The sequence below is a fragment of the Microbacterium sp. SORGH_AS_0428 genome, from assembly GCF_031453615.1.
Lineage (GTDB): Bacteria > Actinomycetota > Actinomycetes > Actinomycetales > Microbacteriaceae > Microbacterium.
Map to the genome: position 1 here is coordinate 2,779,883 of NZ_JAVIZT010000001.1, position 56,089 is coordinate 2,835,971.

At 67.9% G+C, this 56,089-nt stretch carries 56 protein-coding genes, 1 tRNA gene and 3 pseudogenes (2 of these 60 cut by a window edge); 27 read left to right on the plus strand and 33 right to left on the minus strand.

The window, feature by feature from the left end; all coding sequences use genetic code 11:
* From QE374_RS13475 to QE374_RS13520, 10 genes are all read right to left on the minus strand, one after another.
* Positions 1–262: the 5' portion of a HupE/UreJ family protein gene (locus QE374_RS13475; RefSeq protein ID WP_309735657.1), read on the minus strand. It extends 1,073 nt beyond the left edge of the window; only the first 262 of its 1,335 coding nucleotides appear in the window; the start codon lies at positions 260–262; its stop codon lies off the left edge, out of view.
* A 70-nt stretch (positions 263–332) separates the two neighbouring features.
* Positions 333–2,177 (minus strand): Na+/H+ antiporter NhaA, encoded by a 1,845-nt coding sequence (nhaA, locus tag QE374_RS13480; RefSeq protein WP_309735659.1) that lies wholly within the window; start codon positions 2,175–2,177, stop codon positions 333–335.
* A 126-nt stretch (positions 2,178–2,303) separates the two neighbouring features.
* On the minus strand, positions 2,304–2,588 hold the full coding sequence (locus QE374_RS13485) for a hypothetical protein (protein ID WP_309735661.1): 285 nt from the start codon (positions 2,586–2,588) through the stop codon (positions 2,304–2,306).
* 26 nt (positions 2,589–2,614) lie between these two features.
* Positions 2,615–2,815 carry a CDGSH iron-sulfur domain-containing protein gene (locus QE374_RS13490; RefSeq protein ID WP_309735663.1) on the minus strand — a complete coding sequence of 67 codons (201 nt, stop codon included), beginning with the start codon at positions 2,813–2,815 and terminating at the stop codon, positions 2,615–2,617.
* Entirely contained in the window at positions 2,812–3,843 is a 1,032-nt protein-coding gene (locus QE374_RS13495) for an iron-containing redox enzyme family protein (protein ID WP_396653353.1), read from the minus strand. Before QE374_RS13495 ends, QE374_RS13490 begins: the two co-directional genes overlap by 4 nt.
* A 105-nt stretch (positions 3,844–3,948) precedes the next feature.
* Entirely contained in the window at positions 3,949–4,392 is a 444-nt protein-coding gene (locus tag QE374_RS13500; protein ID WP_309735667.1) for a BLUF domain-containing protein, read from the minus strand.
* A gap of 13 nt (positions 4,393–4,405) precedes the next feature.
* Positions 4,406–4,633, minus strand: coding sequence for a hypothetical protein (locus QE374_RS13505; RefSeq protein WP_309735669.1), 228 nt, complete (start codon positions 4,631–4,633; stop codon positions 4,406–4,408).
* Positions 4,630–4,824 carry a chemotaxis protein CheY gene (locus QE374_RS13510; protein WP_309735671.1) on the minus strand — a complete coding sequence of 65 codons (195 nt, stop codon included), beginning with the start codon at positions 4,822–4,824 and terminating at the stop codon, positions 4,630–4,632. Before QE374_RS13510 ends, QE374_RS13505 begins: the two co-directional genes overlap by 4 nt.
* Before the next feature lie 129 nt (positions 4,825–4,953).
* Positions 4,954–5,595, minus strand: coding sequence for a zinc ribbon domain-containing protein (locus QE374_RS13515; RefSeq protein WP_234074843.1), 642 nt, complete (start codon positions 5,593–5,595; stop codon positions 4,954–4,956).
* Positions 5,596–5,739: 144 nt separating this feature from the next.
* Entirely contained in the window at positions 5,740–6,399 is a 660-nt protein-coding gene (locus QE374_RS13520; protein WP_309735675.1) for a DUF1345 domain-containing protein, read from the minus strand.
* 133 nt (positions 6,400–6,532) lie between these two features.
* Here QE374_RS13520 and QE374_RS13525 point away from each other — a divergent pair, with 133 nt between their 5' ends.
* The gene (locus QE374_RS13525; protein ID WP_309735677.1) at positions 6,533–6,904 is read left to right on the plus strand and encodes a hypothetical protein; all 372 of its coding nucleotides are present in this window, start codon (positions 6,533–6,535) and stop codon (positions 6,902–6,904) included.
* Positions 6,905–6,914: 10 nt separating this feature from the next.
* Here the strand turns inward: QE374_RS13525 and QE374_RS13530 are convergent, their stop codons facing one another.
* On the minus strand, positions 6,915–7,763 hold the full coding sequence (locus QE374_RS13530; protein WP_309735678.1) for an NAD(P)H-binding protein: 849 nt from the start codon (positions 7,761–7,763) through the stop codon (positions 6,915–6,917).
* Between the two features lie 83 nt (positions 7,764–7,846).
* Between QE374_RS13530 and QE374_RS13535 the strand changes: the two genes are divergently transcribed.
* Together QE374_RS13535 and QE374_RS13540 are read left to right on the plus strand one after the other, a co-directional pair.
* Complete coding sequence (locus QE374_RS13535; protein WP_309735681.1) at positions 7,847–8,521, plus strand: TetR family transcriptional regulator; 675 nt, start codon at positions 7,847–7,849, stop codon at positions 8,519–8,521.
* A gap of 289 nt (positions 8,522–8,810) precedes the next feature.
* Positions 8,811–10,920 (plus strand): annotated as a pseudogene (locus tag QE374_RS13540) (heavy metal translocating P-type ATPase).
* A gap of 19 nt (positions 10,921–10,939) precedes the next feature.
* On the opposite strand, the gene QE374_RS13545 reads toward QE374_RS13540, so the two are convergent.
* The 3 genes from QE374_RS13545 to QE374_RS13555 form a co-directional block, all read right to left on the minus strand.
* A complete protein-coding gene (locus QE374_RS13545) occupies positions 10,940–11,431 on the minus strand; it encodes a YbaK/EbsC family protein (RefSeq protein ID WP_309735683.1) in 492 nt (163 codons plus the stop codon).
* A complete protein-coding gene (locus QE374_RS13550; protein WP_309735685.1) occupies positions 11,421–11,972 on the minus strand; it encodes an XRE family transcriptional regulator in 552 nt (183 codons plus the stop codon). The genes QE374_RS13545 and QE374_RS13550 overlap by 11 nt, the downstream gene beginning before the upstream one ends.
* A gap of 173 nt (positions 11,973–12,145) precedes the next feature.
* Complete coding sequence (locus tag QE374_RS13555; protein ID WP_309735686.1) at positions 12,146–12,784, minus strand: DNA-directed RNA polymerase subunit beta; 639 nt, start codon at positions 12,782–12,784, stop codon at positions 12,146–12,148.
* Between the two features lie 89 nt (positions 12,785–12,873).
* Here QE374_RS13555 and QE374_RS13560 point away from each other — a divergent pair.
* Both QE374_RS13560 and QE374_RS13565 read left to right on the plus strand, forming a co-directional pair.
* Positions 12,874–12,949: transfer RNA gene (locus QE374_RS13560), tRNA-Lys, on the plus strand.
* Positions 12,950–13,266: 317 nt separating this feature from the next.
* On the plus strand, positions 13,267–14,445 hold the full coding sequence (locus tag QE374_RS13565; protein ID WP_309735688.1) for an IS3 family transposase: 1,179 nt from the start codon (positions 13,267–13,269) through the stop codon (positions 14,443–14,445).
* A 552-nt stretch (positions 14,446–14,997) separates the two neighbouring features.
* On the opposite strand, the gene QE374_RS13570 is transcribed toward QE374_RS13565, so the two are convergent.
* The 3 genes from QE374_RS13570 to QE374_RS13580 form a co-directional block, all read right to left on the minus strand.
* The gene (locus QE374_RS13570) at positions 14,998–17,181 is read right to left on the minus strand and encodes a glycoside hydrolase domain-containing protein (RefSeq protein ID WP_309735689.1); all 2,184 of its coding nucleotides are present in this window, start codon (positions 17,179–17,181) and stop codon (positions 14,998–15,000) included.
* A 61-nt stretch (positions 17,182–17,242) separates the two neighbouring features.
* Positions 17,243–18,265: a hypothetical protein gene (locus tag QE374_RS13575; protein ID WP_309735691.1), complete on the minus strand. Its 1,023-nt coding sequence runs from the start codon at positions 18,263–18,265 to the stop codon at positions 17,243–17,245.
* Between the two features lie 331 nt (positions 18,266–18,596).
* The gene (locus QE374_RS13580; RefSeq protein ID WP_309735693.1) at positions 18,597–18,887 is read right to left on the minus strand and encodes a hypothetical protein; all 291 of its coding nucleotides are present in this window, start codon (positions 18,885–18,887) and stop codon (positions 18,597–18,599) included.
* A 361-nt stretch (positions 18,888–19,248) separates the two neighbouring features.
* Here QE374_RS13580 and QE374_RS13585 point away from each other — a divergent pair, with 361 nt between their 5' ends.
* The 4 genes from QE374_RS13585 (at position 19,249) to QE374_RS13600 (ending at position 22,884) form a co-directional block, all read left to right on the plus strand.
* The gene (locus QE374_RS13585) at positions 19,249–19,860 is read left to right on the plus strand and encodes a hypothetical protein (protein WP_309735695.1); all 612 of its coding nucleotides are present in this window, start codon (positions 19,249–19,251) and stop codon (positions 19,858–19,860) included.
* A complete protein-coding gene (locus QE374_RS13590; protein ID WP_309735696.1) occupies positions 19,860–20,336 on the plus strand; it encodes a hypothetical protein in 477 nt (158 codons plus the stop codon). The genes QE374_RS13585 and QE374_RS13590 overlap by 1 nt, the downstream gene beginning before the upstream one ends.
* A 241-nt stretch (positions 20,337–20,577) precedes the next feature.
* Entirely contained in the window at positions 20,578–21,129 is a 552-nt protein-coding gene (locus QE374_RS13595) for a hypothetical protein (protein ID WP_309735698.1), read from the plus strand.
* A gap of 528 nt (positions 21,130–21,657) precedes the next feature.
* Positions 21,658–22,884, plus strand: coding sequence for an SIR2 family protein (locus QE374_RS13600; RefSeq protein WP_309735700.1), 1,227 nt, complete (start codon positions 21,658–21,660; stop codon positions 22,882–22,884).
* Positions 22,885–22,903: 19 nt separating this feature from the next.
* Here QE374_RS13600 and QE374_RS13605 read toward each other — a convergent pair.
* Positions 22,904–24,078 (minus strand): IS3 family transposase gene (locus QE374_RS13605; protein ID WP_309735702.1). Its coding sequence is split into 2 segments (ribosomal slippage): positions 22,904–23,793 and positions 23,793–24,078, totalling 1,176 coding nucleotides; the frame shifts between segments, so codons are not numbered across the junction.
* Between the two features lie 12 nt (positions 24,079–24,090).
* Here QE374_RS13605 and QE374_RS13610 point away from each other — a divergent pair.
* From QE374_RS13610 to QE374_RS13620, 3 genes are all read left to right on the plus strand, one after another.
* Positions 24,091–24,657, plus strand: coding sequence for a GNAT family N-acetyltransferase (locus tag QE374_RS13610; RefSeq protein WP_309735704.1), 567 nt, complete (start codon positions 24,091–24,093; stop codon positions 24,655–24,657).
* Positions 24,658–24,805: 148 nt separating this feature from the next.
* Complete coding sequence (locus tag QE374_RS13615; protein ID WP_309735706.1) at positions 24,806–25,852, plus strand: hypothetical protein; 1,047 nt, start codon at positions 24,806–24,808, stop codon at positions 25,850–25,852.
* Entirely contained in the window at positions 25,849–26,265 is a 417-nt protein-coding gene (locus QE374_RS13620; RefSeq protein WP_309735708.1) for a GntR family transcriptional regulator, read from the plus strand. Before QE374_RS13615 ends, QE374_RS13620 begins: the two co-directional genes overlap by 4 nt.
* Positions 26,266–26,290: 25 nt before the next feature.
* Here QE374_RS13620 and QE374_RS13625 read toward each other — a convergent pair whose 3' ends face one another.
* Positions 26,291–26,686 carry a hypothetical protein gene (locus tag QE374_RS13625; RefSeq protein ID WP_309735711.1) on the minus strand — a complete coding sequence of 132 codons (396 nt, stop codon included), beginning with the start codon at positions 26,684–26,686 and terminating at the stop codon, positions 26,291–26,293.
* Between the two features lie 199 nt (positions 26,687–26,885).
* Between QE374_RS13625 and QE374_RS13630 the strand changes: the two genes are divergently transcribed.
* Entirely contained in the window at positions 26,886–27,770 is an 885-nt protein-coding gene (locus QE374_RS13630; protein ID WP_309735713.1) for an aminodeoxychorismate lyase, read from the plus strand.
* 232 nt (positions 27,771–28,002) lie between these two features.
* On the opposite strand, the gene pstB is transcribed toward QE374_RS13630, so the two are convergent.
* The 4 genes from pstB to pstS form a co-directional block, all read right to left on the minus strand.
* Positions 28,003–28,782 carry a phosphate ABC transporter ATP-binding protein PstB gene (pstB, locus tag QE374_RS13635; protein ID WP_137417695.1) on the minus strand — a complete coding sequence of 260 codons (780 nt, stop codon included), beginning with the start codon at positions 28,780–28,782 and terminating at the stop codon, positions 28,003–28,005.
* Positions 28,783–28,806: 24 nt separating this feature from the next.
* Positions 28,807–29,898 carry a phosphate ABC transporter permease PstA gene (gene pstA / locus QE374_RS13640; RefSeq protein WP_309735716.1) on the minus strand — a complete coding sequence of 364 codons (1,092 nt, stop codon included), beginning with the start codon at positions 29,896–29,898 and terminating at the stop codon, positions 28,807–28,809.
* Between the two features lies 1 nt (position 29,899).
* Entirely contained in the window at positions 29,900–30,847 is a 948-nt protein-coding gene (gene pstC, locus QE374_RS13645) for a phosphate ABC transporter permease subunit PstC (RefSeq protein WP_309735717.1), read from the minus strand.
* A gap of 76 nt (positions 30,848–30,923) precedes the next feature.
* A complete protein-coding gene (gene pstS / locus QE374_RS13650; protein WP_309736712.1) occupies positions 30,924–32,036 on the minus strand; it encodes a phosphate ABC transporter substrate-binding protein PstS in 1,113 nt (370 codons plus the stop codon).
* Positions 32,037–32,219: 183 nt separating this feature from the next.
* Between pstS and QE374_RS13655 the strand changes: the two genes are divergently transcribed.
* Positions 32,220–36,152 (plus strand): Pls/PosA family non-ribosomal peptide synthetase, encoded by a 3,933-nt coding sequence (locus QE374_RS13655; RefSeq protein WP_309735719.1) that lies wholly within the window; start codon positions 32,220–32,222, stop codon positions 36,150–36,152.
* Positions 36,149–37,426 (plus strand): M1 family metallopeptidase, encoded by a 1,278-nt coding sequence (locus tag QE374_RS13660; protein WP_309735721.1) that lies wholly within the window; start codon positions 36,149–36,151, stop codon positions 37,424–37,426. The genes QE374_RS13655 and QE374_RS13660 overlap by 4 nt, the downstream gene beginning before the upstream one ends.
* On the opposite strand, the gene QE374_RS13665 is transcribed toward QE374_RS13660, so the two are convergent.
* From QE374_RS13665 to QE374_RS13680, 4 genes are read right to left on the minus strand one after another with little or no spacing between them, the layout of a single operon-like run.
* Positions 37,377–37,883, minus strand: a complete 507-nt coding sequence (locus QE374_RS13665; protein ID WP_309735723.1) for a hypothetical protein — start codon at positions 37,881–37,883, stop codon at positions 37,377–37,379. The genes QE374_RS13660 and QE374_RS13665 overlap by 50 nt on opposite strands.
* A gap of 1 nt (position 37,884) precedes the next feature.
* Entirely contained in the window at positions 37,885–38,823 is a 939-nt protein-coding gene (locus tag QE374_RS13670; RefSeq protein WP_309735725.1) for an NUDIX domain-containing protein, read from the minus strand.
* Positions 38,820–40,985 carry an RNA degradosome polyphosphate kinase gene (locus QE374_RS13675; protein ID WP_309735726.1) on the minus strand — a complete coding sequence of 722 codons (2,166 nt, stop codon included), beginning with the start codon at positions 40,983–40,985 and terminating at the stop codon, positions 38,820–38,822. Before QE374_RS13675 ends, QE374_RS13670 begins: the two co-directional genes overlap by 4 nt.
* Positions 40,986–41,034: 49 nt before the next feature.
* Complete coding sequence (locus tag QE374_RS13680) at positions 41,035–41,730, minus strand: response regulator transcription factor (protein ID WP_137417686.1); 696 nt, start codon at positions 41,728–41,730, stop codon at positions 41,035–41,037.
* A 116-nt stretch (positions 41,731–41,846) separates the two neighbouring features.
* Between QE374_RS13680 and QE374_RS13685 the strand changes: the two genes are divergently transcribed.
* From QE374_RS13685 to QE374_RS13700, 4 genes are all read left to right on the plus strand, one after another.
* Positions 41,847–42,143, plus strand: coding sequence for a hypothetical protein (locus QE374_RS13685; protein WP_309735730.1), 297 nt, complete (start codon positions 41,847–41,849; stop codon positions 42,141–42,143).
* A 161-nt stretch (positions 42,144–42,304) separates the two neighbouring features.
* Positions 42,305–42,904, plus strand: a complete 600-nt coding sequence (locus tag QE374_RS13690) for an FABP family protein (protein WP_309735732.1) — start codon at positions 42,305–42,307, stop codon at positions 42,902–42,904.
* Complete coding sequence (locus tag QE374_RS13695; RefSeq protein ID WP_309735733.1) at positions 42,904–43,992, plus strand: glycine cleavage T C-terminal barrel domain-containing protein; 1,089 nt, start codon at positions 42,904–42,906, stop codon at positions 43,990–43,992. Before QE374_RS13690 ends, QE374_RS13695 begins: the two co-directional genes overlap by 1 nt.
* Positions 43,989–45,107: an FUSC family protein gene (locus QE374_RS13700; RefSeq protein ID WP_309735734.1), complete on the plus strand. Its 1,119-nt coding sequence runs from the start codon at positions 43,989–43,991 to the stop codon at positions 45,105–45,107. The genes QE374_RS13695 and QE374_RS13700 overlap by 4 nt, the downstream gene beginning before the upstream one ends.
* Here the strand turns inward: QE374_RS13700 and QE374_RS13705 are convergent, their stop codons facing one another.
* The gene (locus QE374_RS13705; protein ID WP_309735736.1) at positions 45,108–45,923 is read right to left on the minus strand and encodes a class I SAM-dependent methyltransferase; all 816 of its coding nucleotides are present in this window, start codon (positions 45,921–45,923) and stop codon (positions 45,108–45,110) included. It lies immediately after the preceding gene.
* A 40-nt stretch (positions 45,924–45,963) separates the two neighbouring features.
* On the opposite strand from QE374_RS13705, the gene QE374_RS13710 reads away from it, so the two are divergent.
* Entirely contained in the window at positions 45,964–46,710 is a 747-nt protein-coding gene (locus QE374_RS13710; RefSeq protein WP_274285940.1) for a phosphoglyceromutase, read from the plus strand.
* Between the two features lie 59 nt (positions 46,711–46,769).
* Here QE374_RS13710 and phoU read toward each other — a convergent pair whose 3' ends face one another.
* Positions 46,770–47,438: a phosphate signaling complex protein PhoU gene (gene phoU / locus QE374_RS13715; protein WP_137417680.1), complete on the minus strand. Its 669-nt coding sequence runs from the start codon at positions 47,436–47,438 to the stop codon at positions 46,770–46,772.
* 155 nt (positions 47,439–47,593) lie between these two features.
* On the minus strand, positions 47,594–48,016 hold the full coding sequence (locus QE374_RS13720; RefSeq protein WP_309735741.1) for a hypothetical protein: 423 nt from the start codon (positions 48,014–48,016) through the stop codon (positions 47,594–47,596).
* A 143-nt stretch (positions 48,017–48,159) separates the two neighbouring features.
* On the opposite strand from QE374_RS13720, the gene QE374_RS13725 reads away from it, so the two are divergent.
* Positions 48,160–48,840, plus strand: a complete 681-nt coding sequence (locus tag QE374_RS13725; RefSeq protein ID WP_309735743.1) for an ATP-binding protein — start codon at positions 48,160–48,162, stop codon at positions 48,838–48,840.
* A complete protein-coding gene (locus QE374_RS13730) occupies positions 48,837–49,520 on the plus strand; it encodes a response regulator transcription factor (RefSeq protein ID WP_274285937.1) in 684 nt (227 codons plus the stop codon). The genes QE374_RS13725 and QE374_RS13730 overlap by 4 nt, the downstream gene beginning before the upstream one ends.
* Positions 49,521–49,577: 57 nt before the next feature.
* On the opposite strand, the gene QE374_RS13735 is transcribed toward QE374_RS13730, so the two are convergent.
* Complete coding sequence (locus QE374_RS13735) at positions 49,578–50,048, minus strand: DNA modification methylase (RefSeq protein WP_309735746.1); 471 nt, start codon at positions 50,046–50,048, stop codon at positions 49,578–49,580.
* Between the two features lie 244 nt (positions 50,049–50,292).
* On the opposite strand from QE374_RS13735, the pseudogene QE374_RS13740 reads away from it, so the two are divergent.
* Together QE374_RS13740 and ispD are read left to right on the plus strand one after the other, a co-directional pair.
* Positions 50,293–50,776 (plus strand): annotated as a pseudogene (locus tag QE374_RS13740) (CarD family transcriptional regulator).
* A 14-nt stretch (positions 50,777–50,790) separates the two neighbouring features.
* Positions 50,791–51,992 (plus strand): annotated as a pseudogene (ispD, locus tag QE374_RS13745) (2-C-methyl-D-erythritol 4-phosphate cytidylyltransferase).
* A gap of 4 nt (positions 51,993–51,996) precedes the next feature.
* Here the strand turns inward: ispD and QE374_RS13750 are convergent.
* Together QE374_RS13750 and QE374_RS13755 are read right to left on the minus strand one after the other, a co-directional pair.
* Entirely contained in the window at positions 51,997–52,455 is a 459-nt protein-coding gene (locus QE374_RS13750) for a GNAT family N-acetyltransferase (protein ID WP_396653354.1), read from the minus strand.
* 2 nt (positions 52,456–52,457) lie between these two features.
* Entirely contained in the window at positions 52,458–53,375 is a 918-nt protein-coding gene (locus QE374_RS13755) for an EamA family transporter (RefSeq protein ID WP_309735750.1), read from the minus strand.
* Positions 53,376–53,438: 63 nt separating this feature from the next.
* Between QE374_RS13755 and cysS the strand changes: the two genes are divergently transcribed.
* The 3 genes in view from cysS to QE374_RS13770 are tightly spaced (at most 24 nt apart) and all read left to right on the plus strand, a layout consistent with a single transcriptional unit that may run on beyond the window.
* Complete coding sequence (cysS, locus tag QE374_RS13760; protein WP_309735751.1) at positions 53,439–54,842, plus strand: cysteine--tRNA ligase; 1,404 nt, start codon at positions 53,439–53,441, stop codon at positions 54,840–54,842.
* Positions 54,835–55,818 carry a 23S rRNA (guanosine(2251)-2'-O)-methyltransferase RlmB gene (gene rlmB, locus QE374_RS13765; RefSeq protein WP_309735752.1) on the plus strand — a complete coding sequence of 328 codons (984 nt, stop codon included), beginning with the start codon at positions 54,835–54,837 and terminating at the stop codon, positions 55,816–55,818. The genes cysS and rlmB overlap by 8 nt, the downstream gene beginning before the upstream one ends.
* A gap of 24 nt (positions 55,819–55,842) precedes the next feature.
* Positions 55,843–56,089 carry the beginning of an NAD(P)H-binding protein gene (locus tag QE374_RS13770; protein WP_309735754.1) on the plus strand. It continues 395 nt past the right edge of the window, so 247 of the gene's 642 nt are visible here — the first part of the coding sequence; it begins with the start codon at positions 55,843–55,845; its stop codon lies beyond the right edge, outside the window.

Here is a 56,089-nt window from a genome sequence, read left to right on the forward strand (position 1 = left end):
GATTGTCGGAGATCGCGTCGAGCTCCGACTGCTCGGTGGCGATGTCGTAGCCCGTGGCCGCCACGAAGCCGGCCTTCTGGATCTGCATCTTCACATCGACCGCATCCTGCCGGACCGTGAGGAACACGCCGGTCGATCCCGTGGGATGCGCCGCCGCGCGCTGCGTGGGCAGGAGAACGAGGACGAGGACCAGCATGAGGGCCGCGACTGCGATGGCCGCCAGGCGGTTCTCCCGCGCGCGACGCATGACGGTGATAGGCACACGCGCACCCTAGGGGCGGCGGGCAAACGGCTGTCGAACGCGCGGCAACCGCACGGAGCCGGGGATCGACCTACGGGTGCGGCTCGATGACCCGACCGCGGGAGGCCTCGAGGGCGCGGATGAGGGAGGCCGAGTCCCAGGGGCCGACATGGCGTATCCCGCCGATGAAGAACGTGGGCGTCGAGTGCAGATCCATGAGTTCCGCGTCGAAGCGGTCGTCCTGGATGTGGCGCAGCACAGCGGGGGAGCGCAGATCGTCGGCGAAGCGATCGGTGTCCAGGCCCAGCTCGTCCGCGTAGCGGATCAGGTCCGAGAGCTCCAGCTGGTCCTGATGGGCGAACATCTTGCGCGTCATCTCGTAGAAGTGGCCCTGCGCCGCCGCAGCCTCCGATGCCTGCGCCGCCTGCTGCGCATGCGGATGCGGAGCGTCGAGCGGCAGGTGTCGCCATACCCACCGCACCTGGTCGCCCAGCGCCGCGAACACCTCGTCGATGGAGCCGGTCGCGCGGCCGCAGAATGGGCACTCGAAGTCGCCGTACTCGACGATCGTGAGCGGCGCGTCCTTCGGCCCTTTGATGTGGTCGCGCGAAGGGTCGACGGGCCGGTTCAGGTACTTGCCCACGGCCACCGGCGGACGCACCCGGTCGCCGACCGAGATGATCGCCCATCCTGCGAGGAAGGCGAGGACGGATGCGGTGAGCACGCCGACGCGGGCGAGATCCTGCGTGTGCGGGTCGTCGATCGCGATGGGCACGAGGAAGAGCGCGATCGTGAACCCGATGCCCGACAGCGCTCCGCCGCCGGCGATCCGCGTCATCCCGAGACCGGGGGCGAGAACACCCTTGCCCGCCGCGCGCAGCAGCCAGGTCGCTCCTGTGATGCCGACGAACTTGCCCGCTACGAGCGCGACGATGATGCCCCACGTCAACGGCGAGGTGAAGGCCTCCTTCAGCGTCGCCGGGTCGAGGTGCACGCCCGCGTTCGCCAGGGCGAACAGGGGCAGCACGCCGAAGGAGATGTAGGGGCGCCATCCCGCATCCACGCGTTCGTTGATCGAGAGCGAGTCGCGGACGCTGCGCTGCACCGCGGCCGCATAGACGGTGTTGGGCGACTCGCGGAAGGCGCGGGTGAGCTCCGCCGTGCGTTCGACGTCGCTGCGCCGAGGTGGGAAGACCGGGATGAGGAGCGCGATGGCGACGCCGGCGAGGGTCGCGTGCACGCCCGAGAGAAGCACGACGATCCAGAGGGCGATGCCCAGGGCCGCGTAGGAGAAGCCGCGGCCGTAGGGCAGGAATCGCACGAGGGCGATCAGTCCCATGAGGACTGCGGCCACGACGAGGGCCACGAGGTTGAGGCTGTCGGAGTAGAAGACCCCGATGACCAGCAGCGCCCCGATGTCGTCGACGACGGCGAGGGTCAGCAGGAACGCGCGCAGGCGCGCGGGGAACTTGGGGCCGATGATGGCGAGGGCTCCCAGCAGGAACGCCGTGTCGGTGGAGATCACGACGCCCCATGCGTGCGTCTGGTCGGTGCCGAGGGTGAAGAGGATGAAGATCGCCGCGGGGACCACGAGGCCCGCGACCGCCGCCGCGATGGGAAGCGTGGCACGAGCCCGGTCGGTGAGCTCGCCGATGGTCAGCTCGCGCTTGACCTCGAGGCCGACGAGGAAGAAGAAGAGCGTCATCAGCCCGTCGTTGACGAGCGCGTGGAGGTTCGAGTCGATCTGCACATCGCCCACGGCGATCGTGATCGGCGTCTCCCAGAAGTGCTCGTAGCCGGCGCCCCAGGGGCTGTTCGCCCAGATGATGGCGAGCGCGGTGGCGATCAGCATCAGGGCTGCCGACAGGCGGTCCGGGGCGATCGGGCGGCGCTTCTTCTTGGCGGGGCCGCTGCGGTGCAGTTCGACGCTGGTCATCGGGCTCCTCCCGGTCGCGGATGCGGGACCACGGGCGAATGCCCAGGAGGAAGTCTGCCGCATCCGGGGCCGGCCGGGGCGGGCGAGAGGGGCCCCGCCTGCCCCACCCTGCGGCGTCGCTCCTGATCAGCGCTGCATCGGACGCCAGGACTCCAGGAATGCCGAGACCGTGAGCGTCTCCATCTCCAGCTCGATCTTGCCCAACAGATGCGACGCCATGCTGGCGTCGGTGGGGATGCGGAGCACGAGTGCCTGGGTGTCGAGCCGGCGGACCTCGACGTCGTACATGTTGAGTACGCCGGAACCGAGCAGGGCATCGAGCCCCGCGCGTAGCCAGTTCGAGGGTCGCGGCACGAGCGCCGCGCTCAGATAGTCGGCAGCGACCTCGTCGTCGGCGGGTGCGGTGTCCATGCCCCCATCCTCTCGCGGCGGACGGGTCACTCGTCCGTGCGGAAGCCTGCCGCCTTGTGCGTGCCGTCGCAGAACGGTTTGATGCTCGACAGTCCGCAGCGGCACAGCGCGACCGTGCGGCGACGGCGCTCGACGGCATTGCCGGCCGCATCGACGATCCGCGCCGCACCTCGCACGAGCAGCGGACCGTCGGGATACGCGGTGATGGTCACGGGCTCATCGCTCATGCGGCACCGCCACGCAGCGAGGAGACGCCGTTCGTGAACGCGTCGTGCATGTGCTGCGCGACCCAGCCGTCGACGGCCAGGCATGCGGCGGCGCCGAACATGATGTCGGCGAGCAGGTCGGGCCGGTCCTCCGCGAGGGCGCCTGCGAGGTCGCGGCCCGCGATCTGCTCGTGCACGGCGTCGGCCTCGACGTGCTCGTCGAAGTAGTCGGTCACGTCGTCGCCGTAGCCGAGCCGGCGCAGGCCGTCGCCGTAGAGACGATTGGGGATCGACGACGTCATCTCGAAGGCGGCAAGGTGGCCCACGATGGCGCCGAGCAGGCGACGGTTCAGCCCGAACATCGACATCGCGTTGTGCGAGGCCAGGGTCACGGCGGGGACGTCGTCGACGTACGCGCCGTAGCGGTCGTCGAGGCCGGCCGCGCGGATGGTGTGCGCGAAGATCTCGGCGTGCACGCGGTCGGGGCGGCCTCCGCCGTACTCGTCGGACTGGATCTCCACGAGCGCAGCCTTCGCGCGCCCGCGTAGCCGGGGGATCGCCCACGAGTGCGGGTCGGCCTCGCGCAGTGTGTAGATCGTGCGCTGGATGAGGAACTCGCGCGCCTGCTCGTCGGTCGCCTTGCGGGCGAGGTAGCGGGAAAGGCTCGGGCCGTCGTCATCGGAGGTCAGCGCGAAGAGCGCCTGTGCGACGTCGGCCGCGTCGGGGGCAGGAAGGGCGGGTACGGAGACCTCTCGACGCAAGGCGGCTTCGAACGTCGACTCGAGGAGCTGCCGGACGGTGAGGAGTTCCGCATCCCACTCCAGCGTCGCGTCGAGGCCGTCGAGCGAGCCGTAGGCGTTCGCATAGAGGCAGAAGAGCGCGAGTTGGATGTCGTCGTCGCGGACGACGTCCGTCGTCATCGAGAGGGCTTTTGCGGTCAGTGCGGCCAGATCCCCGTCTCCGGCAGCGGCGGCGAGGCGCAGTGCGACGGCCTCGCTCAGCGGGCCGCGGGCGGCGAAGGGCAGGCCGGGCAGCGTCGCCCGGGGCATGGCGGTCAGTGACACGAGTGCTCCGATCGTTCGGGGGAACGTCTGCATCTCACCCGTTCCCGCGCTGAGGCGAAGGGGGCTTGACACATCGGAGCGTGCGGCGCGTCAGTCCCCCCGATGCCGGCTGCGCACCCGGAACCACAGGGTGAGCTCCCCGATCGCCCGCAGCACGTTGTCCGGGTCGTCCTCGTCGCCGAGGTCGTCGAACGTGTCCCTGAAGCCGTCGGGGGCGGGATGCGAGGGCGGCGAGATGGGTTCGTACCCCATGCTCCACTCCGAGAACCGTCGCTCGCCGATCTCCTCATCCCGGACGATCCGCACATCGCCGTGCCGCGGGTCGGCCTGGATGACCCGCATCAGCTCGCGCACCGCCGCATCCGGGCCCTCGAGGATCTGGATGAAGTGTCCCGCTCGGTAGAGAAGCATGCCGGTGATCCCGCGGCGAGCGTTCGACTCCCGGCTGATGGAGAGCAGTTGCTCCAGGTCGGGGTCGGTGAAGGGGGCGCGCGCGTGACTGGTGTAGACGACGGAGATCAACGGGTCGGTCACGGTGGGGGCTCCTTCAGCGCCGGACGGGATGCGGGCGCGGCGGCTGCGCGGTGAGCGCGCTCATCGCGTGGGTGATCACGGTGAAGCGCCCCGCGGGGCGCGAGTGCATGTCGAAGGCGGCGAACACGCCGTCGTTCTGTCGCTCGATGTAGCCCAGGAACTCGCCCCACCTGCTTCCGACGTGGAAGCCGTCCTCGACGCGCGCCCAGACGACGCCCGCGGCGTTCGGATCCGTCGTCATGATGCGGCCCCTCCGTTCTGACGATGCGCCGCGCAGATCGCCTCGATGGCCTCTCGGTGGGAGCTGTGCAGGTACAGGGAGCGGTAGCTCAGAGAGAAGCTGTCGGGGGTGATGGCGTCGGTGTAGTACACGACGATGGCGCTGTCGAGCCCGAGCAGCCGCTGCACCTCCGTGTTCACGCGCTCAGGCACGCTCGCGCCGCTCGTCGATCGAGGCGGCGGACGTCGGGGTACGTGCCGTCATGTCACGAACGTACGCGATGGGGTCCGCCGGCTGGTGGGGCTTGCGCAGCAGGGCGGGATCGCTTCGCCGACCTGGTGTCAGGCGATGAGGCTCGTTCCGCATTCCGCGCAGAAGCGGGACGTGCCCGGGTTCTCCGCGCGGCAACCCCCGCACACGCGGACGCTCACCAGCGAAGCCCCGCACTCCCCGCAGAACTTGCCGCCGTGCGACTGCGCGCCGCACGAAGGGCAGCGCGGCTGAGCCTGACGGCCGAGGTCGACGCCGCCGACCAGGTCCACTGTCTCCAGCCGCTGACGCATCTGCTGGCGCCGAGCCTCGGCCTGCAGCTGCGCGAGCTCCTCGGTGAGGGCGGGGGAGCAGCGCACGCACTGGCCGACCTGGTCGTTCCAGCACACGTCGCCGCATACCCAGTCGCTGCAACCGCGGCACTGGTGGAATCGTGGGCCGATCTCCGCGGTGGCGGCGCGCAGCGCCTCGTCCTTCGCGGGGGAGTTGGTGCTGCGGTCCAGCAGGTTCTCCGCCATCGAGGTGAACTGCGACAGCTGGCCGCCGAAGAGGTTGCCGAGACCGCGGGCGATCTTCTGTCCGGCTGCTCGCGGGTCGCGACGGAACGCCGAGCGGTAGCCGTTGCCGCAGCGCTCGCAGCGGAACTCGAACTGATAGCCGTCGGCGTTGGAGAGGTCGCTGAAGTTGTCGGTGAACGGCACGTGTTCAGACATGTCACTCCTGAGGAGAGTCGGTCGGGTCCGAGGGGGAATCGGATGCCTCGTGCCGGTGCGCCCGTGCGCGATCTGCGTCCTGATCAGACGATAACACCGTGGATTCGGGGTCCAGAACCGCTGTGGATTGCCGCATCCGATCGATCAGTGGGCGAGGCTCGAGACGAGGTTGATCGTCGCCGCGACGACCACGACGCCGAGCAGGAACGACAGGAGCGCGTGGCGAAGGGCCTCGCGCCGGATGGTGCTGCTGGTGATTGTGGTGTCCGACACCTGGTAGGTCATGCCGAGCGTGAAGGCAAGGTAGGCGAAGTCTCGATAGGCGGGGGGATCGGGCTGATTGAAGTCGATGCCGCCGTGCTGCGCGTAGTAGAGCGCCGCGTAGCGGAGGCTGAAGAGCACGTGGATGAGGAACCATGACGCGGCCACCGTGACGACCGCGATGCCGGCGAGTTCGAGCCGGGCCGAGTTCGAGCTCACGGTGCCCGCCTCCACCAGCACGAGCGCGATGGCGCCGAAGCTCGCGAGGCTGGCCAGCACGAGCAGGGTCTGCGCGGTCGTCCGGGTCGGGTCCTCGCGGGTCGCGTGCTGCTCGGTCTGGGTGGCATCCAGACGCAGGATGCCGAGCCACACCCACAGTGAGAAGGTGCCGGCCCCCGCGATCCAGCCGATGGCGGGTGCGTAGATCCATGAGGCCGTCAGTCCCACGGCGACGGTGACGATGACGAACACACCGAACAGGACCGTGACCCGCCAGCCGGCGCGGTGGCGGCGCGCGGAGAAGTCCGTGGCCGGGGTGCTCACGGGCGGACCGTTCGCTCTTGCATACCCGGATCGTACGGCGTGCGAGGGGTGGGTTGCCCTGTGCATTGCCGTGACGCGCGGGTCGCGCCACACTGAACTCGATGCGGTGCATCAGCCGGAACGGGGGGGAGAGGTGAGAGACGAGGACGCTCTTGCGACACACGAGGTGCTGGCTGGGTGGGGAATCCAGAACGATGATGCCGGGGGCGTCTCCGAGCCGTTGGAGCAGGCGACGACCGACGGGCGCTCCCGCCTGGTCGCGCGAGTACTGCTCATCGTCGCTGGCCTTGCCGGCATCGCAGGCGGGTTCGTCATCGCCGGGCAGGGGGCGGCCTATCTCTTGGCTCAGACGGCTCTCTTTCCCTGGCTGATCCGACTCGGGCCCGAGTACCTCGACGTCATGGTCCCCTCGGTGCTCATTCTCGTCGGCGGTGCGCTGCTCGCGTTCGTGGGGTTCGGTGTGATCATGGTGTCCTTCCATCTAGGGCGGACCCGCCACCGCTGACGCCGCGGCGTCAGCGGTGCTCCCCTTCGAACAGGTGCTTGTTGTCTTCGACCCATCGGTGGAACGTGCGAGACGGCTTGCCGGTGATGCGCGTGTACTCGTCGGACAGCGCGGGACGGGCGCCGACCGCCTCGCGCCAGTCCTTGATGATCTGGCGCACCCAGACCTCCGGAACATGACGTGAGAGCATCGCTGCCGACTCCGCTTCCGTCTGCTCGGTCACCGAGAGCGGCCGTCCGATGACGTCGCCGATGATCTCGATCTGCTCGCGCAGCGTGAGGCGCTCGGGGCCGCTGAGCGACGGCGCCTGCCCGATCAGAGTGTCCGAGGTCATGGCGACCACAGCGACATCGGCGATGTCCTGTTCGTGGATGGGGGCCTGCACCGCATCCGGGTAGGGGAGCGGGACCGCACCGTCGCTCTTGATGCTCCAGCTCCACCGCGCCGCATTGCTGGCGAACCCGCCGGGTCGGAGGAACGTGTAGGCGAGTCCCGACTCTTCCACCGCTCGCTCGACACGAAGGAAGCGGCCGCCATTGAAGTCCTCTGCCGCCCCCGGCAGTGTGACGGCGCTGGATGACAGCAACACGACATGCTGGACGCCGGCGGCGGCAAGTGCGTTCAGCAGTGGCTTCGGTGCAGCGAGGTCTGCGTAGAGGAACACCCGATCGACGTCCGCGAGAGCGTCGGCGAAGGATGCGGGATCGTCGAGGTCCGCGGCGAAGGTCGGCACGGAGACGGGCAGAGTCAGCTTCTCGGGTGAACGACTGGTGGCATGAACCTCCGCTCCGCGCTCGAGGAGGCCTTCGACCACCGCACCGCCCACGGCGCCGCTCGCACCCACCACCAGAACCGACATCACGTACTCCTCTCGATAACGAACGATGTTCGCGAACAGTATTCGTTACGAACGACGTTCGTGTCAACTGATACGCTCGGCGCATGGATTCGACAGGCGATGGGCGAACCCGCCGCGGCAGATCCGCCAAGGCTCCCCTGTCTCGGCAGGCGATTCTGGATGCGGCGAAGGAACTGGTGCGCGATCACGGGGTCGACGAGCTGACCCTTCGACGGGTCGCGGATCGCGTCGAGACGGGGCCCGCATCCCTGTATGCGTACTTCGCCAACCGTGACGTGCTGCTCGAACACCTTCTCGACGCGGCCTACAGCGAGGTGGAGCTCGTCGAGATCGCCGGCGACGGCTGGAAGCATGCGCTCGCCGCCACGATCGGCAACACCATCGACGCCCTTGGCCGCTACCCCGGACTCGGAGCCGTCGCGCTCGGGACCATTCCGACGCTGCCGGGTGCGCTGCGGCTCGCAGAGCACGAGCTGGCTCTCATGGATGCGGGGGGTGTGTCGGACGAGCGCGCCGCGTTGGCGGTCGATCTCATCGCCCAGTTCGCCGCATCCACCGCCGTCGAACGAGCTGTGCGTCACGAGGATTCTCGCGGTGCTGCGCAGCGCGGACGCGTACGGGCGGCGTACCAGCAGGCTGATTCCGAACGGTTCCCCCGGGTCGCGCGATCCGCCGCGTTGCTGACCGGTCCGGGGGAGGAGGCTCGCCGGGCCTTCGCGATCGACCTCATCGTGAACGGGATCGAGCGCTCCGAATGAGTGCGCGTGCGACGCGGGTGGTATGACTCGTCCGCGATGACCGATTGGGACCGTGGAGCGCTCTCTCACTGTCGAGCAGTCTTTGGGTGTCGGCCCAGAGTCGCGCCTACCGACGCGGACCGTTGTCGGACACCCTTGGCGTGATGGCTCTCGTCCCCGGGCTGTCCATCAGTCGCCCGTCCTTGCGTCCAAGGGTGACCGCCAGGGCGGTCATCAGTGCCGCGCGGCCCTAGGATACCCCAGGGGGGTATCCTGAACCCGCGGGCGCCGTCCGCGGAGGGAGGGCAGGATGTCGCACGAGCACATGCCGCATCGCACCGAAGCGGCACGTCACGAAACCGAGGTGCACGATCAGCACGCCGGTATGACGCACGGCGGGCACGCGCATGGTGGGCACGCAGGTCACGGTGACCATGTCACTCGATTCCGTCGGCTCTTCTGGGTGATGCTCGTGATCGCGGTGCCGGTGGTCGCCTTCTCGGGCATGTTCTCGATGCTGCTCGGCTATCCGCTTCCCGACGGCGCCTGGGTCGGATGGGTCTCCCCACTGCTGGGTGCGGTCATGTACTTCTGGGGCGGATGGCCGTTCCTCACCGGCGCGGTGTCCGGAGGTGCGAGCGCTCCGACCAGGGATGATGCTGCTGATCGCACTCGCCATCACGGTCGCGTTCGTCGCATCACTCGGTGCGAGCCTCGGGCTCCTCGATCACGAGCTCGACTTCTGGTGGGAACTGGCGCTTCTGATCGTCATCATGTTGCTCGGCCACTGGATCGAGATGCGCTCACTTGCGCAGACGACGTCGGCCCTCGACTCCCTGGCGGCCTTGCTGCCGGACGAGGCTGAGGTCGTCGACGGCGATGACACACGAACGGTCGCCCCCTCCGACCTCCGGGTCGGCGACGTCGTCGTGGTGCGCCCCGGCGGACGCGTTCCGGCCGATGGTCGCGTCGTCGCCGGCTCGGCCAGCATGGACGAATCGATGATCACGGGGGAATCTCGCACAGTACCCCGCGCCGAGGGCGCGGCGGTGGTGGCCGGAACCATCGCGACCGACTCGTCGATCCGGGTCCAGATCACTGCGGTCGGCGACGGTACGGCTCTCGCCGGTATCCAGCGTCTCGTCGCCCAAGCACAGAACTCGTCGTCGCGGGCTCAGCGGATCGCGGATCGGGCCGCGGCATGGCTGTTCTGGTTCGCGCTCGGCGCTGCGGTCGTGACGGCTGTCGTGTGGAGCCTGGTCGGGCTGCCCGATGAGGCGGTGGTGCGGACGATCACGGTTCTCGTCATCGCCTGCCCGCATGCGCTCGGGCTCGCCATCCCGCTCGTCGTCTCGATCGCGACGGAGCGCGCGGCCCGCGGTGGCGTCCTGATCAAGGACCGCCTCGCGCTCGAGCGGATGCGCGTCGTCGACACCGTGCTGTTCGACAAGACCGGCACGCTGACGAAGGGCGAGCCCACCGTGACCGGCATCGAGAGCACAGGGCACCTGACCCGCGACGACGTGCTCGCCCTCGCGGCCGCTGCGGAGTCCGAATCCGAGCATCCGATCGCCCGTGCCATCGTCGCTTCAGCCCGCGAACGTGGCGCACGCATCCCGAGCGCTTCGGATGTCAGCTCCTCTCCGGCCGTCGGCGTCTCGGCGACGGTCGACGGGAGGACGATCAGGGTCGGTGGACCGAATCTTCTGACCGAAGAGGACGCGCGGGAGTTGCCTGTCGCCGATGTCTGGCGAGAGGAAGGCGCCATCATCCTGCACGTGCTCGCCGATGGGGACGTGATCGGCGCGTTGCGCCTCGCTGACGCCGTGCGTGCGGAATCTCGTCAGGCGATCGATGCGCTGCACGCGCTGCGGCGCGAGGTCGTGATGATCACGGGCGACGCGGAGGCCGTGGCGAACTCCGTGGCCAGGGAGCTCGGCATCGATCGCGTCTTCGCGGGCGTCCGTCCTGAGGACAAGGGTGACAGGGTGAGAGAGCTCCAGTCCGAGGGGCGGGTCGTCGCGATGGTCGGCGATGGCGTCAACGATGCGCCCGCTCTCGCGCAGGCCGACGTCGGCATCGCGATCGGTGCCGGGACCGACGTGGCGATCGCCTCGGCCGGGGTGATCCTGGCCGGTTCTGATCCGCGTTCGGTGCTGTCCGTCATCCAGCTCTCTCGTGCGTCCTACCGGAAGATGACGCAGAACCTCTGGTGGGCGGCGGGGTACAACCTGCTGTCGGTGCCGTTGGCGGCGGGGGTGCTGGCGCCTCTGGGATTCGTGCTTCCGATGTCGGTCGGAGCGATCCTGATGTCGGCGTCGACCGTCGTGGTGGCGGTCAACGCGCAGCTCCTGCGCCGTCTGGATCTGCGGCCGGAGACGAGTGTGCGCGAGATACTCGGCGAGGCCGCCCGGGCCTAGCGCCGAGCATGCTCGCCGATCAGTCCGTCGCCACCCGCACCGGCGACCCGCCGGTCAGCGCTGCGAGCTGCTCGAACGTCAGCGGCATGACCGTGTGCGGCGTGCCGCCCGCTGCCCAGATCGTCTCGTAGTCGCTCAGAGCCGTGTCGATCACGGTTCGGATCGGTGCGGGATGTCCCACCGGCGCCACGCCGCCGATGGCTTGGCCGGTGATCGCGCGAACCTGCTTCGCCGAAGCCATGACGATCGTCGCGGCCTCCAGCTGAGCCGCCAGGATGTCGGTGTCGACGCGATGCCGACCGCTGGTCATCACCAGCACCGGTTCGTCGTCGGCCAGGAACAGGAGGCTGCTCGCGATCGCTCCGACCACGCATCCGAGTGCGGCAGCGGCGTCGGCGGCGGTGCGGGTCGAATCGGGGAGTTCGCGCACCCGCGAGGCGATCCCCGCATCCGCCAGGTGCTGCTGGACGATCCGGCTCCGTTCGGGCAGGTTCTGCTGGTCATCGGTCATGGGTGAGATGTCCTTCCTCGGAGCCGGTGTGTGATGGATAGTGCATGAGCAGGATCACGTCGGCGGTGTCGTCGAGTGCCTGGAACCGATGTGGCACATCCCCCGAGTAGCGGAGGCTCTCGCCGACGCCCAGCTCCTGCTCGCCACCTCTCGGCCCGACGCGGACTCGCCCGCGGATGACGGTGACCGTCTCCTCGATGCCGTGAGCGTGCGCGGCGGACTCCTGGCGATCGGGCATGAGAGTGGCACGGTAGGCCTCGACCAGGGTCGCGCCCACCGTCCATCTGCCGAGCAGCGTCGCGGATACGGAGGCGCCGGTCACCGGCTGAGCGTCGGCCCCGCTGCCGGAGACGAGGGCGCCCAGGGGTGCGTCGAGTGCGGTCGTCAGGGCGAACAGGGTGTCGAGGCGTGCACCTCGGCGATCGTTCTCCAGCTCGGAGATCGTGCCCTTGCCGATCCCGCTCACGCGAGCGAGCGAGGAGAGCGACATGCCGCGGTCCTCGCGGAGCCGTCGCAGGCGCGTGCCCACCGAGTCGTCCATGTCTCACCACCGTTCTGAAAACAGAACGATACGGGTGCGCTGCGACCCGCCGCAACTTCGGGGGCGCTGGGTCGGTTGCGTCTCCGCCCCCGCGAGACTGCATCTCCTGCACGAGATCACGGGTAAACACCGTGATCTCGTGCTCGAAACGCAGTCTCGCGGTGAAGGAGGGGTCAGGTGAGGTTGTCGCGACGCCAGAGCGAGGCGGATGCGGTGAGGTCCTCCGCGTAGGTGGTCAGACGAAGGGCCCGCGTGGTGAAGGAGGAAGCCCGCTCCGGCTCGCTCGTCTCGTAGTCGTCGGCGAGCTGCACCGCGCCCGCCGCCGTCACGCGGCAGAACGCTGCGGCACGCTCGAGAGCGACGGCGAAGTCGCCCTCGAAGAGCCCGCGCAGGATCATGTCGATCAGCGCCACCAGTTCCTCGGGGCCTGCCGGCGCCGGCGCGCCCGCGACCAGGTCGTCGATCGATGAGAGGGCAGTGCGGCCACGCTCGTACAGGAGCGCCGCGGTGCGCGGGTCGTCGTGGATCATCGCCTGGAGCAGGTAGAGGCGCCAGAGCGCGCCCGGCAGTGAGCGCGCAGGTGCACGCGACCACAACTCGGCGACGTCGTCGATGCCGTGCTCGGTCGCGAACGACACCAAGCGGTCGACGACCTCCGCATCCGGATCCGCGCGAACGCGGGCGAGGAGAGCGGCGGCCGTCGAGTGCGCGATGCGCGACACTTCGGCGGGATCGTCGCCCGAGAACAGGCGGTCGAACAGTTCGGCGGGACGCCGAATGGGCTTGTGGAAGGGCCGCTGCTCGTCAGTCATCCCCTCAAGGGTACCCGCGCTCCGTGCGCGACCGACGGGCAGCGGATGCGGCGAACAGAGCTCTTTCGAAACAGTAGGCTGGAGGTCACGGGCCTCTAGCTCAGTCGGTAGAGCATCGGACTTTTAATCCGCGGGTCGTGGGTTCGAGCCCCACGGGGCCCACCACATCCGCACTATTCGAACAAACGACCTGAAGATAAAGGTCGCTTGCTGTTTCATCGAGAGCGTCAGCCGTTTGGCTGGCGCTCTTCACTTTGTCCGCCTTGTACTCCGCTGCAGCCCTCTCGAGCCGCGCGACGGGCTCGTGCAGTTCTCCATGAGCCACGACACCGCCCTCTTCATCGTCGATGTGGAGCGACGGCCACATGGCATCCACGATCATTGGAGCCTGACCCGGTTTCCCGGACGGTTTGGTCTTGCCTCGGTTTCCCGGAACGATTGGTTGAGAGGATGTGGCTGCTTCTGAGAGGAGAAGTAGTCGTATGCCGAGACCGTATCCGTCCGAGTTCCGTGAGCGCGCGCTCGAGCTGGTGAGATCGGGGCGCACCGTCGTCGACGTCGCCGCGACGCTGGGCATCGCGCAATCCTGCCTTTACCGCTGGAAGCAGCAAGACCTTGTCGACCGCGGCGTGAAACCCGCGTCTGGTCGTGCACCGTCGGCTGAGCTGGCTGCCGCGAACCGGCGCATCCGCGAGCTGGAGGAAGAGAATAAGATCCTCCGCAAAGCGGCCGCGGCGGTAGAGCAGGTGGTGCCCCCAAAAGACCGGTTCCGTCTCGTGGACGAACTCCACACTGACGGAGTCCGAATCCGGAAAGCGTGCTTCGCACTCGGTGTCTCGACGTCGGGCTACTACGAGTGGAAGTCCCGCGCACCCTCACCACGGTCGATCCGGCACGCGTGCCTGACCGACCTGATCGGGCAGATCCACGAAGCGTCCTACGGCACCTACGGGCGGATGCGGGTGCGCGCGGAACTGCAACGCTCCCACGAGATCACAGTCAGCCAGAACACGGTCGCCCTGCTGATGCGGCGATCTGGGCTGGTCGGGCTCCCGTTACGTCGCCGCTCCAAGCGCGTCCCGCGTCAGGTCACCGTCACCGACCTCGTTCGCCGTCGCTTCCACGCAGACGGGCCGAACCGGCTCTGGGTGACCGACATCACGGAGCATCCGACGCGAGAAGGGAAGCTCTACTGCTGCGTCGTTCTCGACGTGTTCAGCCGACGCGTCGTGGGATGGGCGATCGACACCACGCAACGAGCAGAGCTCGCGACGAACGCGCTCGGAATGGCGATCGACTCCCGCCGGCCGGAACCGGGAACCATCATCCACGGGGATCACGGCACGCAATTCACCTCGTGGGCATTCACCTCGCGCGCCCGAAACGCGGGCCTCCTGCCCTCGCTCGGCACGGTCGGCGACCCGTACGACAACGCCGTGGTCGAGTCGTTCTGGGCACGCATGCAAGTCGAACTCCTCAACCGCCGCCGATGGTCCACCAAGGTCGAACTCGCCAACGCGATCTTCGAGTACATCGAGGGCTTCCACAACCGACGACGCCGACACGGATCGCTCGGCTGGGCCACCCCACTAGAGTTCGAGAACAGACACCAACAACAGGCCGCCACTCCTCAGCTGCAGTTCCGGGAAACCGGGTCATGACCAGGTGTGCTCGTGAACGAAGTCACGGACGCCGAGATGCGGCACCGTGTGGCCCCAACAGTCAACGCCTCTGTCAGCCCCAACGGGAACGGGCTTACGAGTCGAAGGCGATAACCGAAGTGCGCCGTCATGCGTCTGCGTTAGCCACACGATGCCGCGGACGCCGACATCTGGAACAACTGCCCCGCCCAGAACAGCTCGTTAAGCGCGACTGCAACCGCGCTCTGAGCCAGAAGCACAGCAAAGGACATCCACACGCCATTGAGCCGACGCACTCTACGCGTCGCCCCAATGAAAATCAGAGGCACGAAGGCTACGAAATATGCCAGGACAAGAGGCACAGCCCCCAGCAGTAGCCCGGTTCCGGCTCCCGACGATCCCGCCACGCGTGACTTACACGCGTCGGACATCTCTTCGAAGTAGGACGCGCCATACCAGAACCACGCCGCCGTCAGCAAAATGAGACCGATTACTGACCAGCTCCAAAAGATGCTCCGCGCGGTGTCCGAGGTCCAGGTAGTGGAGCCGTTATCGCTGGAAGTGCTTGAGCGGTCATCTGAACGAGTCATGCCACCTGTGAATCTGGTAGTAGAGCTGGGCTCTGTTGCGGCCGTAGAACATGTCTCCGTTGTATCCGTAGCACATGCGAATCACCTGACTGGGCGTCATCTGCCGCAACTCCGACGGGACGAGTCCAGACATCGTGTTTGCGGCATGCATCATTACGAACATCGCTGTCGCGATGTTGTACTCCTCATCGGTGTTGAGTTTCCTCCACACCTCCCACACGTCCTGCCACACGTCTGAGTTGTAGATCGGCTCGCTCAGCAAGCCGTTGTTGACGGCGAACTTGCGTGCCGCGATGGCTGTCCTCGCGAAAACTTGGCACGGTCCGGTCGAGCTGTCATCAGGAGTCGCTGGATCCGCGCTTCCAGTTTGCTCAAGGAGCGCGTAGTGGGTGCGAACTGCAGCATCTGCAGCGTCGTCTAGTGCGTTAATGACCATCGACTCCCATATCAGCGGAGTCATGATCAACGCCTTGTAAACTCCGTACTGTGCCGCGAGCGACGTGATAAATGCATCATGTTGCTCAACTCGCGCCCGCACGGTCGGTTTGTTGAGCAGCATTACTTGTAGTTGAGGCGCCGAATCGGGATACCTCGTGCAAGCGCCGAACCACTGTTCTTCGAAGGCGTTCATACGATTTGAAGGGATCAGTGGGTCGTTACCAACCCCAATCTGGGGAGCAAGCCCGGATACGCCACTGTCTCTTCCCGACACGATGTTCTTGTCGATCTCGACTGCACCGGAACCGCTGCCGACCGTGCGAGTCTGTATCTGGTCGAACGCCCAGTTCTCCGGGAGCCGGTACCCAAGGTTTCCACTGTATCCGGTTGACATATCCGAGACAAAACTGGAAACAGCGAGCCCTGCATTCGATACGCGAGCGCATACATTTCGAGGGCCATAAATGCCAACGCGGTAAACGCTTGAGGATCCGCTAAGGAAATCGCGAATGCCTTGAAAGTATGGAATGACCTTATCCGTTACCTCCCAATCGTACGCATCGTAGTCAACAGAGAAGTACACAATGGAATTGGCTGGGAGGCGGTATGCCCAGGCTGCATTTCCCGCTTCTTCGGCGACTTGCTTACCCCTATCGTAAGTGAAGTGCGAAGGTGTCCCGCCCCCCGTTTGGAACAACGGGAAGATGCGCCCGCCCGCTTGCAGGATTCGCTCCGCCTCTCCCCATTTGAGGCACTTGTCCGGATCATCATCGGGTGTGTTAGTCAAGTAACGACCGAAATGCGTGTACCCCGCACTCCGAAGCGTGCTCAATCGAGCGCTTGTGAGGGTGGTGATACAGTCCGCCCCTGTCCCTGCTCGGTCAGGATCCCCGGTACTGACCAGCAATGAAGCCCAAGTTGCCAAGTTTCCAGTTCCGGAAGAGGGAAGGCCGACGAAGGACTGGAAGTCGCTGACGAGGGCCGCCGTCGACGACGTGAACGAGCCGGAGAACGTCGTGGCGTATCCGTTGATCCTCAAGATGAAGTTGAACCAGTGCACGAAGTACTTGGAGGTATCAGTGGAACCGACCGAGAGATTCGCGTTCGACTGCAGTCCGGACTTCGTGCCTGGGCCGAAGTTTCCGTTGGCGACGCCATCATCCATGTTTAACTCATACTGAAGGGAGAACATGAGCGCTCGATGTATGTCGCGCGTGAAATGACCGTCAGCCGCGACGATGTAGAAGTCTCTGCGTGAGAAGTAGCGGGCGTTCATGGCCCGTTGTCCAGCGCGGATCACGGAGTCGCCACCACTGGTCATAACTGACGCGTCCATGGTTAGCAAGAACTTGAATAGTTTGGGCAGCAGGTCACTTGATCCTGAGCTCAAACCCAGGTCGCCGCGCAGGCTACTAGCCGCTGAACGCGACATCGCGTCCCAGACGCCGGTGAGTGCTCCGTTTCCTGCATTGTAGCCTTTGCAGTACAGAGCGCCCTGAGCGATCTTGACGATGTTCGCGGGGGTGGAGGCAGGGTTCGCGGCGGTAATCGCGCCGAACGAAGTGAGGGCCGCTAGAGTGCCGGCACCAAAGTTGTCTGAGAGAGTAGTGATGCCCAGCTCAGACTGAAGAGCTCGCGTGAGTGCATACATCGTCTGCCAGCCAGATTGGCCGTCGACTGTGATCGTCTGAAAGCCGGCCCTGTTGCCGTAGGTGGTGTTGTACCACAACTGAGTATTCTGAACCCAGGGATCTGCCATTGTGCGTCCTGATCTTCGTGACGATTGTTGCTTATGCAGTCGGGGGTAGCTCGTAGCTACTCAGCTGTTCGCCAGAGGGCGTCACGGGAAAGTCAGAGAGTCTCCCCGTATTGCGCATGTCGTGTCCTCCCTCTGGCGCACTGATGATCATCCGCGGCACGAACTCGAACGTTCGGGGACTGGCGTCGGAGGTGTCGATCTCGAACAAGAGGTCCAGCCCCGTATCCGGTGGAAGCGGTGCGGTAGTTGTGAGGCTGAGATAGCTGATGCCATCGGCAGAAACAACTTCAAACGTCCCAGGCAGCGGCGCCGCGACAGCGTCAACAGCACGTGGGTTCAGCGCTTCGGGAGAGGAGGGGTCGACGAGTACGGGCGCGCTGGGCACATCTGGGTAGGAGACGTCCACCCGAAGGTTGGCAGGGGCATCGAATGGGCCTACGCTCACGAGCGCGACGCGTGCGGGCACGATCCATCCCTCGTGACAGATCCAGCTCACAGAGCCTTCGACGCCCCACGCCAGGCAATCGCTTCCCGTCAATGGATCCGTCCACCGTTCAAGCTCGTTTCGATCTCCATCGCGCAGAACCAACGTTGCGGGCTTCGGGTCCGAAAGGTTCTCGTTCGGATAGGCGTTAAGCGTCTCGACTTGGAACGCGATCTCCAGAACGTCCGGAGTCACCTGCACCTCGACTGCTCCCAAGACCGAACTCTTTGGCAGGAGTTGCCTGACGGTGGAGATGGTGGTCGCGATGACGCTGCGAACTCTGAACAACCTTTGATCCCATGACATGGTGAGCGTCGCTGCGGCGGCCAGTGGCGCGAGCACGTACCGCACAGGGATTCCCGGCACGAAGCGTTGCGTCCAGCTCTGGTTGAACAGGTCGGCTGTTGCAAGCGTCAGGCGATCCGCCAGTGGATCGGTCGCAGTGGTCGGACGTGTGGACGCAGAAGCCGAGGAGCCCCCGCCAAGACTCACGGCAACGCCGGCCGTAACGACGGCTGTACCTTGCAGAAGTGCGCGCCTCGAGATTTGTGCATGTGCAAGACGATCCATATCGATACCCTCCCGATATCCTGCCGACGTTCTCGGTGACGTTGTCGACGTAGCTAAAGGGCCCGAAGTAGACGACCACTCGTACTCACGAACCAATGAGCGTGAGTACGTAGGTCCTCACGGGAGCGCACCGAACAATCCAAAATCCATGCTCGACGATTTGTGAAGTATAAGCCTCTGATCCCTTGTGCATGAATGCATAAGATCTGACCCCCAGAACATCTCTACCGAGAATCCGACGGCCCCGTCTGTAGGCCGTTTGGGGGACACGGCCGGCACTGCGGTGATACATGCCCGGACGAACTTGTGCTTGAGTTCGCGCCAAGATGCGCTATCCACCCATGCCAGGTAGCGCAGCAAAGGACGTCAAGGATCCCGCTCCGGCGCAGGCGGCCTTTGCCGACTCCATCGCCGTCTGGAACGAAGCGTTCTCCGGGCCGACGCCCTCCTTGGCAGCCGCACTCACCGCCGTGATTGCACTGGAAACCTTGGTCTGCCCGACAACTGGATACAGCCAGGCTTCCTGGATCGCTCCCAGGCGCGCCTCATACGAGGCATCGTCAAGCTCACCCGCGTTGTGCTGGAACTCTGTGCGTACGAGCATGCCGTCGAGGGTGCTCAATTCTCCACACTCCCAAGACGCGCTCGGCAGCCCGTCAGCTTCCGGGTTCGGAGCTTGGGCGGTTGTCGGGGAGGGCGCGGGAGCAGACTGTGTCGTAGCTTCCGCGGGCGTGTTACTCGCACATCCAGCTGCGGTGATGACGGTGGCTGCGAGAACACAAGGAATCAACAGAAGCTTACTCAGGCGCTTGGTAGACATCATGCCCCGAACGGTACAGCACGAAGCGACTCGGCGCGCGCACCGAAGCACGAACGTAATCTGAGCGGTTTTCAACTTTTATCCCCGCGTGGTCGATTTTTCTGGCAGGGTGACCTCAAGCCTATTGGGCGACTAATCACATCGATATGGGGGAAACATACGCATGCGAATTCTCAATAGGCGGTCGAGTAGTTCAGGGAACGAACCTGCTGATAAGAGAGGCTCACTTCGTGAGGTCCTCTCATTCTCGATCGCTGCGGTTGTGGGGGTTGGGGCGGGGCTCGGCGCTACAGTAGCGATCGCCGCCGGCGCATCGGCCACGTCCATTCCGGCCGCGCCTGTCCAGGGGAACCTTGTTGCGCAAGCTGACGTCGCCGACGCTTGGACTGCGGCCATCGAGAACTCTGAGCTCGCGCTGCCCGCGGGCGAGGCGTTCCCGACGACGCCTCCGTGGATCTTCTCTACAGACGATGCTGGCGACGACACGTACTACGAGGACACCATGTTCGACCAGGTCGCGCTGCAGTACTGGCGTTGCTCGTGGCTCAAGAGCGAACTGAGCGGCAGCGCGAGTGCGGAGGCTCGATCGGCAACCTCCTCTCGGCTGTCTGCGGCCCTCACGGAGTCGTTCGAGGAACAGCTTCCCGAGGTGTCGAGCTCCGAGTACTCGGAGTACCGGCGCGTGATCGATGACGAAGCGGTCAGTCAAGGCGTCTCGAGTTCCGCACTCGAGTACGCCGACAACTGTGTGCTGTACACCGGAGAGGTGAAGTGATGACCATTCGTTCTCAGATCTCGAAGCTCGCCCGCGTGGCCATTGTCAGTGCGCTGCTCACCACCATGGCGGTGGGCGGCAGCGTTGCGGCAACAGCAGACGAGGTGAACACCAGCGGGACCCAGTCGGGGAAGTCGATCGTGTACTGGGGCGACCCTCGGTACAACAGCCGTCAGGCAAACGGCATGCAGGCGCGGTCGATCTCGACGTCAGGCTGGGGCGGGGCCTGGACGGCCTTCGCAGTGGGCGCTCGCAACGGCAGCTCCAGTGGAGCCACCCAGATCGCGCGGGCCGACCTCACGAACAGCGTCAACCAGGGAATCTGGCGGACCTTCACGAGACCGAACGGAAGCTCGGAGATCCCCCAAGGGAACTTCTGGATCACGACCCGACTCGAGACCCTCTGCATTCAGGGAGTGGATTGCCCCGGAACTCAGCAGGTGACGTTCAGCATCGGCCTGCGCTGGAACCTGTGACGCTCAATCCACACGGCAGCGACGTGTGACCTGGCTGCAGGCAGAATGCTGCACCGGAGGGCAGGGGGCTCTTTGCCCCCTGCCCTCCCGCATGTTCCACATCCGTTAGCGCGGAGACTTTGCGCAGCCAACGGGGCGCGTGGAGAACTCTTCTCCGTAACCGCGGGTGCCGGGCTATCAAGAGCGGGTTCTCCGTTCACAGCGAGTTGAGGCCCTAGAGCGAATCGGAGCTCGGCTAATCGTGTACGTGATACTTCACGACATCGCACAACACCAGTCCACCGATACGCGACAGAAGTGGGCGCTGAACACCGTCACGTACGCCTACTACCGTCTGCTCGCCGAAGAAAACGCAGGTGGGGTGTTCCTCATGGATCGGGACGACGACCAGCACACTCATCTTGCGTCCCTCTTCCAGAACGGGCCACAGATGAGCGACGGCCGTTACGTGCCCGTGTCGGACCGCGTCTTCCTGTTCGGCATGACGGCGAACAATGCGTCTCATCTAAGTTCAGCTGTCGACATTGCTTTGGGCGGCTTTCGATACTGCGTCAACGCGGCGGGCGGTAGCGGGACCGAGGTCGTCGCCTCCGAGATCTTCCCGCCGTTGACGCGAATGCTGTGGGGCAAAGAAGTCGGCGGAACGAAATACATCCGCGATCGAGGCTTCCACCCCATGCCCAAAACAGAGATCAGGTCCCACGTGTACAAGCAGATCTATAAGAACCTGTTCGCAAAGCTCAACGAATACTCCGGCGACGACTCCGACACGCCGGAGGAGGCGCAGAAGTAAGTCAGCTCAGCCAGTCCTTCGCGGCCTCGCGCCTCAGCGATGGTCTGATCCAAGCGCGTACTTGGTCACTCACATTCGCTTCCCCCGGCGTGTTGCTCAGTGAACCGCTACGTGGCATCATGGGGGCGTTGGCACGCCGGGCGCGTGTGAAGATCGGGAATCTCACCAACACACATCTGGACCGAAATGCAGAGTCCAAGAACGAGCTGCTTCTTCATGTGTGTACTGGGAGGTTCCGATGACCCGGAACAAGAATTGGTCAACATCAGATGCTGAGATTGGCCTCCTTGCCTCTCAGGCTGGTTGGGGTGTGACCGTTCGGTTGATTCTCATCGAGCTGTTCCGCTCCCGGACTGTTCGCATCACTATGGGTATCACCTCCCCTGCCGTCTTTGCAGCCGCTTGGGCGCTACTTCACTAGTCGATTCCAAACGCGGACGTCTTGTACTGGGTACCTCACTAGGCCGGCAGTCCAGAGCGGACCGTGTCGCGCCAGGGACGCCGACCAAACAGCCATAGTGTTCTGCCGTGGGGGATGTAAGAGACGCTCTGGAAGCGCACCTTCGACCGCTGGGAGGACCGTTCCTTTTTGTCGGAGCCGGTCTGACGCGCCGCTACGCGGGCCTGCCCAACTGGGAGGGGCTGCTGCGGAGGTTCGCCGGCTTCACCGACAAACCCTACGAGTACTACCTCGGCGCCGCGGGAAGTGACCTGCCGCTAACGGCATCCAAAATCGCAGAGGAGTTCTACGAGGTCTGGTGGAACGCCCCCGAGTACGAGGCATCTCGGCAAGAGAACTCCGGCGCTGAGACGGATGGAGCATCGGCGCTGAAGATTGAAGTGTCTCGCTTCGTTGATGACGAGCTCGCAAAGTCGACGATCCCGGCGGAGCTTGCAGATGAGTGGGAGCTACTGCGCCAAGCCACGGTAGACGGAATCATCACAACGAACTACGACGGCCTGCTCAAGGAGGCGTTTCCTGACTTCGAGGTCTTCGTAGGTCAAGAGCAACTGCTGTTTGCTGACACGCAAGGCATCGCGGAGACCTACATGATCCACGGCTCCGCCGCGGAACCCGAATCGCTCGTTCTCACGCAGGAGGACTACAAGGACTATCAGGCCCGCAACCCATATCTTGCCGCCAAACTCCTCACCATCTTCGTAGAGCACCCAGTTCTGTTCCTCGGCTACAGCCTTGGTGACGCGAACGTCAACGGCATCCTTCATTCGCTGGTCCAAGGGCTCCGAGCGAAGAACATCGACAAGCTCCAGAAGCGGCTGATCTTTGTCGAGTGGAAGCAGAACGGGGATGCGACCATCTCGGAGACGGTCGTCATGGTGGATGGTGTGACCATCCCGATCACTCGCGTGATCGTTCCGGACTTTCGCGAGGTGTTCGGCGCGCTGGGGGCGCGCGAACGCGCGATTCCCGCGAAGTGGCTGCGGATTCTCAAGGAGCAGGTCTACGAGATCGTCCTCTCCAACGACCCGCGCGACCGGCTCGTTGCCTATGCGGACATTGACTCCGCAACCGCCGAGGACATATCGGTGGTTTTTGGAGTCGGAGCGAAAATGGCGATCGAGGGGATCGTCGGTCTTCCGCGCCTCAAGCTCTTCGCGGACGTCTTGGACAACCCAGACGGCGCGTACCCTGCAGCGGAGATCGTAGAACGGCTGCTGCCAACGTTTCCGACTCGTAGCTGGTTTCCAGTGTTCAAGTACCTCCGCGGTGCGGGACTGGTCGCGGACGACTGAATCGGCCTGATTTTCGTTCCTATCGGGAGCCTTGTCTGGCAGGTGCCGGTTTGGCTGATTTGAGGTCAGCGTAATACGCCTGTTCAACCTCGATCGGGGTGCGCATGTCGAGCTCGCCGTGGGGGCGGGAGTTGTTCCACCACCACACCCACTCGAGGGTCGCTAACTCGACCTGCTCGACGGTCCGCCAGGGGCCGCGCTGGCGGATCAGCTCGGTTTTGTAGAGGTTGTTCACCGCCTCGGCCATCGCGTTATCGAACGAGTCGCCCACCGTTCCCGTGGACGGGACCGCGCCGAGCTCGACGATCCGCTCGGTGTAGACCATCGCGGTGTAGTTCGACCCATGATCCGCGTGGTGGATCAGCCCGGTGAGATCACCGCCTGCGGTCCAGGCGGCCATGTCGAGTGCCTGCATCGGCAAGATCTCCGACCGCAGCGTGGAGGCGACGTTCCACCCGACGATGCGCCGCGAGTACACATCGGTGACGAACGCGACATAGGCGAAACCGGACCAGGTGGCGACGTAGGTCACGTCGCAGACCCAGAGTCGCCTGGGCGCAGGAGCGGTGAAGCGGCGGTTCACGAGATCACTCGGCAGAACCGCCGTCTTGTCGGCGCGCGTAGTGAACGCCCGCTTCGATTTGCGCACCCCACGCACCCCCGCGAGGCGCATGAGCCGTTCGGTCTGGTCGCGGCCGATGCCCCACCCCTGCCGGCGCATCAGCGCATGCATCTTCCGACGCCCGTAGACGCCGTAGTTCTCCGCATGCAGCCTGGCGACGTAGCCGCGGGAGGTGAGGAACCCCTGAACTGCCGGGCGGAGAACCCGGCAGATGAGCTCGACCCCGAAACGATCCCGATGTTCGTTGATGAACCGGATAATCACGGTCAGGGGCGGTCGAGCTCCTTCGCGAAAAACACGCTCGCAGCCTTGAGGATCTCATTCGCCTTGCGCAACTCCGAGACCTCCTTCTGCAGCCGCTTGATCTCCGCCGCCGCATCCGTTGTCAGCCCGGCCTTGGCACCCGCGTCGACCTCCGCCTGACGCTGCCACGGTCGCAACGTCTCCGGACTCATCCCCAACAGCCCCGCCATATGCCGCGCGGCGCTCATCATGGTCGGGTGCGACGGCCGCGTCTCCGCCAACATCCTGAGCGCCCGCTCACGCATCTCCGGCGAATACTTCCTGTTCATCGTCTTCCATCCTTGCTTGAAGAACGGAACGAAAGTCAGGCCGATTCAGTGTGCGCTTCCCCGGATGAACAGCTCGTGATGGTTGCAGAGTCGATCACGTCGGGGGATCTCATTCTGACCCCGTTGCAGGCGGTGGATGCGGACGCGATGTTCGTCGTGTTGCAGGACCGGGAACTGTATTCCTTCACCGGCGGTGAGCCGGCGACAATCGATGCGTTGCGTGCGCGGTACGCCCGGCAAGCCGGTGGTGTCTCCCCGGATGGTTCGCAGCTGTGGTTGAACTGGATCATCCGAATGTCTGATGAGCCCGTGGGGTATGTCCAAGCGACAGTTGCGCCGAGACAGGGGCGGGTCGTCGCAGAACTGGCGTGGGTGATCGGGACCCAGTGGCAGGGTCGAGGTCTGGCAACTCGGAGTGCCCTCATGATGCAGACATGGCTGCGCGATCGTGGTGTCGATCGGTTCACCGCGTCGATCCACCCGCAGCACGCGGCTTCCGCATCCGTCGCGGTTTGGTTGGGACTGCAGCCCTCAGGAGAGTCGACCGATGAGGGCGAGTGCATCTGGCGCCTGCCATAGCTTTCACTGCGTGAGGATCGGGCCCATCGCGGGGAGCCTCTCGGCCTGATCGGTGACTCCGGGTGATCCGGCGGGACGCGACAACATTGTGCTGCTGTCATGACACAAGTTGTGATAGACAAGTGGCACAAGAGAGATTGGATGCGCGATGCCCTCGACAAGCGCGAACATGTTCGACCCGACTCAGCTGATCGGCGCCGCCCTCTCGCAACCTGCGGTCTCCTTCGTCTTGGCGCTGGTGCTCGCGGGAGGCATCGGCCTCCTCGCAGGGGAACGCGTTGGTGGAACGGGCCGGCTGCCTGTGGTCGAACCGCGATCGGTTCGAGCAAGATATGTTCCCGAGCAACGTGCAGTCGGCGTGGTGGCGGTCATGCTGATCGTCGTGTTCTTCGCGGACTACGTGCTCCGCGGCTACATCCTCACCGGTGTCGATCGGCTTCACTGGTGGCGGTTCGCCACCCCGATCGCATGCGCCGCCATCGGCGTCGGCGTCCTCCTTGCCCTCATCGTGATTCGGGGGACGACGCCGGCGGAGGCTGCCGTCGTCTCCGTTGAGCGTCGAAGTTGGGGGAGCTTCAGCTCCCGGTTCGCGCTCATCGGCCTCGGAGTCATCGCCCTCATCCTCACCGCGACGACCGTCTCGGCCGGTATCGCTTCGTCGCCCAACGGGCGGGGACAGTACACCTGGCTGGTCATCCCCGTTCCCAACGAAGGCGCGATCGACCCGATTCGTCTGCCGTTCTACGGATGGACCTACGGGGTCCCGGTGCTCGTCAGCTTGGGTGCCCTCCTCGCTGTTGCCTGGTTCGCGCTCGATCGCAACGCTGCACGTCCCTATCTGCGTACGGAAACCCTCGTCGCCGAACGGTCAGCGCGTCGCGAGACCGCGCGTAACGTCACGCGCGTGACGGCTGCGGCGATGCTGCTCACGCTCGCGGGAGCCTGGCGATTCGTCGCGAGGGCAGGATCCGGCTCTCAACTCACCGTGATGGGCCAGAACGGCGACAACCCCTACGAAGTCACCTGGCGATACGCCGAACTCGCGGTCGTCGCAGGCTGGGGTGCCCCGCTCCTGGAGATCGTAGGCTTCACGCTGCTTCTGCTCGGCGCAGGTGCTGGCCTGCGCCGTCGGCGGGTGACGCGCAGCCTGACGGAAGCAGACGTATTGCCCGCGACAGCGGAGGCAACACGATGACTGCTCGTTCGACAGCCGCGGCGACGGATGAGAACAGCTCGGCGATCGAGATCTACCGGCAGCTTCGCGGACTCATCGTTTCCGGCCAGTTAGGTGCGAACGAGCGGCTCCCCACCGTTCGTCAAACCGCCGCAGACTTCAAGGTCGCGCAAGGAACTGCGGCGAAGGCATACAAGATGCTCGAGCAGGACGGACTTGTCATCAGCCGGACCGCCGCCGGAACCCGCGTGGCAGACTCCGCGGCGGTGCTGCCGCGATCGGTGATCAAGAAGCTCCGCGAGCTCGTCGACGAAGCGGTCGCCACGAACACGGACCCCCATGACGTGATCAACGTGCTCCGCGTGATTTTGCAGACGCGCTCCGAACGAGCGGAACGCCACGACGAGCCGGTGAATCTGGAGCAGGACGCATGACCAGGTGAGCGGTCCGCCCCGCGCGCTAGCTGCGGTGCGGGACGACCCACGTACGGAACTCATCCCAGGCGAGACTGCGACCGCCGGAGTGGTAACGGAAGAAGAACGCGTACTCTCCGGCGTCGTTCGTTCGGGCGTCGTCGCTGATCTGCCGCGGTAGTCCCGCCCACCACAGGGACTGCACGGTCGCTCGGGGCGGCCGCGACACCCCGTCGATCTCTATCACGGCGAACAGTCGCCCCGTACTGTCTTCGAAGGTCCAGGCGACGCGGCCCGCGACAGACGCGAGGTAGAGCTCCTCCACGGCGCGGACGATCACTTCGCCGAGCGTTGCGTCGTCCGGCATCGCCCAGGTCTCGGCATGGCTCTGGACATCGTCTCCCATCGCGACGGAGTCGCGGTCGACCTTGATCGTCAGCACGGGACCAGGCTAGTGATCCCGTCAGCCCTCTGAGACGGCAGGACTGCGACGAGAAAAAGTAAGTGCCAGGCCGCAGAAACGCCTCTCGGCGCAAGGCCGCTCGCAGCGGCAGAAGTTGGAGCCCGGGGTTACTGCGGCCCGGCTGTTCCAGTGTAACGGAGCCTCGCAGCGAGGTATTCCGCCCGCGTAGGCTCGGGGAATGGCCTGGCGATACGCACTCCTGCTCGCACCCGCCGCATCCGAGGACGCGCGCACCGACTACTCCGGCACGTTCACGCCGATCGATCCGTCGGCGCCGGCGCTGAGCGTGGGCGAGCTCAGCACACAGCGCGGCGACGGCATCTTCGAGTCGATCGGGGTCGTCGACGGCCATGCTCAAGAGGTGTCCGCCCACCTCGAGCGGCTCGCGCACTCGGCGCGGCTGTGCGATCTTCCCGTGCCGAACCTCGTGCAGTGGGAGCAGGCCGTCGCGGCGGCCGCATCCGAATGCCCGGCGGGGGAGTGCGTCATCAAGCTCATCCTGAGCCGGGGGGTCGAGCACGGCCCCACGCCGACGGCCTGGGTGACGGTCGCCGAGGCGCCAGACAACACCCGTGTGCGCCGTGACGGCATCCGGGTCGTCCTGCTCGACCGCGGATACGACAGCGGCGCCCCCGAGCGTGCACCGTGGCTCCTGCTCGGCGCGAAGACCCTGTCGTATGCGACCAACATGGCCGCGATTCGCGAGGCCCGCCGTCGCGATGCGGATGACGCGGTCTTCGTCACCAGCGACGGCGTGCTGCTCGAGGGCCCCACATCCTCTCTCGTGCTTCGTCAGGGGGACCGGTTCGTCACTCCCGCGCCCGGCGCGGGCATCCTGCACGGCACGACGCAGCTCAGCCTGTTCGCGCACCTCGCCGAGCGCGGTTTCGAGACCGACTACGCCACGCTCGGCGTCGACGCGCTACGCGAAGCGGATGCGGCATGGCTCGTCTCCAGCGTGCGCCTCGCCGCCGGCATCACATCCGTCGACGGCGCGCCGCTGTCGTACGACGCGGCCTTCACCGCCGAGCTCAACGCCTACCTGTTGTCGCCGCGCGACTGACCCGCATCCATCCGCTCGGCCGCTGCACGGCTTCGTCGGTGCGGAGGTGCCACACTTCTGTGCACCCGCGACAGTGATCAACTGTGGCGGATGCGGAGAAGTGGTGCATCTGCGCACATGCGACGCAACTCGGGCAGAGGCACCGGGGCACAGGCGCGGGCAGGAGAACGGGGCCCCACGCGGAAGGGGCGGTCACGCCGAAGCGCGACCGCCCCTCACGGGTGCCGTCGGATCAACCGAAGCGGCCGGAGACGTAGTCCTCGGTGGCCTGCACGCTCGGCGTCGTGAAGATCGTGGAGGTGTCGTCGTACTCGATGAGCTTTCCGGGCTTGCCGGTGCCGGCGATGTTGAAGAACGCGGTCTTGTCGCTCACGCGCGACGCCTGCTGCATGTTGTGCGTCACGATCACGATCGTGTACTCGCTCTTGAGCTCGTCGATCAGCTCCTCGATCGCGTAGGTCGAGATCGGGTCGAGGGCCGAGCAGGGCTCGTCCATCAGCAGCACGTCGGGGGAGACGGCGATCGCACGCGCGATGCACAGACGCTGCTGCTGACCGCCGGAGAGGCCGGAGCCCGGCTTGTCGAGGCGGTCCTTGACCTCGTTCCAGAGGTTGGCGCCCTGCAGCGACTTCTCGACGAGCGCATCCGCGTCCGACTTCGAGATGCGCTTGTTGTTCAGCTTCACGCCGGCCAGCACGTTCTCGCGGATCGACATCGTGGGGAACGGGTTGGGGCGCTGGAAGACCATGCCGATCTGGCGACGCACCAGCACGGGGTCGACGCCCTGGCCGTAGAGGTTCTCGCCGTCCAGCAGCACCTCACCCTCGACGCGCGCGCCGGGGATCACCTCGTGCATGCGGTTGAGGGTGCGAAGGAACGTGGACTTGCCGCATCCGGACGGGCCGATGAAGGCCGTGACGCTGCGCGGCTGGATGTGGAGGCCGACGCCCTCGACGGCGAGGAAGTCGCCGTAGTAGACGTTGAGGTCGTTGACTTCGATGCTCTTTGACACGAAGGGGTTCTTTCTCTCGGGAGATCAGCGGCCGGTCTTCGGCGCGAAGACCTTCGCGACGATCCGGGCGACGAGGTTGAGGAGCATGACGATGAGGATCAGGGTGAGGGCGGCCGCCCAGGCCCGATCCCAGTACGCCTCGGGCGGGATGCCCTGGTTCGCGTACTGCGTGTAGACGAAGACCGGCAGTGTCTGCATGCGGCCGTCGAAGAGGTTGTAGTTGAGCGAGTCGGTGAAGCCGGCCGTGATCAGCAGCGGCGCGGTCTCACCGATGACGCGGGAGATCGAGAGCATGACACCCGTGGTGATGCCCGCGATCGCGGTCGGCAGCACGACCTTCACGATGGTCAGCCACTTCGGCACACCGAGGGCGTACGACGCCTCGCGCAGCTCGTTGGGCACGAGTCGCAGCATCTCCTCGCTGGAGCGCACGACGACGGGGATCATCAGCACGGCGAGCGCCACAGCGCCCATGATGCCCATGCGGATACCGGGCCCGAAGAACAGTGCGAACAGCGCGTAGGCGAACAGACCCGCCACGATCGAGGGGATGCCGGTCATGACGTCCACGAGGAAGGTGATCGCCTGGGCGAGTCTGCCGCGGCCGTACTCGACGAGATAGATCGAGGTCAGTAGCCCGATCGGGATGGAGATGATCGCCGCGGCGAGCGTGATCAGCACCGTTCCCCAGATGGCGTGCACGATGCCGCCGCCCTCGCCGACGACGTTGCGCATCGAGGAGGAGAAGAACGTCGCGTCGAAGCGGGCGACACCGTTGGCGATGACGGTCCAGGCCACCGACACGAGCGGCACCATCGCGATGAGGAAGGCGCTGGTGACGATGCCGGTGACGAGACGGTCGACGGCCTTGCGGCTGCCCTCGACGATCGTGGAGATGACCGTGATGAGCGCGAGGTAGACGAGCGCCGCCGAGACGAGCCAGCCCGCGACGTTCACCCCTTCGCCGGTCGCGGTGCCGAGGATGGCGAAGACGGCGAACATCGCGGCGAGCGATGCGCCCAGCAGCACCCAGGGGAACCAACCGGCCAGGCGGCCGGCGCGCAGCTGTGCGCCGGATGCGGTACGCGCGGGTGCAGCGGATTCGGTGATCGTCATGTCAGTTCGCCCCCGAGAATTCCTTGCGGCGGCTGACGATCCAGCGCGCGATGGCGTTGACCACGAAGGTCACGATGAACAGGATGAGGCCGGTCGCGATGAGCACGTTGATGTTCGTGCCGTAGGCCTCGGGGAAGGTCAGCGCGATGTTCGCGGCGATCGTCGAGGGGTTCTGAGAGGTGAACAGCTGCCACGTGACGGCGCCCGTGGTCGAGAGCACCATGGCGACCGCCATGGTCTCGCCGAGAGCACGGCCGAGGCCCAGCATCGCGCCGGACACGATCCCGGAGCGGCCGAAGGGCAGCACGGCCATCCGGATCATCTCCCAGCGGGTCGCGCCGAGGGCGAGAGCGGCTTCCTCGTGCAGCTTCGGCGTCTGCAGGAACACTTCGCGGCAGATCGCGGTGATGATCGGGACCACCATGACGGCGAGCACGATGCCGGCGGTGAAGATCGTGCGCCCCGTGGCCGAGACATCACCGGAGAAGAGCGGGAACCACCCGGCGTTCTCGTTCAGCCACGAGTAGACCGGCTGCACGGCGGGGGCGAGCACGAGGATGCCCCAGAGGCCGAAGACGACGGAAGGCACCGCGGCCAGCAGGTCGACGATGTAGCCGAGACCCTGCGCGAGACGGCGCGGTGCGTAGTGGGTGATGAAGAGGGCGACGCCCAGCGACAGCGGAACGGCCATCAGCAGGGCGAGGAAGGCGGCCCAGACCGTGCCGAACAGCAGCGGCGCGACATACGCCCAGAAGTTGGAGGAGAGGAGGGACGCCTGGGAGGAGTCTGCTCCGAGAGCCGGGATCGACTGGATGATGAGGAAGATCGCCACGGCGGCGAGCGTCACCAGGATCATGCTGCCGGCGGCCAGAGCGGAGCCCGAGAACCAGATGTCTCCGGGGCGCCGTTTGGCAGCGGGGCGGGTGGGTCCCGCGGCTGTGGCTGTCATCTATCGCTTTCTCGTCGTGTTCGGGTCAGGACGGGCCAGAGCGGCCCCGGGAGAACCCGGGGCCGCTCTGTGCGTGTCAGGAGATGGCGTCGATGGCCTTCTGAGCGCGCTCGCGCAGCGTGTCGGAGATGGGCGCGCTGCCGGCGTTCTTGGCAGCGGCCTGCTGGCCCTCCTCGCTGATCGCCGTCGTGAAGAAGCCCTGGACGAGCTTCGCCGCAGCGGCGTCGGTGTACTTCTCGCAACCGATCAGGTAGCTGATGAGAACGACGGGGTAGGCGCCGGCCTCGGTCGTGGTGCGGTCGATCGTGATGGCGAGGTCGTTGTCGCCGCGGCCGTCCTCGAACGGCGACGCGTCGACGGCCGTGGCCGCACCCTCGGCGGAGTGCGTGACGAAGTCATCGCCCACCTTGACGGCGACCGACGAGATGCCCGCGGCCTGCGACGAGTCGGCGTAGCCGATCGTGCCGTTGCCGCCCTTGACGGCGTTGACGACGCCCGAGGTGCCCTGAGCGGCCTCGCCGCCAGAGATCGGCCACTCCTCGACGGAGCCGTAGGTCCAGCCCGCGGCGTCGGTCTTGGAGAGGTAGTCGGTGAAGTTGCCGGTCGTGCCCGACTTGTCGGAGCGGTGCACGGGCGTGATCGCCAGGTCGGGCAGCTTCGCGTCCTTGTTGGTCGCGGCGATGGCCGGGTCGTTCCAGTTGGTGATCGTGCCGGCGAAGATGCCCGCGATCGTGGCGGGGTCGAGGTTGAGCTCCTTGACGCCCTCGACGTTGAAGATGATCGCGATCGGCGACACGTAGGCCGGGATCTCGACGAGGCCCGAGTCGGGTGCGCAGACGCTGAACGGGCCGGCGGTGATCTCGTCCTTCTTGAAGGCGCGGTCGGAGCCGGCGAACTGCACGGCGCCCGACTGGAACGACTCGCGGCCGGTACCCGAACCCTGCGGGTCGTAGTTGACGGTCAGATCGGCGTTGGCCGTCTGCAGCAGCTGCGTCCAGGACTGGATGGCGACCTGCTGCGACGTGGCGCCGGAGCCGTTCAGGGTGCCGGAGAGACCGGTGGGCAGCGACGACTCGGAGCCGGCGGAGGTCTCGTTGCCTGCGGGCGCCTCGTTCGCGGCGCAGCCGGCGAGCGCGAGTGCCGCGATGGCGGCGATGGCGCCCACCTGGGCGATGCGGGTGATCTTCACTGTGAAATCCTTCACGTGTCAGGGTTTACGGGCCCGGTGCAGGGCTCGCCGAAGACGCTAAGCAGGCGCGTTTACCAGCGTCCGCTGTGCGGGGTGAACGGAAGGTGAACGAAGCGAGGCGGATGCGGTCGTGCGAGCGCGTGGCGACACCATCCGTTCACCCGCGCTGCCTACTTTCGGCGCATGCTCTCCGACGCACAGGCCGTTCTGGACCGATCCGCCCAGGCCCCGGCGCCCCGCACCCTGGTGGACATCCTCCGCGAGAGCGCCGGGCGCCATCCTGAGGCGTCGGCGATCGACGACGGTTCGGGCGCCCTGAGCTACGCAGAGCTGCTGGCCCGCGTCGGGCGCACCGCTGCGCGCCTGATCGCCGCGGGTGTGCGCCCCGGCGATCGGGTCGGCGTGCGTATGCCCTCGGGATCGAAGGATCTGTACGTCGCGATCCTCGGGGTGCTGGTCGCGGGAGCTGCGTACGTGCCCGTGGATGCGGACGACCCGGACGAGCGTGCGCGCCTCGTGTTCGGTGAGGCGCGGGTGGCCGGTGTCATCGGTGGCGGCGGTGTGTACGTCGCGTCCGAGGGGTCGACGTCCGCTGTGGAGCTCAATGACGGGGACGCCCCGCATCCGTCGACGCGCGCGTTCGACGCGGTTCCCGTCGTGACGGCGGAGGACGACGCCTGGATCATTTTCACCTCAGGATCGACGGGTGTGCCGAAGGGGGTGGCGGTGAGCCACCGGTCCGCCGCGGCCTTCGTGGATGCCGAGGCGCGCATGTTCCTTCAGGACGCACCGCTCGGTCCGGGCGACCGGGTGCTGGCGGGCCTGTCGGTCGCTTTCGACGCCTCCTGCGAGGAGATGTGGCTGGCATGGCGCCATGGCGCCTGTCTCGTGCCCGCTCCTCGCTCGCTCGTGCGCTCGGGGGAGGATCTCGCACCGTGGCTGATCCGTCAGGGGATCACCGCCGTCTCGACGGTGCCGACGCTGGCGGCGATGTGGCCGGCGGAGGCCATCGAGAATGTCCGGCTGCTCATCTTCGGCGGGGAGGCGTGCCCGCCCGAACTGGCTGCGCGCCTGCAGGCCGAAGGACGCGAGGTGTGGAACACGTACGGCCCGACCGAGGCGACCGTGGTGGCCTGCGGCTCTCTCATGGACGGCTCGGCTCCGGTGCGGATCGGACTGCCGCTGGACGGCTGGATGCTCGCCGTGGTGGATACCGATGGCGCGCGTGTGGGCGAGGGGGAGATCGGGGAGCTGATCATCGGCGGCGTCGGCCTGGCGCGCTACCTCGATCCGCTGAAGGACGCGGAGAAGTACGCGCCCATGCCCTCCCTGGGGTGGGAGCGCGCCTACCGCTCGGGTGACCTCGTCCGCTTCGAGAGCGCGGGACTCGTGTTCCAGGGCCGGGCCGATGACCAGGTGAAGGTCGGGGGGCGGCGGATCGAACTGGGCGAGGTCGAGTCCGCGCTGCAGGAGCTCCCGGGGGTGCACACCGCGGCGGCGGCGGTGCGACACAGCGAGGCGGGCGTCTCCGTGCTGGTGGGTTATCTCGTTCTCGAGCCGGGTGCCGAGCTCGACCGTGCCGAGGCGAGAGCCCGTCTGGCCGAGAGCCTCCCGGCGGCGATCGTGCCGTTGCTCGCCGTCGTCGACGAGCTGCCTGTCCGGACGTCGGGAAAGGTCGACCGGGGCGGGTTGCCGTGGCCGCTGCCGGGCGTCGAGACGCCGCCGTCGGGGCTCGATCCCGCCGAAGCGTGGCTGGCGGAACAGTGGCATGCGGTGCTGGGAGTTGCGGTCCCCGGGCGGAAGGCGGACTTCTTCGACCTCGGCGGCGGCTCGCTGGCCGCTGCGCAGCTCGTGTCCCGCATCCGTGCACGCGTGCCGGAGTTCGCCGTCGCCGACATCTACGACATGCCCCGTCTGTCGGCGATGGCCAAGGCGCTCGGGCCGTTCCTGCCCGAAGAGGAGGGCGGCGAGTACCGGCGCCCCGAACCCACGCCGCGTGCGACGCAGTGGCTGCAGACGCTGGCGGGAGCGCCGCTGTTCATCCTGTCCGGCGTGCGATGGCTGCTCTACATCCTCACCGCGGGGAGCGTCCTCAGCCTCTTCCCCGGTTTCGGCGCCCTCCCGACCGCCCCGGTGTGGCTGCTCGTGATCGGGTGGCTGCTGTTCGCGACGCCGTTCGGGCGGATGGCGCTCGCGGCCGCATCCGCGCGTGCCCTGCTCGCGGGGCTTCGCCCGGGGGACTATCCGCGAGGCGGTGCGGTGCACCTGCGTGTGTGGCTGGCGGAGCAGATCGCCGACCAGGTGGATGCGGTCGGTCTCGCCGGCGCCCCCTGGATCACCTACTACGCCCGTGCGCTGGGGGCCCGGATCGGCCGAGATGTCGATCTGCACACGCTGCCTCCCGTCACCGGGATGCTCGAGGTGGGCGACGGAGCGTCGATCGAGCCCGAGGTGGATCTGCGCGGTTACTGGATCGATGGCGACCTCCTGCGCGTGGGTGCCATCCGCATCGGCGCCGCGGCGACCATCGGCGCACGCAGCACCCTCGCTCCGGGCACGCGCATCGGCCAGCGCGCGGAGATCGCCCCCGGTTCCGCCGTCTTCGGGCGGGTGCGTGCGGCGCAGACCTGGGCCGGGTCTCCCGCGGTCCGTGTGGGCGCGGTCGCGTCGGATTGGCCAGCCGGACGGCCGCCTACGCCGCACCGCTGGGTGTGGGCGTACGGCGCATCGGCACTGGCGCTCGCCCTGCTCCCGGTGTTCGCCATCCTCTGCGGTGCGGTCGTCCTGGCCCTCGGCGTGCAGGGGGCCCCGTCGTTGCCGGCCGCCTTCGGTGCGGCGATGTCATGGCTCGCGCCGGCCGTGCTCGTGTGCGGTCTCGTGCTGGCCGGCGTCGTCGTGGTCGCCGTGCGCCTGCTCTCGATCGGTCTCGCCGAGGGAACGTACCCCGTGCGCAGCCGGGTGGCGTGGCAGGCGTGGACGATCGAGCGCCTCCTGGATGCGTCGCGCATCATCCTCTTCCCGCTCTACTCGAGCTTGTTCACGCCCGTGTGGCTCCGCATGCTGGGGGCCCGCGTCGGGCGCGACGTCGAGGCGTCGACGGTGCTCCTGCTGCCCCCGCTGGCCCGGATCGAGGACGGCGCCTTCCTCGCCGACGACACGATGGTCGCCTCCTACGAGCTGCACGCCGGGTGGATGCGGCTGGGCACCGTCCGCATCGGCAAGCGCGCCTTCCTCGGTAATTCCGGAATGGCGGCACCGGGGCATCGCGTGCCCCGCGACGGTCTGGTGGCGGTGCTGTCGTCGGCGCCGCGCAAGGCGAAGCCCGGGTCGTCCTGGCTCGGCTCGCCCGCGGTGCGCCTGCGCCGCGCCGTCGCCGAAGCGGATGAGTCGCGCACCTACCGCCCGACGCCGCCTCTGCGCCTCGCGCGGGCACTCTGGGAGCTGTGCCGCTTCGTCCCGGTGGTCGTGACCTGTGCGATCGGGCTGTCGGTGCTGTTCGCGCTGGCCGGGCTCACGGTCTGGCTCGGCTGGCTGGGGGCGCTCCTCCTGTCGGGGATCGTGCTGCTGGCGGCGGGGGCTGCCGCGGCAGCGATCACCGTGGTCGCGAAGTGGACGATCGTCGGCCCCATCCGTGCCGGCGAGCAGCCCCTCTGGTCCAGCTTCGTCTGGCGGACGGAAGTCGTCGACACGTTCACCGAGATGGTGGCGGCGATGTGGTTCGCACGTGGCGCCGTCGGCACACCCGCACTGGCGGTGTGGCTGCGGGCGATGGGTGCGCGCATCGGCACCGGCGTCTGGTGCGATTCCTACTGGCTCCCCGAACCGGATCTGGTCACGCTCGGCGACGGCGCGACGGTCAACCGGGGCTGCGTCGTGCAGACGCACCTGTTCCATGATCGAATCATGAGCATGGACACCGTAGAGCTCGAGCCCGGAGCGACGCTGGGCCCGCACAGCGTGATCCTGCCCGCCGCCGTCATCGGCGCCGACGCGACCGTGGGACCCGCATCCCTCGTGATGCGCGGCGAGGCGGTGCCGGTCGGCACCCGCTGGAGCGGCAATCCCATCGGCCCCTGGCGTGCGGTCAAGGTGCGCGCGTACCAGTCCACCTCGTGACCGGCGACGCCTACGCACCGCGAAGCGGCGACGTCACCTACGACGTCGTCTCCTACGACCTCGACCTCGACTACCGGGTTCGCACCAACCGTCTGAGCGGCACCGCGACGATCGTGGCGACCGCGTCGACCGACCTGCGCGGCGTGAGGCTGGATCTCATCGGGATGCGCGTCACCCGGGTTCGTGTCGACGACGCGACGCCCGCGGTGCAGCGTCAGAACGCGCAGCATCTGCAGATCGGATTCGGACGCGACGTCGCCGCGGGGGAGACGTTCACGCTCGAGGTGCGCTACGAAGGCTCGCCCGCGCCGAGACGTTCGCCGTGGGGCACCATCGGCTGGGAAGAGCTGACCGACGGAGCTCTCGTGGCGAACCAGCCCACGGGCGCGTCGACCTGGTTCCCCTGCAACGACCGTCCCGGCGATCGCGCCCGGATGCGGATGAGGATCGCCACCGACCGCGAGTACACCGCCGTCGCGGTGGGCACCCGCATCCTCGATCAGGTGCAGGGGCGCCGTCGCATCGCGGAATACGTCTGCGACGTTCCCACCGCGACGTATCTGGCGGCGGTGCAGATCGGCCGGTACGGGCGCACGGAGATCGACGCCCCCGTGCCGGTCGAGCTCTGGGCGCCGGCACCGCTGCGGGCGCCGGCCGCCGCGGCCTTCTCCGACCTCCCGCAGATGATGGCGGCGTTCGCCGAGCGGTTCGGGCCGTACCCGCAGAGCCAGTACCGCGTGGTGGTGACGGCGGACGACCTCGAGATCCCGCTCGAGTCGCAGGGCATGGCGGTGTTCGGTGGGAATCACCTGGATGCGGCGAGCGAGCGACTCGTGGCGCATGAGCTCGCCCACCAGTGGTTCGGCAACAGCGTGGGTATCGCGCGCTGGCAGGACATCTGGCTCAACGAGGGTTTCGCCTGCTACGCCGAGTGGCTGTGGTCGGAGGCATCGGGCGGACCGGATGCCGACTCCTGCGCGCGTGCCCATCTGCGGCAGCTCGCGGCCGAGCCGCAGGACCTGGTGATCGCCGATCCGGGGGCGGCTCTGCTGTTCGATGACCGGGTCTACAAACGCGGCGCGCTCGCGCTGCACGCCCTGAGGCTGCACCTGGGCGATACGGCGTTCTTCGAGCTGCTGCGCTCCTGGACCGCAGCCCACCGGCACGGCCTGGTCGTCACCGACGACTTCCGCGCCCTGCTCGACGACGATTCGGCGGCAGTGCTCAGCTCGTGGATCGATCGGGCTCCGCTGCCTCGGCTTGCGCGACGCTGATCACGAACCCGGCGGGAGCGTCGACCTCACGGCCGTGCACCACGCGACCGGCGACGACCGCCACCCAATCTGCCTCCTCGGTGACCACGGGCAGTTGGACACCGTCGCGGAGATCCGCCCCGACCGCCTTGGTCGCCGCCTCGAACCTCGTCCAGTCCCGCAGCGTCGAGCCGGGAGCGAGCCCGTCGAGCCGCGCCGGCGCGGACGCGGCGCCCTGCTCGACATCGACGCCGATGTCGCCGTCCTCGGCCAGCGCCGCAACCACGAGATCGCCCGCATAGGCGAGCGAGACGGACCCGCCTCCGTCCAGGCGAGGACGCCCGTGGTCGCCGCCGCACCTGGAGCACGGCCCGTGACGGAGCGTGCGACCGGTCGCGTCGCGGACGAGTCTCGCGGCAGCCGTTCGACGATCGGCGCCGTCCCGCGTCGTCCAGAGCACGCGGACCGCGCCCGGCATGTCAGACCTTCGGAAGGTGCGTCTCGATCGCGGCGATGCCCGAACCGGGGTTCGTCCGCGACAGGTGTACCACCGAGAAGCCGCCGACCTCCAGCGCGGACGCGCTGCCGAGATACGAGCCGCGCAGCGTGCCGGTCGCCAGGGCCAGCTCGTGCAGGATGTCGGGCAGAACGGGCCCGTGGCTGCACACCACGGCCGGCTTGCGGGAGCGCACCCGCTTGCCGACGACGGTGCGGGCGTCGGAACGCCCCTCTTCCCAGGCGTCCTGGCTGATGAGCTCGCTCGTCTTGACCGACCGCCCGAGGGCGGCGGCCAGGGGAGACACCGTCTCGCTGCAGCGAACCGCATCCGACGACACGATCCGACGGATGCCGAACGAGGTGAGCGGCCCGACGATCGCCTCCGCCTGCTTGCGCCCGCGCGCGGTGAGGGGGCGGGACGCATCGGAGCCCGACCACTCGTCGCGCGGTGTGGCCTTCGCGTGCCGGAGCACGACGATCGGGAACGTCTCCAGCACGCCGTCGTCGACGAACCGGAGGAAGTTCTCCACGATCTCCACGTCGACGGGGTAGCTGAGGTAGGTGAGCGCCTTTCTCGGGCTGACCCATTCGATGGCGGCGATCTCCTTGTTCGGCACGAACGCGGACGCGCGGATGGCCGCATCGGTGGCCTCGGCCGACCAGTAGTGCACGATCTTCTCGCGCCGGCTGGGCAGCGTGTAGCGGGAGACGCCGACCGGGAGCCCGAGCGAGACGGCGATCCCGGTCTCTTCGAAGATCTCACGAACGGCCGTCTCCACCAGCGCCTCACCCGGGTCGACCTTTCCCTTCGGAAGGGTGACGTCGCGGTACCGGGTGCGGTGGATGAGGAGGATCTTCAGCTTGTCCTCGACCCGGCGCCAGACGATTCCGCCCGCGGCATAGACGGCGGTATTCGTCATCGCACCGCCCTCGAACGACGGCGACGCTGCACCTGGAACATCGTCTTGTCCTGCAGGTCGACCAGGGCCTTGCCCTCGGCATCGGTCGAATGCCGCGTCCACGTGCCGTCGCCCTCGAGCCACCAGGAACTCGTGTTGTCGCTCATCGCGAGGGAGAACAGATCGCTCAGCTCGGCGATCTGCGCGGGCGCCGTGATGCGCACGAGCGCCTCGACGCGGCGGTCGAGGTTGCGGTGCATCATGTCGGCGGAGCCAATGAAGGTCTCGGGATCTCCGTCGTTGTCGAACGCGAAGATGCGCGAGTGCTCGAGGTAGCGGCCGAGGATCGAGCGCACCGTGATGTTCTCGCTCAGCCCTTCGACGCCGGGGCGGATGCTGCAGATGCCGCGTACCCAGACCTCGACCGGCACCCCGGCACGGCTCGCCCGGTAGAGCGCATCGATGATCTGCTCGTCGACCATCGAGTTGACCTTGATGCGGATGCCGGAGCTCTTGCCGTCGAGGGCGTGCTTGCGCTCGCGCTCGATGAGACGGACAAGACCTTTGCGCAGGTGCAGCGGCGCGACGAGCAGACGCTTGAACTTCTTCTCGATCGCGTACCCGCTCAGCTCGTTGAACAGGCGGGTGAGGTCGCGACCCACCTCGTCGCTCGCGGTGAACAGGCCGAAGTCCTCGTAGATGCGGCTGGTCTTCGGGTTGTAGTTGCCGGTGCCGACGTGGCAGTAGCTGCGCAGCACGCCGTTCTCCTCGCGGATCACGAGGGCGAGTTTGCAGTGCGTCTTCAGCCCGACGAGGCCGTAGACGACGTGTACGCCGGCCTTCTCGAGCTTGCGGGCCCAGACGATGTTGTTGGCCTCGTCGAAGCGCGCCTTGACCTCGACGAGGGCCAGCACCTGCTTGCCCGCCTCGGCGGCGTCGATGAGCGCTTGCACGATGGGGCTGTCGCCCGAGGTGCGATACAGGGTCTGCTTGATCGCGAGCACGTGCGGGTCCTTCGCGGCCTGCTCGAGGAAGGCCTGCACGCTGGTGGCGAAGGACTCGTACGGATGGTGCACCAGCACGTCACCCTTGCGGATGGCGGCGAAGATGTCGGCGCGCTCGTTGTTGTCGCCCGGCTGAAACGCCAGCGCCGTCGTGGGAACGTGCGGCGGGTAGTGCAGGTCGGGGCGGTCGATGCGAGAGAGATCGAAGAGCCCCCGCAGATCCAGCGGCCCCGGGAGGCGATAGACCTCCTGCTCGGTGATGTCGAGTTCCTTGATCAGCAGATCGAGGGTCAGCTCGTCCATGTCATCGGTGATCTCGAGGCGGATCGGCGGCCCGAAACGCCGGCGCATGAGCTCGGCCTCGAGCGCCTGGATGAGGTTCTCCGTCTCGTCCTCTTCGATCACCATGTCTTCGTTGCGCGTGAGGCGGAACGCGTGGTGGTCGAGGATCTCCATGCCCGGGAACAGGTCGGAGAGGTGGTTGGCGATCAGGTCTTCGAGTGCGAGGTAGCGCACGCGCTCGCCGTCGCGCGAGACCTCGACGAACCGCGGGAGCATGGGCGGCACCTTCAGGCGCGCGAACTCCTGTCGGCCGGTCTTGGCGTTCCGGATGCGGATGGCCAGGTTCAGCGACAGGCCGGAGATGTAGGGGAAGGGGTGAGCGGGATCGACCGCGAGCGGCATGAGCACCGGGAACACCTGCGACTGGAAGTAGTCGGACAGACGCGCGCGGTCGTCTTCGTCGAGGTCGCCCCAGCCGATCACCTCGATGCCGGAGTTCGCCAGTGCGGGCCGCACCAGCTGCTGCCAGGCCTCGGCGTGACGCAGCTGGAGGGCGTGGGCCTCTCCGGAGATGTCGGCGAGGACGTCTTGCGCCGCGCGGCCGACGTTCGTCGGCACCGCGAGCCCCGTGATGATGCGACGCTTGAGCCCCGCGACGCGCACCATGAAGAACTCGTCGAGGTTGCTGCCGAAGATGGCGAGAAAGTTGGCGCGCTCGAGCGTGGGCACGGCCGGGTCCTCCGCGAGCTCCAGCACGCGCTGGTTGAACGCCAGCCAGCTCAGCTCGCGATCGAGATACCGGGCTTCGGGAAGTTCGGTGTCGCCGCCGTCGGTGACGTCGAAGTCGTCGTCGTCGGCATCGCCCAGGCCCGCATCGAGCATCACGTCGGAGATCATTCCCACATCCTTGCAGCCAGAGGTGACACGAGTGTGAACTCCGCGAGGGTCAGGATCCGGCGCGCTCCCCGGCAGCCGGGATCTGGTCCTCTTCGTACACGTTGAAGCGGTAGCCCACGTTGCGCACGGTGCCGATGAGCTGCTCGAGGTCGCCGAGCTTGGCGCGCAGGCGCCTGACGTGCACGTCGACCGTGCGGGTGCCGCCGAAGTAGTCGTAGCCCCAGACCTCGCTGAGCAGTTGCTCCCGCGTGAACACCCTCGACGGATGCGTCGCGAAGAAGTGCAGCAGCTGGAACTCCTTGTAGGTCAGATCCAGCGGCTTGCCGTGCACCTTGGCGGAGTACGAGGACTCGTCGATCGTGATGCCGGAGGTCTGGATGCGGGTCGAGACCTGCTCCTTCGACATGCGCCCGACGGCGAGCCGGATGCGGGCGTCGACCTCGGCAGGGCCCGCGCCGACGAGGATCACGTCGTCGACGCCCCAGTCGGTGGACACCGCGGTGAGACCGCCCTCGGTGACGATGAGCACGAGCGGCGCATCGAGTCCCGTGGTCGTCAGGATCTTGCACAGCGACTTGGCGCCCACCAGATCGTGGCGTGCGTCGACGAAGACGACGTCCGCGTTGGGGGCGTTCACCAACTGTGCGGGCTCTGCCGGGATCTGACGGACACGATGGCTCAACAGCTCCAGCGCCGGGAGCGCGGGCGCGCTACCGGCGGAACTCAGAACGAGAAGCTGTGCCAAAGTCACCCTCCGGGCGGGGTCCGCGTCGTGCTCATCTTATGCGCAGCCGCGAGGCACGCAGATCTCACCGGGGCGCACGACGTGCAGCGCGCGCTCCCATGCGTGAGAATGATCGTATGACGACACCGGAACTGGCGCCACGTCGGCCCTTCGGCGGCATCGTGGCCGTCTGGGTGTTCGCGGCCGTCGTAGGCATCGCCGTCGCGCTGTTCGTCCCGTCGCCGTGGCACGCGACGTGGATGACGCTGGCGCTCGCCGCATCCGTCATCCTCGCCTTCGTCATCCAGCTGGCGTATGGACGCGTGCAGCGCTTCATCCAGCGCGTGGCGCTGAGCAGCCTCGGGGCTCTGCTGGTTCTGGGAGTGATCAGCGTCGCCGTCGCGCTCTCCTCGCTCATCGCCGGTTCGCGCTGAGCCCATCGCCCTCACGGACGGGCTACCATGGGGCGCATGGACCTGGTCGCGCTCGAAATGTTCTTCGTGGGCCTGCTCGTGCTCGCCTCCCTTGCCATCGCCTTCGTGTCGGGCGCCGTGGTCTGGAACCTCTACCGCGGCCAGCGCTGACGGAGCGGGCGATGATCGAGCTCCCCACCGATCTGCCCGCCGACCTCGCACCCCTCTCGTGGCTCCTCGGAGTCTGGGAGGGAACCGGCGTGATCGATTACGAGGCAGGCGATCACCACTTCTCCGGTGAGTTCACGCACCGCGTGAGCTTCAGTCACGACGGCGGAGATGCCGTCAACTACTCCGCCACCGCCTGGCTCGGCGAGGGCGAGTCGCGGCGTCTGCTCGTCTCCGAGGTCGGCTTCTGGCGCATCGTGCGACCGCAGGGCTCCGGCGACCCCGGGCCGGGCCTGCTCCCGGCTGTGTCCGACGAGCCGGCGCGCACGGCCGACGACGTCGAGGCGCTGCGTACCGCCGAGGGTGGCTTCGAGATCGCCGCGAACATCGTGCACGCCGACGGCGTCAGCGAGCTCTACCTCGGCCAGATCCGCGGCCCGCGCATCGACATCGCGACCGACGCGGTCATCGCCGCGCCCGGAGCCAAGGCCTACACGGCGGCGACCCGGCTGTACGGCCTGGTCGACGGACATCTGCTCTGGGCCTGGGACATCGCCGCCCTCGGATCCGAGCTCGGCTCGCACGCGTCCGCCCGCCTGGCGAAGGTGGACTGATGATCGATTCGCCCGCCGGCGCGATCACCGACGGCGACGTGCTGCTGCACCTCGGCGACCCGATGCGCGAACAGCGTGCACTGGTGCGCGGCACGGCCGTCGCACCGCGCGCGGGCCGCGGCGTCATCGCCGTCACGGGCGCCGACCGGTTGAGCTGGCTCGATTCGATCACGACCCAGGCGCTGGCGCGGCTGGAGCCCGGGGTGTCGACCGAACTCCTGGTGCTCGATCCGCAGGGACGCGTGGAGCACGCCGCGGGCGTGCTGGACGACGGCGAGACGACCTGGCTCATCGCGGATGCGGATGACGCGCCCGCCCTCGCGGCCTGGCTGGGCCGCATGCGCTTCCGGTTGCGGGTCGAGGTCCGCGATGCCGCGACCGAGGTCGCGGTCGTGGGCGCGACGGATGCGGGACTCGCCCTCATCCGCCCCCTCGTCGTCGGCGAGACGCCGCTCGTCTGGCGTGATCCGTGGCCGGGCGTCGCCGTCGGCGGCGCCGCGTACGGTCCCATCGAGGAGCATCCCGGCACCGAGCGCAGCTGGAACGAAGCACTCGTCGATGCCGCCGAGGCGGCACGTCTCGGGCAGTTGGCCGCATCCGGGGAGATCGGCTTCGCGGGCGAGCTCGCGGTCGAGGCTCTTCGCGTCGCCGCCTGGCGCCCCCGCTTCGCCGACGAGGTCGACGAGCGCACGATCCCGCACGAGCTCGACTGGCTCCGCACCGCCGTGCACCTCGACAAGGGGTGCTACCGCGGACAGGAGACCGTGGCCAAGGTGCACAACCTCGGTCACCCCCCGCGCCGTCTGGTCAGCCTGCACCTCGACGGCAGCGCCGAATCCCTTCCCGCGCGCGGCGATGCGGTCGTCGTCGGCGACGTCGAGATCGGTCGCATCACGTCGGCCGGCCGCCATTACGAGGACGGGCCCATCGCCCTGGCCGTCATCAAACGCACGGCCGACACCGACGCCGACGTCGTGGTGCGCACCGCGGACGGCGATGTCGCCGCATCCGTCACGACCGTCGTGCCGCCGGATGCGGGCGCCAGCGCCGGCGTGCCGCGCTTGCCCCGACTCTCGCGCCGGCGGTGACCGTGCCCCCGGGCGGCGCCGACACCACGAGCGTGTCGACGCGGCTGCGAGAGCGCTTCGATCCGAGACCCGCGGTGTCCCGTGCCGTGACGGATCTGCCCGCCATCGCCCAGCTGACGGTGGCGGCGATGGGCGCCTACGTCTTCTCGCTGTTCGTGCTCGGACACTCGGCTCCCGTGCTCGCCGGTACGGTGGCGGTGTCGAGCCTCGGCCTCGTGCGCGACGCTCGGCCGCGGCGCGTGGCCGAGACGGTGGGCGGGATGCTCGTGGGCATCGTCATCTCCGAGATCCTCCTTCGCCTGGTGGGCCCCGGCTGGTGGCAGCTGGGCATCACCCTCGCGGTCGTCGTGTTCGTCGCCAGGGCGCTGTCGCCGCAGCCCGGCTTCGCCATCGCCGCGGCGATCCAGGGGCTCATCGTCCTGCTGTTCCCGATGGCGCCGACGGAGGCGTCATGGAGCCGTCTGGCGGACGGCGCGGTCGGCGGCGTCGCGGCGCTCCTGGTGACAGCCCTCGTGCCCCGCAATCCTCGTGCGGAGGTGCTGCGCGAGGCGAGGACCCTCTTCGCGGCGATCGATGACGCGACCGCGACCCTCATCCGTGCGCTCGAGGACGGGGACCGCTCGCGTGCGGAGCGCGCACTGGAGAAGGCCCGGGCGCTCGATCCGCTCGTGCGGGCCTGGCAGGAGTCGCTCGACTCGGCCGTCGCGGTCGCGCGCATCTCCCCGTTCCTGCGCAGGCGTCGCGCCGAGCTCGACCGATACCGCCGCGTCATGACGGCCACCGATCTCGCCGTGCGCAACCTCCGCGTCGTGGCGCGTCGATCCGGCTACCTGATCGACGACGGCGTGCCCCGTCCTGTCCCGGCCGACCTGCTGAGGTCGCTGGCGCGGGCCCTCGCGCTCGTGGGGGAGTCGCTCGACGACATCGCGCAGCAGATCCCCGCGCGCGAGGCGGCGCGGGCCGTCGCGCGCCACCTGGATCCGGCGCAGCTGGCGCCGGGCGCCTCCGCCGGTGAGCACAGCGTCATCTCCGCCCTGCGCCCGTTCGCGGTCGATCTGCTCGTGGCGACCGGCCTCAGCGAAGACGAGGCGCGAGCCGCCATGCCCCGCATCTGATCATCGGGGCGCGACGCGCTCCCACGGCACCGTCAGCTCGCCCAGGCGCCACCGCGAACGCTGCCGGAGGGGCCAGCCGCCGGCCGCGAGCGCCGTGAGCGCCGCCTGCCACCGCTGCGCGGGGGAGAACGTCGCCAGAGGCGCCGCGCGCGTCCACTCGGCATCCAGCGCGCGCAGCAGCTCGTGCACGCCCTCGCCCGGCACATTGCGGTGGATCAGCGCCTTCGGAAGACGCTCGGCCGCGATCGAGGGAAGCTCCAGACCGGTCAGCCGCAGCGAGATCGTCAGCGTGCGCGGGAGGGCGTCGGGCCCGATCTCCACCCACGTGCTGATGCGACCGAGCTCGTCGCACGTCCCCTCCACGAGGATCCCGCCCGCATCCAAGCGCGACGTCATCCGCTCCCACGCCGCCGGAACCTCATCCTCGTCGTACTGACGGAGCACGTTGAACGCGCGGATAATGCGCGGACGGTCCGGCAGCGGGATCTCGAAGCCGCCGCGGGCGAACGAGACCCGCGCGTCGGGACGGAAGATCGTCGCCCCCTCGCGCACGCTCTCGAGCTGCGCGCGAGCACGGGTCACGCGTGCGGGATCGATCTCGAGACCGTACACGCGCACATCCGGGCGGATGCGGTGCAGCCGTGCCTCGAGCTCCAGCGCGGTGACGCCGCTCGCACCGAACCCGAGATCCACCACGAGCGGTTCCGGCTCCGCGGTCCGCAGCGAGCGGTGGCGAGCGATCCACCTGTCCACCCGGCGGAGGCGGTTGGTACCCGTCGTGCCCCGGGTGATGCGACCCGACGGCGTAGGACTCATGGCCCCATGATGCCAGCGTCGCGGTCGATATCATGGGCTCATGACCACCCCTCACACCCTGATCCTGCTGCGCCACGGCCAAAGCCAGTGGAACGAGCTCAACCTCTTCACCGGATGGGTCGACGTGCGCCTGACCGACCAGGGCAAGGCCGAGGCCGCCCGCGGCGGCGAGCTGCTCGCCGAGGCAGGCCTGCTGCCCGATGTCGTCCACACGTCGCTGCTGAGCCGCGCGATCCAGACCGCCAACCTCGCGCTCGACGCCGCCGACCGCCTGTGGATCCCCGTCAAGCGCACCTGGCGCCTCAACGAGCGCCACTACGGCGCGCTGCAGGGCAAGGACAAGGCCGAGACCCTCGCCGAGTTCGGCCAGGAGCAGTTCATGCTGTGGCGTCGTTCGTTCGACGTTCCGCCGCCGCCGCTCGATGACGCATCCGAGTTCAGCCAGGTGAACGACCCGCGCTACGCCGGGATCGACGGCGAGGTGCCCCGCACCGAGTCGCTCAAGCTCGTGATCGACCGACTCCTGCCGTACTGGAGCGAGTCCATCGTCCCCGACCTCACCGCAGGCAAGACGGTGCTCGTCGCCGCCCACGGCAATTCGCTCCGCGGCTTGGTGAAGCACCTCGAGGGCATCAGCGACGACGACATCGCCGAGCTCAACATCCCCACCGGCATCCCGCTGGTGTATCGCCTCGACGAGAACCTGCAGGCGCTGGGCAAGGGCGAGTACCTCGACCCCGAAGCAGCCGCGGCGGGCGCTGCCGCCGTCGCCAACCAGGGCAAGTAAGCACACACAGGAGGGGTCCGGATGCGTGACGCATCCGGACCCCTCCTGTGTGCTCCGGGTCAGATCTGGGGTTCGGCCTCGGGCTGCGGGGCCCAGTCGCCCGTCGCGAGGTAGACGATCTTCTTCGCGACCGAGACCGCGTGGTCGCCGAAACGCTCGTGGTAGCGGCTGGCCAGCGTGGCGTCGACCGTCGCGGCAGCCTCGCCCTGCCAGGACTCGCTGAGGACCTTCTCGAAGACGCTGACATGCAGCTCGTCGAGCTTGTCGTCCTCGTTGCGCAGCTGCTCCGCCAGATCCAGGTCGCGTGTGCGCAGCAGCTCGGTGAGCTTGCGCGCCACGTCCACGTCGATCTCGCCCATCTTGGTGAAGGTGCCCTTCAGGCCCTTCGGGATGGCGCGGTCGGGGAAGCGCATGCGGGTCAGCTGTGCGATGTGCTCGGCGATGTCGCCCATGCGCTCGAGCGAGGCGCTGATGCGCAGCGCCGAGACGACGGTGCGCAGGTCGCTCGCGACGGGCTGCTGGCGCGCCAGGATGTCGATGGCCAGCTCGTCGAGCTCGATCGCCTTGTCATCGATGACCGAGTCGTTGTCGATGACCTCTTCGGCGAGCGCGACGTCGCTCGTGCCGAACGCCCTCGTCGCCTTCTCGATGGCCTCGGTGACGAGCTCGGAGATCTCGACGAGCCGGACACGGACCTCATCGAGGGACTGCTGGAAAACCTCGCGCATGAAACAGGCACCTTCCTGGGGTGATCGTGGGCGGCACGGGACGGGCCCGGGCGATTCTCGCCGTCGAAGGTTAACGAACGGTGCCGCGGGAGTGAATGTTACCTGCGGTACCGCCCCGGGAGCCGCCGGAGACGGGGTGCGGGTTCAGCATCCATTTACGCTGGAGCCATGAACTCGTCGCAGCTCGCGCTGCTGGCCCTGGTCATGGGCGTCGTCCTCGGGGCGTCGATCACCCTTCTGATCATCGGCGCGATGCGGGCGCGGGCGCGCGTCGAGGCGCGCAACTCGACGGCCGTTCCGGAGGGCGTGCCGGACGTCTTGGCCGCGATGGACGACAGCGCCCTCGTGGTGGACGGTTCGGGAACGGTGCGCGCCGCATCCGCATCCGCCGAGGCCTTCGGCATCCACGTCGACGAGGTCGTGCCCGACGATCGCATCCGCGAGCTCGCACGCGCGGTGCGCGCGGGAGGGATCAGCACCGCGAGCCTGACGCTGCGCCGCTCCTCCTCGCCCGCGGAGCCCCGTCTCGTCTCTGCCCGGGCGACGACCATCTCGCCCAAGCTCGTGCTCGTCGTCATCCGCGACATCACCGAGCGTGAGCGGGTCGAGCAGATGCGCCGCGATTTCGTCGCGAACACCTCCCACGAGCTGAAGACGCCCGTGGGAGCGGTGAGTCTGCTCGCGGAGGCGAATCGAGTCGGCGGCGGACGATCCCGCGCAGGTGCGCATCTTCGCCGGCCGCCTGAGCGCCGAGGCGCAGCGGCTGGCCTCCCTGACCTCTCGCGTCATGAACCTCTCGCGGCTGCAGTCGGCGGACGAGCTCGCCGAGGTCGGCGACGTGTCGGTGGACTCCGTCGTCACCGCCGCGATCGAGGCGCACGCGCTGGCCGCCGGCTCCTCCGGGGTCACGGTCGTCCGGGGCGGCACACGGGGTCTGTATGTGCGCGGCGACACGCAGATCCTCACCGAGGCGCTCGGCAACCTGGTGGCCAACGCGATCGCGTACTCGCCCAGCGGGTCGAGTGTCGGCATCGGCGTGAAGCAGGTGCACAACTCCGTCGAGATCGCGGTCACCGACCGGGGCATCGGCATCTCCGAGGCCGATCAGCAACGCGTCTTCGAGCGGTTCTTCCGCTCGGACCAGGCACGCTCCCGCCGCACCGGCGGTACGGGGCTGGGGCTGTCGATCGTGAAGCACGCCGTTCAGCGGCACGGCGGCGAGGTCCGCGTGTGGTCACGTGTCGGACGCGGCTCGACCTTCACCATCCAGCTTCCGATCGCGATGCCGCCGGACGACCTCGAGGCAGTGACGCCCCGCGGCCGGCGTCGTCCCAAGAAGACCAAGAAGACCCCCGCCGCGACCTCTGCCGCGGCACCGAATCCGAACGGAGTCACCGAATGACCCGCGTCCTGATCGTCGAGGACGAGCCCGACCTCGCCGACCCGCTTGCCTACCTGCTTCGCAGGGAGGGGTTCGAGGTCGAGATCGCCGAAGACGGCGCCGTCGCGCTCTCCGCTTTCCGTGAGCGCGGTGCCGACATCGTGCTGCTCGACCTCATGCTGCCCGGCATGCCGGGCACCGAGGTGTGCCGGCAGATCCGCACCGTCTCGTCCGTGCCGATCATCATGCTGACCGCCAAGGACAGCGAGGTCGACATCGTCGTGGGGCTGGAGCTCGGCGCCGACGACTACGTCACCAAGCCGTACTCGGCCCGCGAGCTCCTGGCGCGGATGCGGGCGGTGCTGCGCCGCTTCGCCCAGGTGGAGGCCGACCTCGACGAGCGCGTCCTCCAGGGCGGAAGGGTGACGCTCGACATCGACCGCCACACCGTGACCGTGGGCGGCGAAGAGATCAACATGCCGCTCAAGGAGTTCGAACTCCTCGAGGTGCTGATGCGCAACGCCGGTCGAGTGCTGACTCGCGGGCAGCTCATCGACCGCGTGTGGGGCACCGACTACTTCGGCGACACGAAGACCCTGGACGTGCACATCAAACGCATCCGGTCGCGTATCGAGGAGAACCCGAGCGACCCGGTCATGCTGGTGACCGTCCGCGGACTCGGGTACCGGTTCGAGGCCTGAGTCGACGACGAAGGGCGGGGCACCCGGAGGTGTCCCGCCCTTTCGTGTGCGCTTCGCTCAGGGAACGAGCGGCGCCAGGTAGTCGAGGTCGCCGTTGAGGACGGGGATCTCCACGCGGGCCCCCTCGCCGTCGCCGGACTGGAAGAAGATCGGCACGGTCGAGCCGGGGCGGGCGCCGAGGTCCTCGATGAGCAGCGGATCGGTGTCCTCGGTGCCGAGGCTCAGCGTGTCTCCGGCGGGAACGCGCACGGTCAGCTTGACCGCGTTCTCGCCGACCTCGAGGTTCAGCACCTGCGAGGAGTCGCTCTCGTTCACGATCGCGGCGACGAAGTTGCCCTCGGTGCCCTCGTCGTTGGCCACGATGAGGGCGTTGCGCACGGCGAGCGGCCCGCTCGAAGCCGGCACGTTGAGCCCATCGGCGGGGGAGTACTGGATCGTCGTGCTCTGCGGTGAGAGCATGGCGCAGCCGCTCGTTCCCAGTGCGACAGCAGCCGCCACGACGACGGACGCGATCAGGCGCGTTTTCACGGTTCCTCCCGGTTGCAGACGGCTTCTCCAGCATTCTACGGGGTCGCGCCCGCACCTCCCGTTCCGCGCCCGACTCGGGCGTCTCGGTCCATGCCCCTCCCGCGACGCAGCGCGGGGGATGGGGGCACGCGGGGGTCGCGCGCGGTCACGCGTGCGCGCGGATCAAGAGGTGGGGCGTGAGGGCGCGAACCCTAGCGCATCCGGCCCTGTGGTATCCTGGTCGTTGCCGAAAGGACATAACTCCATGCTTTTTGAGGTTGGCGAAACGGTCGTCTATCCGCACCACGGTGCCGCGACCATCATCGAGGTCAAGGAACGCGTCATCAAGGGCGAGACCAAGAAGTACTTGAAGCTCAACGTCACCCAAGGCGATCTGGTCATCGAGGTTCCGGCCGACAACGTCGACCTCGTGGGTGTGCGCGACGTGATCGGCAAGGACGGTCTCGAGCGCGTCTTCGAGGTTCTGCGCGCTCCCTTCACCGAGGAGCCGACCAACTGGTCGCGCCGTTACAAGGCGAACCTCGAGAAGCTCGCTTCGGGCGATGTGATCAAGGTCAGCGAGGTCGTGCGCGACCTGTGGCGGCCGCGACCAGGACCGCGGTCTGTCCGCGGGTGAGAAGCGCATGCTCGCCAAGGCCAAGCAGATCCTCGTGTCCGAGCTCGCGCTCGCCGAGAAGACGGACGAAGAGAAGGCCAGCGTCCTGCTCGAAGAGGTCCTCGCCAGCTGACGAAAGGCGCCTTCGTGCCTCAGCCCGTGCCGAGCATCGCGGTCGTGGTCGTCGCCGGCGGCTCCGGTACCCGTCTCGGTGAAGATGTTCCCAAGGCGTTCGTGGGAATCGACGCGAAGACGATGCTGCGTCACGCCCTCGACGGTGTCTTCCGCAGCGGACTCGACGCCCAGGTGGTCGTCGTCGCCCCCGCTGACCGCACGGGCGAGGCCCTGACGGAGGCGCTCGCCGCCGCCGGGGATGCCCGGGAGCGCGTGAGCGTCGTATCGGGCGGCGACACCCGTCAGAAGTCGGTCGCCGCGGGCCTCGCGGCGCTCTGGGGCGACGTCGAGATCGTGCTCGTGCACGACGCGGCGCGTGCGCTGACACCGCCCGAGGTCTTCACCCGGATCGTGGCGGCCGTCGAACGGACCGGGTGGGGGGCAGTTCCCGTCCTTCCCGTGGTCGACACGATCAAACGCGTCGACGGCGATGAGATCATCGGCGTGGTCGATCGTTCCGAACTGGGGGCGGCGCAGACCCCGCAGGGATTCCGGCGCGACGTCCTGAGTGCGGCCTACGCCGTCGCCGACTCCGAGTTCACGGATGATGCCGCGCTCGTCGCCGCGGCGGGTCACCGTATCGCGGCCGTCGCGGGCGATGCGCTCGGCTTCAAGATCACGCATCCCGCTGACCTCGAGCGCGCACGCGCACTTCTGACGCCGGCCACCGAGCACCCGGTGCACCTGCAGCAGCCGGCACCCGCGCCGCGCGTGGGCGTCGGAACCGATGTCCACGCCTTCGCCGGAGACGGGGAACTGTGGCTCGCGGGACTGCGGTGGCCGGGCGAGCCGTCCCTGTCCGGCCACTCGGACGGGGGGATGCGGTCGCCCACGCGGTCGTCGACGCCGTGCTGGCGGCGGCGGGCCTCGGCGACATCGGTACGCACTTCGGCGTCGACCGCCCCGAGTACGCGAACGCGCACGCCGATGCGTTCCTCGCACGCACCCGCGCCCTGGTGGGCGAGGCAGGGTGGGTGATCGGCAACGTGTCGGTACAGGTCCAGACCACCCGTCCGCGGTTCGCGCCTCGGCGTCGCGAGGCGGAGGCCGTCCTGAGCGAAGCACTGGGCGCCCCCGTGTCCGTCTCGGCCACGACGACCGACGGGCTCGGCTTCGAGGGGCGTGGCGAGGGCGTCTTCGCCGTCGCCGTCGCGATGCTGCTTCCCGCGCAGTGACCGTTCAGACCGCCCGCGTGAAGTAGAGCGACAGCGGGTCGTCGCGGTAGTCGGCGAACGGCCCGCAGCGGAGGAAGCCCTCGCTCTCGTAGAGGCGTACCGCGGGAACGAACTCCGGTGTGCTGCCGGTCTCGAGCCACACGCTCGTCAGGCCCATCGTCGCCGCTTCGGCGAGGATGTGGCGGAGCATCCCGCGACCGACGCCCGTCCCGCGGAAGGCGTCGGCGACCCGCATGGACTTCAGCTCGCCGCGGTCGTCACCCCACCGCTTGAGAGCGCCGATGCCGGCGAGCTCGCCGTCGGACCACGCAGACCAGAAGGTGACGTCGGGGCTGCTCAACCCCGTGGCGTCCAGCGCGTGCACGCTCTCGGCGGGCGTGCCGGCGTGCATGGCGGCGAGGTGCGAGACCACGAGATCGTGCGCTGCGCCGCGGGTCGGGTCGTCGAGGCGGTAATCGAGCATGGTCATCCTTCGAGGGGGAACGGTTCGGGGTCTCGTCGGCGGGAGCCCCAGGCCAGCACGACGAGACCGACGGTGAGCACGGCGATGCCGATGAGGGATGCGGCGCCGAGGTGCTCCCCGAGCACGACGAGCCCGAGCAGGGTGGCGGTGATGGGCTCGGCGAGGGTCAGCGTCGCCGCGGTCGCGGCGGTGAGGCGTTGCAGGCCCCAGGTGAACAGCGTGTAGGCGACAGCGATGGTCGCGAGTCCCAGCCAGAGCGCGACGGCGATGCCGCCGGGTTCGGCGAGCCAGCTGAAGGAGGCGAACGGGAGCATGAAGAGGGCGCTCAGCGCCGACCCGGCGCCCATGGCGCCGGCGACCGTGAAGGGATCCCACCCGGTCGACATCAACCGGCGCTGCGCGTTGGCGAAGACGGCGAACGCCGCGCCGGCGCCCAATGACCCGAGCACGCCGAGGGGATCGGCCGAACCGGAGCCGCCGCCGGCGAAGGCCAGCAGCGCGACCCCGATCGTGGCGAGCGTCGTCGCCGCGAGCCACGTGGGGCGGGGGAGGCGCCGGGTGATCGCCCATTCGATGAGTCCCGCCATGACCGGCGCGGATCCGAGCGCGATCACGGTGCCCACGGCGACGCCGCCGCGCGCCGTGCCCAGGAAGAACAGCGGCTGGTACGCCGCAAGGCAGATGCCGGTCAATGCCATGAGCACGAGAGCGCGCGCCGTCAGCGGGGGAGTCGTGGCTGCGCTCGCGCGTCGGTGCCGGCGGGCGAGGGCGAAGCCGATCACCGCCAGCGCGGTGCCGCCGATGAGCAGACGCACCGCTCCGACGCCGAGGGGCGTCGTCCCGTCGGGACCCAGCGCCTGCGAGGTGCCCGTCGTGCCGAACAGCACGGCCGCAGCGAGGACGGCGAACACGGGCAGCATCCTCCCTTTCTACCGTCGTCATGTGTCGGGGTGGTGACGCAGCCCCGCCGGTAGGCTGGTGGAGTGACGGTCCGGCTCTACGACACCCAGGCGCAGGCGCTGCGCGACTTCGCGCCTCTGGAGGACGGCAACGTCACGATGTACGTCTGCGGCCCGACGGTGCAGTCCGGCCCGCACATCGGCCATGTGCGCGCTGCGCTGAGCTTCGATCTGCTGCGTCGCTGGCTCGCGCACCGGTTCGGCCGGGTGACGTTCGTCCGCAACGTCACCGACATCGACGACAAGGTGCTCGCGAACGCGACGCCCACCGAGCCATGGTGGGCGCTCGCCTACCGGATGGAGCTCGCGTTCAGTCAGGCCTATGCCGCGGTCGGCATCCTCGCGCCGACGTACGAGCCGCGCGCCACCGCATCCATCCCGCAGATGATCGAGCTCATCGCGCTGCTCATCGAGCGCGGCCACGCGTACCCGGCACCCGACGGATCCGGCGACGTGTACTTCGACGTGCGGTCGTGGCCCGCCTACGGCGCCCTCACCCACCAAGACGTCGACGCGATGGAAGCGGCGGCGGATGCGGACCCTCGCGGCAAGCGCGACCCGCACGACTTCGCGCTGTGGAAGGGTGCCAAGCACGGCGAGCCGTCGGATGCGCGGTGGGCGTCGCCGTGGGGCGAGGGACGCCCGGGATGGCACATCGAATGCTCGGCGATGTCGCGCCGGTACCTCGGGCCGCGCTTCGACATCCACGGCGGCGGTCTCGACCTGCGCTTCCCGCATCACGAGAACGAGCTCGCGCAATCCACGGCCGCGGGCGATGCGTTCGCACAGTATTGGGTGCACAACGGTCTCGTCACCGTCGACGGCCAGAAGATGTCGAAGTCGCTCGGCAACTTCACTCTCGCCGCCGACGTGCTCGACGAGCGCGACCCGCTCGTCGTGCGCTACGCACTCGCTGCCGCGCACTACCGGTCGAGCCTCGATGTCTCCGGCAAGGCCTTCGACGAGGCGGAGGCGGCGCTCGATCGCATCCGCACCTTCCTCGATCGCGCCGACCGCGTGGGTGCGGCTCCGGGGAGCGCCGTGATCCCCGATGCGTTCGCCGTCGCGCTGGATGACGACCTCGGCGTGCCGCAGGCTCTCGGCGTGCTGCACGAGACGGTGCGTGCAGGAAACGCGGCACTGGATGAGGGAGACTCGGAGAACGCGCGCCGCCGCGCGGCCGAGGTCGTCGCCATGACCGACATCCTCGGCATCAATCCGCTCGACGAGCGGTGGCGCAAGAGCGCGGCGGGCCCCGAAGTGGCAGCCCTCGACGCTCTCGTGCGCGTGATGATCGACCAACGCGCCCAGGCGCGGGCAGACAAGGACTGGGCGAGCGCCGACCGGGTGCGCGATGCGATCGCGGCCGCCGGCATCGTCCTCGAAGACGGTCCCGAGGGGACCCATTGGAGTGTGAAACGTGGCTAAGCCGGGAAACCCGTCCGCCGGACGCGGCAAGAAGAAGGGCCCCACGAAGGGCACCGGCGGCAAGAACCGTCGTTCGCTCGAAGGTCGCGGTCCGACCCCCAAGGCGGAGGACCGCGCCTGGCACCCCGCGGGCAAGCGCAAGGCCGCGCAGGAGCGCTTCGTCGCGGCCGGCGGCAAGGCCGCTCCGCGCATCGCGGGTCAGAACCGCACGCCGCGCTCTAAGCAGAACGACGACACCGAGACGGTCACCGGTCGTAACTCCGTGCTCGAAGCGCTGCGCGCCCGCATCCCTGCGACCGCCTTCTACATCGCGCAGCGCGTCGAGATGGACGACCGCGTCAAGGAGATGCTCTCGATCGCGACGCACCGTGAGATCCCCGTGCTGGAGGTCACGCGGCAGGAGCTGGACCGCATGGCGGGCTTCGACGGCGTGCACCAGGGCGTTGCCCTGAAGGTTCCCCCGTACGAGTACGCGCACCCGCAGGACCTGCTGGAGCAGATCATCGACCGCGACGAGCTGCCGTTGATCGTGGCGCTCGACGGTGTGACGGACCCCCGCAACCTGGGTGCCATCATCCGCTCCACGGCAGCGTTCGGCGGTCAGGGCCTCATCATTCCGCAGCGTCGCAGCGCGGGCGTCAACTCCGCCGCGTGGAAGACGAGCGCGGGGGCTGCAGCCCGCCTGCCGGTCGCGATGGCGGCGAATCTCACGACGACGCTCAAGGAGTTCAAGAAGCAGGGCGTCTTCGTGCTCGGCCTCGACGGCGACGGCGACGTGGCGCTTCCGGCCCTGCAGCTGGCCGATCGTCCCGTCGTGATCGTCGTCGGCTCTGAAGGCAAGGGGCTCTCGCGCCTGGTGACCGAGACGTGCGACCAGATCGTGTCGATCCCGATCTCCGCCGCGACCGAGTCCCTGAACGCGGGGATCGCCGCATCCGTCGCGCTCTACCAGGTCGCCACGCTACGGTCGGCCTGACAGTCCCCGTCCGAAGGAGCATCCATGTCTCGTATCGCCGTTCTCGGAGGAACCGGCTACGCCGGTAGTCACATCGTCGCCGAGGCGGTCCGACGCGGGCATACGGTGCTCTCGGTGGCGCGCACCGTCGCCGCCGAACGGGTCGATGGCGCGGTCTACGTCGAGGCCACGCTGCTGGATGTCCCCACCCTCGTGAACGAGCTGATCGGCGTCGACGTGGTCGTCTCGGCAGTGGCCGCGCGCGGCGACATGCTCGGCGCGCTCCGCCCCG

Bases quoted from the DNA above. Each gene is read 5' to 3' on its own strand.
- QE374_RS13575 (WP_309735691.1), bottom strand. From the start codon at position 18,265: ATGGATCGTCTTGCACATGCACAAATCTCGAGGCGCGCACTTCTGCAA.
- QE374_RS13590 (WP_309735696.1), top strand. From the start codon at position 19,860: ATGACCATTCGTTCTCAGATCTCGAAGCTCGCCCGCGTGGCCATTGTC.
- QE374_RS13515 (WP_234074843.1), bottom strand. From the start codon at position 5,595: ATGTCTGAACACGTGCCGTTCACCGACAACTTCAGCGACCTCTCCAAC.
- pstC (WP_309735717.1), bottom strand. From the start codon at position 30,847: ATGACAGCCACAGCCGCGGGACCCACCCGCCCCGCTGCCAAACGGCGC.
- QE374_RS13615 (WP_309735706.1), top strand. From the start codon at position 24,806: ATGCCCTCGACAAGCGCGAACATGTTCGACCCGACTCAGCTGATCGGC.
- QE374_RS13530 (WP_309735678.1), bottom strand. From the start codon at position 7,763: ATGTCGGTTCTGGTGGTGGGTGCGAGCGGCGCCGTGGGCGGTGCGGTG.
- QE374_RS13665 (WP_309735723.1), bottom strand. From the start codon at position 37,883: ATGCCGGGCGCGGTCCGCGTGCTCTGGACGACGCGGGACGGCGCCGAT.
- QE374_RS13535 (WP_309735681.1), top strand. From the start codon at position 7,847: ATGGATTCGACAGGCGATGGGCGAACCCGCCGCGGCAGATCCGCCAAG.
- QE374_RS13730 (WP_274285937.1), top strand. From the start codon at position 48,837: ATGACCCGCGTCCTGATCGTCGAGGACGAGCCCGACCTCGCCGACCCG.
- QE374_RS13555 (WP_309735686.1), bottom strand. From the start codon at position 12,784: ATGACTGACGAGCAGCGGCCCTTCCACAAGCCCATTCGGCGTCCCGCC.
- nhaA (WP_309735659.1), bottom strand. From the start codon at position 2,177: ATGACCAGCGTCGAACTGCACCGCAGCGGCCCCGCCAAGAAGAAGCGC.
- QE374_RS13505 (WP_309735669.1), bottom strand. From the start codon at position 4,633: ATGACGACGGATCCGAACGCCGCGGGCGTCGTCTGGGCGCGCGTCGAG.
- QE374_RS13655 (WP_309735719.1), top strand. From the start codon at position 32,220: ATGCTCTCCGACGCACAGGCCGTTCTGGACCGATCCGCCCAGGCCCCG.
- QE374_RS13545 (WP_309735683.1), bottom strand. From the start codon at position 11,431: ATGACCGATGACCAGCAGAACCTGCCCGAACGGAGCCGGATCGTCCAG.
- QE374_RS13550 (WP_309735685.1), bottom strand. From the start codon at position 11,972: ATGGACGACTCGGTGGGCACGCGCCTGCGACGGCTCCGCGAGGACCGC.
- QE374_RS13690 (WP_309735732.1), top strand. From the start codon at position 42,305: ATGATCGAGCTCCCCACCGATCTGCCCGCCGACCTCGCACCCCTCTCG.
- QE374_RS13755 (WP_309735750.1), bottom strand. From the start codon at position 53,375: ATGCTGCCCGTGTTCGCCGTCCTCGCTGCGGCCGTGCTGTTCGGCACG.
- QE374_RS13670 (WP_309735725.1), bottom strand. From the start codon at position 38,823: ATGACGAATACCGCCGTCTATGCCGCGGGCGGAATCGTCTGGCGCCGG.
- QE374_RS13565 (WP_309735688.1), top strand. From the start codon at position 13,267: ATGCCGAGACCGTATCCGTCCGAGTTCCGTGAGCGCGCGCTCGAGCTG.
- QE374_RS13685 (WP_309735730.1), top strand. From the start codon at position 41,847: ATGACGACACCGGAACTGGCGCCACGTCGGCCCTTCGGCGGCATCGTG.
- QE374_RS13750 (WP_396653354.1), bottom strand. From the start codon at position 52,455: ATGCTCGATTACCGCCTCGACGACCCGACCCGCGGCGCAGCGCACGAT.
- phoU (WP_137417680.1), bottom strand. From the start codon at position 47,438: ATGCGCGAGGTTTTCCAGCAGTCCCTCGATGAGGTCCGTGTCCGGCTC.
- QE374_RS13630 (WP_309735713.1), top strand. From the start codon at position 26,886: ATGGCCTGGCGATACGCACTCCTGCTCGCACCCGCCGCATCCGAGGAC.
- QE374_RS13490 (WP_309735663.1), bottom strand. From the start codon at position 2,815: ATGAGCGATGAGCCCGTGACCATCACCGCGTATCCCGACGGTCCGCTG.
- QE374_RS13710 (WP_274285940.1), top strand. From the start codon at position 45,964: ATGACCACCCCTCACACCCTGATCCTGCTGCGCCACGGCCAAAGCCAG.
- QE374_RS13675 (WP_309735726.1), bottom strand. From the start codon at position 40,985: ATGATCTCCGACGTGATGCTCGATGCGGGCCTGGGCGATGCCGACGAC.
- QE374_RS13695 (WP_309735733.1), top strand. From the start codon at position 42,904: ATGATCGATTCGCCCGCCGGCGCGATCACCGACGGCGACGTGCTGCTG.
- QE374_RS13620 (WP_309735708.1), top strand. From the start codon at position 25,849: ATGACTGCTCGTTCGACAGCCGCGGCGACGGATGAGAACAGCTCGGCG.
- pstA (WP_309735716.1), bottom strand. From the start codon at position 29,898: ATGACGATCACCGAATCCGCTGCACCCGCGCGTACCGCATCCGGCGCA.
- QE374_RS13485 (WP_309735661.1), bottom strand. From the start codon at position 2,588: ATGGACACCGCACCCGCCGACGACGAGGTCGCTGCCGACTATCTGAGC.
- QE374_RS13585 (WP_309735695.1), top strand. From the start codon at position 19,249: ATGCGAATTCTCAATAGGCGGTCGAGTAGTTCAGGGAACGAACCTGCT.
- QE374_RS13705 (WP_309735736.1), bottom strand. From the start codon at position 45,923: ATGAGTCCTACGCCGTCGGGTCGCATCACCCGGGGCACGACGGGTACC.
- QE374_RS13720 (WP_309735741.1), bottom strand. From the start codon at position 48,016: ATGACGACGAGCACGAGCTTGGGCGAGATGGTCGTCGCCCGGGCAGAG.
- QE374_RS13495 (WP_396653353.1), bottom strand. From the start codon at position 3,843: ATGCCCCGGGCGACGCTGCCCGGCCTGCCCTTCGCCGCCCGCGGCCCG.